Raw genomic sequence first — 54772 nt, forward strand, 5'->3', positions numbered from 1 at the left:
CACAAAGCACTACACCGTGGTGATTAAACCTAAAATGACCACCTAATTACGGGTGGCCGCTGCGCCGCAAGGTGGCCGCTGGTGACCGCACCGGTGGCCGCCGAGCGCCGCAGAATGCAATTTAAGGAGCAAACTGAGGCGGTTTGACTCTGTAATCTCAAATTACATCTGCCATTCGTGGCGCATACTCTGTATTTGATGGCAGGCATAAAAGACCCAAAATGGAGAGCATTAAGATGGATTTTACCGATATTCATGCGCATCTTTTGTCATCTATAGATGACGGCCCTAAAGATGACACGCAAATGTTTGCGTTGCTAGATGCACTTTATCATGATGGTGCGAAATGTATTTGCTGTACGCCTCATTATCATCCGGGATATTACGGGCACAATACGACTCCTTCATCAGAGAAATATCAGGCACTGAGCAAGTTTGCGAACGAGAAGTATCCCGGCTTAACGATTTTTCTCGGAAACGAACTGCATTATAGCCAGGGTTGCGTTGAATGGGTAGAGGCTGGCTTATGCCGCACACTAAACGGAACACGGTATGTTCTGGTGGACTTTGATTTTGATGAACGATACCAAGTGATTGAGTTTGCGGTATTGTCGTTTCTACGGCATGGCTATATACCGGTTTTAGCACATATTGAGCGGTACCTGTCATTGCACCGGAGGAGCAAGCTAGTCATGCGGTTGCGGGATATTGGCGCAATCATCCAAGTCAATGCATCGTCTGTTCTGCGGCCGTATCGCTATCCGCTTGTCAGAAAGATTTTACAGCAACGAATCGTGGATGTAATCGCCTCTGACGCACACAATTTGGAAGGCCGTCCCCCTACATTGTCCAAGGCATATATCGAGGTATCTCAGAGATATGGAAAAGACTATGCGGACGAGCTATTTCTATTTCATCCGAACGCTATTCTTAATGTCCAAGCTGAAAGGAGGAGATGTGCAGATGAGTGACAGTCAAAAACTTAGAACGATCACATTTAAGGACTTTTTGTCCCTGTTCCTGGGAAAGTTATGGTTGATCATCCTGATCCCCCTGTTGTGTATGGGTGGAGTGTTTCTACAGCAGCAGTTTCTCTTTACCCCGGAATATGAGTCCACAGCTACTCTGTACATCTTGAAGCAGGAGAACGAATCGACATACAACTATACTACACAGGATTTTTCTCTGGCTCTTGATGTGGTAAACGATTGCACCTATATTCTGAAAAGTCATGCGGTTCTCGATGAAGTGATGGCGTCGTTGGAGCTGGAAATGAGCTACCGGGACCTATACGAAAGCATCGAAACCAACAATCCCAGCGATACCCGCATTTTGGAAGTGACAGTTACAACAAATTCTGCATCGCTCTCCAAGGAAATTGCCGACCAAGTATGTCTTATTGGCACAGAAAAAATCGCCGACGCAATGGGGTTTGAGCAAGTTAATCTCTACGAAAATGGGTTGCTTTCTTCGGAGCCAAGTAATCAACTGACGATACTGGCATATTTGCTGATTGGTATCATAGCAGGGATCATAGCATACTCGGTTGTTGTAATCGTCTATGTTTTTGACGATACGCTGAGGACGCAGGAGGACATCGAACGCCATCTGGGATTGAGTGTCCTAGGGGATATTCCCAATGCAAATGAAAAGAAAAGCCATCGCTATGGATACTATAAGGCATATGGTGCAGGGAGCAATCAACAGCCCGCAAAAAAGCGGAGGGCGAAAGAATGAACAAAATATCAATCAAACTGCCTGGAGACAATGATTTTTTTACGCAAGAAGCTTATAAAGTTCTGCGCACGAATTTGCAATTCTGCGGGCAGGATATTCAAGTAATAGCAATCACCAGCTGTAATGAAAATGAAGGAAAAACAACAGTAGCACTCCATCTTGCCCGAAGTCTTGCAGAGTTAGGGAAAGAAGTGCTGCTCATTGATGCTGACATGCGCAAATCAGTGTTGGCCGGACGGAATTCCAACGCGAAAGACGTCGTTGGTCTGAGCGAGCTACTCACCGGGATGGTTGCATTAGGGGAAGCTCTTTATCAAACGCAGTACCCGACTTTGCGGTTGATTTTTGCAGGGAAGTATCCGCCCAATCCGGTGGAATTGCTGAACGGCAAGTATTTCTCTGCGCTGATAAAAGAAACTCGAAAAGCGTACCAGTATGTGATTATCGACACTCCTCCGCTGGGACGAGTAATAGATGCAGCTGTTGTCGCCCCAAATTGTGATGGAACGGTCCTTGTCGTAGGAAATTCGACTCGTTATCGTCAGGCGCAAGATGTTGTTGAACAGTTGAAGAAAAGCGGGAGCAAAATTCTAGGTGTTGTCAGGAACAACACAAAAAAGAAGGACAGTGCATATTACTACCATTCTAATCCTTAGTGGTGACCAACCAGCCAAATCGGAAATAATCAAGGCACACAAATAGAGAGTGTGATTTATATGAAAGAAAAAGAGAAGTCGAAGAAAAAAACTATACTCAAAATTGCAATTTCTGTAATTGTCGTTCTTTTTGCTCTCGCGCTTGTAGGCTATAGCTTTATCTTGTCAAAACTTAATATGCTTGACCGAACACCTGAAGATTCATTCGACAGCATTAACAGCAGCGAAACTGCCGAAGCTGAAATTGTACAAGAGGATGACTATGACAATCAGGAAATGCTAGATGTCACAGAGGATTTAGACGAACGGGATGCTATTTTAGCTACGGGAGAAATCTTCTCTGATTCTGATGTATTCAATATCCTTTTGATTGGAACGGATGAACGGACTGAGGAATTCAGCACCAATGCCCGGGGCGATGCCTGTATGCTACTATCAATCAATAAATCAACAGGCATTATCCATCTGATTAGCTTCGAGCGAGGCATGGGTGTTCCTATTTTAGAGGGACAATATGAAGGGCAGTACGATTGGTTAACCCATACGTTTCGGTATGGTGGTGCTGAGCTGATGATGAAGGAAATTCGCGAATGCTTCAAAGTAGATGTGACACATTATATTCGCGTAAATTTCAATACCTTTATTGAAGGTATTGATGCGATAGGCGGAGTGGATATTAGTCTGACACAAGCAGAAGTGGATTATATCTTGTATAGAGCTGAGGTTGAAGGAAACGGTATCCAGCAGGTAACGGTTGGACTAAACCATATGAATGGAGCAACTGCCCTCAGTTATGCCAGGTGCCGTAAAATTGACAGTGACTGGAACCGTATCAGCAGACAAAGAACGGTCATTCAAGCCGCAGTGGATCAAGTAAAGGATCTAAACGTCTTAGAGCTCAACAGTATGCTCGACACCGTACTTCCCCTTGTTCAGACAAACTTAACAAATGAAGAGATTCTCAGTTTGGCAATGATTGTCCCTTTATTCTGGGGAAATGATTTTGAGCAAGCAACAATTCCATTGGAAGGCACCTATGGAAGCATGAAAGGAATGGGAGGGAGAAGTCTTTTTTCTGTGGACTTTGATACTAATGCCAAGGCGCTTCAGGAGATGTTATACGGAGCTGCCGAGTAGTATTTTCTGCCTATCCCTGCGCCCAAGAGGGACGTTATTTATCATCAGAGAGAGAGGTGTGGGAAAGTGGCTGTTCTTTTGACTGGTGGAGCTGGATATATCGGTTCGCATACAGCAGTAGAGCTACTTAGTAAGGGGTATCATGTCATTATTGCCGACAATTTTTCTAACAGCAATCCGACAGTGCCACAGCGCATCCAGCAAATCACAGGACATGTGCCAAGCGTCTACAATGTAGATGTTGCAGATCCCGAACAGCTCAGACAAGTGTTTGAGCAAAATCAGATTACTTCTGTAATACATTTTGCTGGATACAAAGCGGTTGGTGAATCTGTAGCGAACCCCATAAAGTATTATCGCAACAACCTTGACGCCACCTTGTCGCTGATTGAGTGCATGGAACAATACGGAGCGAAGAGATTGGTCTTTAGCTCATCTGCTACTGTGTACGGTATTCCGTCAGAGCTTCCACTCACCGAAGAAATGCCTACCTCAGCGACCAATCCCTACGGGCAAACAAAGTTGATGATTGAGCAAATGTTGAAAGATGTTTGCCGAGCCGATCTTGATTGGTCCATTTGTCTGCTGCGATACTTCAATCCTGTTGGCGCACATGAAAGCGGGATGATCGGCGAAGAACCCAATGGAACTCCAAACAACTTGATGCCGTATGTCGCTCAAGTGGCCGCTGGTCTCCGAAAAGAACTACATATTTTTGGAAACGACTATCCTACAAAGGATGGGACGGGCGTTCGTGATTATATTCATGTCGTAGATCTGGCGAAAGGCCATATTGCAGCATTGGAATATCTTTGCGGTCGGACAGGTATATCGACGTTTAACCTGGGAACCGGAACACCACATAGTGTTCTTGAAATGGTGGCCGCATTTGAGAAAGCAAGCAATCGCGCCGTTCCATATGTGATAGATCACCGCCGCGCTGGCGATGTAGCCGAGTGCTATGCTGACGTCAGTAAGGCGCAACGGGAATTGAAGTGGAGCGCCCAGCTTACTCTAACTGAGATGTGCGAAGATGCGTGGCGTTGGCAACAATTTTGCCGTCAACCAACCAATAGTCAGTAATCTCTTTATTCTGGAACTTATCATAGCTGGTCATATCGTAGCAAGCAATGCGCCAGGATAGCCACGGCTCCCTGGCGCTGCTTGTTGAGGGATGCCCCCAAGCCCCCTTTGAACGCAGAATTTCATTCTGCGGCTGCGCGTTCTGCGAACGCTTTCGACCGTGACCCGCTCACCGCTGGTCACGGTCTTTCTCTTTTTCGGCCTCCGGTCCCGCCTCCCAATTCAGGATGCGGTCCACGTTGGCCTTAGCCGCCAAAAGTTCCCGCATTTCCTCGCGGGAACGGCGGTATTCCGCATAGGTCTTTTTCTTTTCCTCCAGAAGCCGGGCGTACTCCGCCTGTAACTCCTTCATCTTGGGCAGCTTCTTCACCCCCAGGCCGTCAAAGGCATCTTTGGCGGCCCGGTGGAGCAGAATTTCCGCCTCATGCTCTTGCCGGAATTTTCTGGAGTAACCGGCCTTCCGATAGGCAACATAGACCTCGCGGGTTTTGGCGTAGTTGACGATGTGGGTGCGCAGCACGGCGATCTCCGCCATGCGCTTCTCCGCCGCCTTGATTTTGGCGGACAGCTCGTTGTGATACGCCGTGGTCGCCGCAGCTTTTTCTGCCAGCTGGGCATACTCCAGCAGGTTGTGCTCGGTGAGAAAATTCATAGTACGGGCCATCTGCTTGAGATTGAATATCTTGGCCCACCGGGCATACCCGGCACCTTTCCCGGCCTGGAGTTTGGCCTGAATGTCCACCAGCAGATTGACCTTGGGCGGTTCGACCTGTACGGAAGGTTTCTTCCGGGGCGTATGCTCTTTCTGGCCGGAGAGGACCGCCAGCAGATCGTCCAGTGTGTAACCTGCGCCCAGACTGTCCAGCCGGGCCGCTCTGTCCCAGCCGGGCCGCTTCAGCCGGTACGATTTCCCGCGCTTTGATACTTCGCATCCGCTCTCCCGGAGCAGCTGAAACAGCGCGTCCAAACCGGCGGGTTTCTGCGCCAGCGCCCGGTCGATGGCCAGCCGCAGAAGCTCCCGGTGGGAGGGCTTGGCCTGATCTCCCAGCCACTTATCGTAGCTTTTCCCGTGGGGCTTCGGCTCCTCCACAATGGACAGCCCGGCCTCGACGCAGATGGTGTCGCTCAGGCGGCGGACGGCCCTGGTGCTGCCCCAGAAGTTGCGGAACTTCCGGTCACAGTCCACGTTGACCGCCGACCAGATGATGTGATTATGAACGTGCGATCTATCAATATGGGTGCAGACCACAAAAGCGTGTTTCCCTTTGGTAAACCGCCTGGCAAATTCAACGCCCAGCCGGTTGGCTTCCTCCGGGGTAATCTCGCCCGGAACAAAGGACTGGCGCACATGGTAGGCGATCACATCGTCCGCGCCGCGAACCCGCCCGGTGGCCGCAATGTACTGCCGCTTGGCGAACAGAAACTCAGCGTCGGCAATCGGGCTGCTGCATCCGTAGCTGGTTACGAGCCTGCCGTGGTCGGTCTTGTCCGGATTTTTTACATAGTCGATGATGTCGCGAATGGCCTTGCCCATGGTCCGGCCCTTGCCGGTGTGCAGCGGCATAATGCGTGTGGTTGCCATAACTGAACTCCCCCCTTCAAAAGAAAAGGACAGCTTTGTGAAAGCTGCCCTTAGAATTTTCTGTTATCACATAACCTGTCCGGCCGGTATATCCTGATAGAGCTCAAAACAAAACTCCATCCTGCAAAGGCCGTTAGACGAGACATCCATGTAAATATCGTCTGCCGCCAAAAATAGGTTTGAAAAAATGGCCCTGATTGTGCGTTCTCCAAATGAGGTGAGAACGAAGCACTCAGATTCCAAGGCAATCTTCCCCAGAGAATTATCTTTGGCCTCTACGGCAATATTACAGCTGAGATGCTCCGCCATCCAAAGTGCTTGCTCTGCGAGTTTTTGGAACAGCTCGATCCGCCTCCGATTGGGGACCCGCTTCCAGGTATTTGCGTATGCCTCACCTATGCGGAATATTTTCTGCAATTCCTCTTGGACTTTTCGTTTATTGGCTTCACGTTCTGCTTCCGTGCAGGTTTCTTCTTCCCGGCGCACTTCTTCCGTAATCTCATCCCACTGGGCCTTCTCAAGGTCATAATACTTTCGTTCGATCCTCACAGGCATTTCCCCCTCGCAGGCTATAAGCGGCAATCCGTTTCCGCACCTTCCTCATTAAGATTTAGGTTCCGAACGGTGCAGGCCGCCTGCTTTTTTGCATAGGCAATCGTGTTCCTGGTTCCGCCCTTGGAACCGTTGTAGACGCTGATTACCAGAGAAGAGCGGTCCACCATCCAGATATTGCGGGCCTGATACGCACCGTAAGAAGAACTCGGACAGATATAGTGGACGGCATCGGCAGATTGGATGATGTTCAGAAACCGGCTCCGCCATTCCCGCCCCCATCGCTGGCCGAAGCCTTGATAAGGAACCGCACAAATCAGTTGAATCTGCGGGTTGGTCTCCCGATAACGCAGCACCAGTTCAGCCGCCCAGATGTCCACGCCCTTCGTCATCCCACTGATAAAGATTCTGTAACCGCTGCGGATTGCGTCCTGAATCGCGGCATCCAGCTTCTCAATTACCATTTCTTCCGGGACCTGGAGCTTTTCAGGGCGATGGCCGGTAAAGCAACAGGTACACGTTCGATTCTCGGTGTCTCTCATAGCGTTGTCTCTCACAGATGACACTCCCTCGTAAAAAGCTGTAAAAGCTGTCCGGGACGGATACGGCAAGCAGAATCCGGGGACAGCATTTTTTGAACATAGTTCTATTATAAGATATTGTGGATATATCCACAATACTGATTTTACGTCCGCCACCCTATAATTTACATAGTACAGTTTGTAAGAGGGTGGTGTCCTAATTGATTGATTTCAGCCCGCTTTGGGAAACAATGAGGGAGCGGAATGTCACACAGTATTATCTTCTGCAAAACGGGATCGACAATAAGACGCTCGACTCGCTCAAGAAAAACAAGAATATTACATTGCTCACACTGGAGAAGCTGTGCGACATCATCGGCTGTACGCCGAACGATATTGTCTGCTTCAAAAAATAGGCTGTCGGGGAAACTGAGGTCCTCGACAGCCGTTGTGTTTCACGGTGAGTTCTTATATAATAATGTAGGAAAAAAGCGGTATGTGCTGTAAATAAGGACAAAACAGGAGGAGGCTCAGAACCATGATGCAGCCCATCTCGATTGAAGAATATGCCGGTATGGTCCTGGAGAACAACAAAGGCTACCGGAAAGAGGACTTGGTGCAGGCGCTTCAACAGACGCTGGAGGCCAAGAAAAACGGCGCAAGGTGTACGATTTGCGGCGCGCCGATCTGGGCGGCCGGGAGCGCCATTACCGGCACGAATCTCTGCTTCACCTGCGCCACTGGCGAGGCAGACGACAGTGAGGACTATGAGATCGAGTAATCAATCAGCAAGGGTGCCGTGTTTTCGCGGCACCCTTGCTGATTTTATCCGTATACCGCATCCTGGATGGCATATTTCAGATCCTGCACCTTGCCCAGCAGCCAGAGCGCCGCTTTTGGCAGGCCGAAGGGGCTGATGAGGAACGACAGCACCAATAGGATGATCCCGTTTTGGGGCGAGTAAGTAATCAGCACCGCCACTCCCAGCAGGGCAACCACCGTGCTGATCACCCCCAGCACCAGACCGGAGATGTACACCAGCCAAACGCACAGCCAGATACATACCGTCAGCACCAGAATGACCGGGGCCACCGCAATTTTCAACAGCAGCTTCAAAAGGAACCACAACGCTCGCATCTTTCGTCCTCCTTCAGAATCTCTCCGCATCCTCGAACCGCTTCTTATGCCTTTATTATCCATCAATCTGAAGCAGAGGGCAAGGATACGGACAAAAAGAAAAAGCGGAGGGAGGAGCGGCGACAAGAACGCCGTTCCTCCCTCCGCAGATGGGGCATAGACCCCTGTTACGAGAGCTTTGCCAGCTGGGTCAATACCTCCCTTACCCCCGCCCAGATCTGATCCTGACGCTGGGTTATATCCTCCAGGTCAGCATCGTAAATGCGCCCGGTCTCATGCACCCGGCGGGTCAGCTGGTTTAAGTTGTTGCTGGAATAGCGCATCAGGGAGACCAGCTCCTTCAGCTCCGGCAGTTCCAGGCGTACCACATACCCGTCCAAAGCCATCTTGCGCAGATAGGCTTCCCGGTTGGATGTGCCCAGCTGGGCCATTTTCTGCTCGATCAACTCCAGCTCCTGGGGCGACACCCGGAAATTCACCTGCACCTCCCGCCTGCGGTTGGGGGCGCTCATCGCTCCGGCTCCTTCTTTTTACGGGTGGACGGTTTCTTTTCCGTGGAACGCGGCTCCTGCTTCAGCTGGCGGCGGACCGAGGAGCGGCGCTGGCGCAGTTCCTTACTGCGGTCTTCGTCCTTGGAAATCAGGACAAAATGCCCCTTGCGGTCATTCAGACCGGAGAAGGTCACGGAGCGAAACGGCAGCATCGCCATGACTTGATCCATATCCTTGGAGTTGGCCCGCCGCATAAAATCCTCGGAGAACTGCGCCATGTAATGGGTGCCGTGGGGACTGTTGGGCGTATCCGGGGCACGCAGCTTCTGCAAGAGCCGGGCGGACTCGGCCTGGATTTCCTCCGGCGTCAGCGGCTGGGTCAGCAGGTATTCCTGCTTTGCCAGGGTCAAAAACAAGTCGGTCAAGCCGGGGTGACTGTCCACCACAAACTCCCAGTTCCGCTCCCCGCCAAAGCCGTCCGGGTTGGGCGGGATGTCCACCGTCTTGGCCCATGCCTTGTTTACCCGGCTGAAGCGTCCATCCCATTCCTTTTGCTGGACCGTGTTGGCCAGCACATAGAACATCCGGTCATAGCCGAACTGCTCCGCCACCTGCCCGACGGCAGCTTTGCCCAGCCGGTTGTCCCGGTAGTGTTCGGAGATTGCCGCCTCGATGGCATCCTTGCAGGCAATGTTGGCCCGCTGGGAGGTCCGGTATTGGTCCAGCTCCCCGTGCTCGTGGGCATAGGCGGCGGGGTGCCGGTAGACCGGAAGCTCCCGCTGGGCGGACAGAGCGGCTCCGGCGCGGGTCTCAATGCTGTCCCGGACTACATCCATATACCCGGTATCGCGCTTTTCAAATTCCCGGTAGGCATCGGCCACCGGGGACGGCGACGCCAGCAGCGCAGCGGCCTGGGCGTCCGGCAGTTCCAGGTATTCCATCACTGTCAGAATATCCTCCCGGACGGCGTACTCATAGGCATGGTGTAAGATTTCCTCCGGGGGCTGGCTTTTCAGCCAGTCCCGGTATTTGTCCTGCTCGGCGGCCATCTTCTCATAAAGGGCCGTATTCATATCTTTGTTCATATTATCGCGCCTCCTGTTCGTGGTGTTTGGTTTTCTTATCCAGGTTTCGCGGCGGCACCGGGCGGCGCAGCCCATCCAGCACCGAGGGACGTGTGCTTTTGGCAAGCGCCGCTTCCGGAGCGGGGCGGCCCCGGCCATCCATGTTTAGCAATACATCCAACTCAGCCAGCCGGGCACTCTTGTCCCGCAGCTCCTGCTCCTGGGGGAAGGGTTTGCCAACCTCCGCTTTGGCGGCGGCCTGCTGCTGGTAGAGGTTGTCCAGCTGGTTCTGCACACTTTGCAGCCGCTGGGACATCTGCGCCAGGACGTTGTCGATGCGGGTCAGGTTGCCGCGCGGGTCGGTGCCCAGCGTTACCCGGTGGGTCATCTGCCCTTTCAGCAGGAGCGTATACTCCTTTGAAAAAGCATCAAATGTCACCGACATGGCAAAGCCACGGTAACTGCCGATTGCCACCGGCTCGGAGTTTATGACCTCCTTGCAGGCGTCCAGCAGTGCGGCACCGGCATTCTCCCTGTCGGCGAGGGTATCTCCCTGAATCTCCATGCCCGCGAAGCCATCCTCCGGGTGAGGATGGACGGTCAGGGTTTCCAGGTCCGCCTCAAATCCCTGGATAAACCCTTTATTGGCCTCAATCTCCCGTGGAAAGTATTGGAGCAGCTGGTCCTCCAGACGGTACTGCTTGCTCTGATGGTCGGCCTTCATCAGCTTCAGCCGGGAGACCTCCACATCCAGGTCCATGCGCTCTTTGATGCGCGGGTCCCCGGCGCACAACGCTTTGATCTCGGCAAAGGAGAGCGCCATTTCGTCCACATCATCGCAGGAACGCACCGGGCTTTTGGAAGTCATAATTTGGCTGATGAATTTCTGCTTGTTCTCCACCGTCTGCCAGAGATAGGCGTCGAAGGTTCCCTCGGTGACATAGCGGTACACATGGACCAGTGGATTCTGGTTGCCCTGGCGCTCGATACGACCTTTCCGCTGAGCCAGGTCGCCGGGCCGCCAGGGGCAGTCCAGGTCGTGGAGAGCCACAAGACGGTCCTGCACGTTGGCGCCAGCCCCCATTTTGGCGGTGCTGCCCAGCAGCACCCGCACTTGGCCGGTACGGACTCTGGAAAACAGCTCCTTCTTCTGCACTTCCGTCTTGGCGTCATGGATGAAGGCGATCTGTTCAGCGGGCATCCCCTGGGCAATGAGCTTTCGTCGGATGTCCTCATACACCGTAAAGGCCGGTTCCGGCTCCGGCAGGGGTACGGATTCCTCCAATGCATGGAGTGTGGGGTTGTCCACCGCTTTGGCCGCCTTTCTCGCGGGCCGGGCTTGGGGCGTGGAGATGTCGCAGAATACCAGCTGGGTCAGCCGGTCAGCATCCCCAACTCGCCAGATCTGCATGATGTTGGCCACACACTGGTTGACCTTGGTGCCGGGTTCATCCGGCAGCAGTGGGCTGATGAGCCGCTGGTCCAGGCCCAGCTTGCGGCCATCGCTGGTGATCTTCAGCATGTTATCTTTGGACGGGTCTACCACGCCGCGGTGGACCTCGGACGCCCGCGCTGACAGGGCTTTTACCATCTCCTTCTGGTGTTCGGTGGGCTGCGCCACGACGTTGTGGTATGCCACCTCCGGCGTGGGCAAATGGAGCTGGTCGGCGGTTTTAATATCCGCGATCTCCCTGAACAGGTTCATCAGCTCAGGCAGATTGAAAAATTTCGAGAACCGGGTCCGCGCCCCGTAGCCGGTCCCTTCTGGGGCAAGCTCCAACGCCGTCACGGTCTCCCCAAAGCGGGACGCCCAGCAATCGAAGTGCGCCATGCCCAGTTCTTGCAGCCGGTCATATTGGAGATACCGCTGCATACACAGTCCCGCAGCTCCACCAATCCCCTGACGCGGGCCTCGGCGGTGGCGTTCAGGTCAGGGCGCACCATACGGCTGTTTTCCCGGTAGTATACCGCACCGTCCACCACCGTGAAGGAGTAGTTTTTCACGGTGGGATCTGCCGGGATAGAGCTGTCGATGTCCTCACCCTCTCCCAGCTCCGGCAGTTCGGCCTCCTGGTAGGTCCCCCGGATGTACTTGACGGCATCATGGAGCTGGTCAGCCAGTTCCAGGCCCTCGATGGGGGCCACCGTGTAGTCCTGTCTCCCGTACTGGGTACTTTCAGCGGTGGGCCGCCCCAGCACCATCTCCGGGTGATCCAGAAAATATTGGTTGACCGTGAATCCGTCCTCGGTCTGCCCGGTCTGGGTCCAGTCCGGCGCGATGTCGATGGGGCGATCCCGCTTTTGCAGGAACAGGATGTCAGAGACCACTTCGGTCCCGGCGTTGGCCTTGAAGGCGTTGTTGGGCAGCCGGATGGCCCCCAGCAGCTCCGCCCGCTGGGCCAGATACCGGCGTACAGTGGGGTCCCTGGCGTCCATTGTGTAGCGGCTGGTGACGAAAGCCACCACGCCGCCGGGGCGCACCTGGTCCAGCGCCTTGGCAAAGAAATAGTTGTGGATGTTGAAGCCCAGCTTATTGTAAGCACGGTCATTTACCTGGTACTGTCCGAAGGGGACGTTGCCCACAGCCAGATCGTAGAAGTCCCGCTGGTCGGTGGTCTCAAAGCCCGCCACCGTGATGTCAGCTTTGGGGTAAAGCTGTCGGGCGATGCGACCAGAAATGCTGTCCAGTTCCACTCCATACAGCCTGCTTTCTGCCATGCTCTCCGGGAGCATCCCGAAGAAGTTGCCCACACCGCAGGAAGGCTCCAAAATGTTGCCGCCCTGGAAGCCCATGCGTTCTACGGCCTCGTAAATGGCGCGGATGACAGTGGGGCTGGTGTAGTGAGCGTTCAGGGTGGAGGCCCTGGCCGTACGGTCCATCTTTTCCACCACCGTAATGGGCGGCATCCTGTGTTCTTGCAGCCATCGGTTCATGGTTTCCAGAAAGCGGTAGGTATGTGGATGCTCCGCGCCGGTATCGGCAAATGTAATCAGGTCAACGGGAATCTCGTGCTGATGAAGCCCAACCAAAAGGGCGGCACTGTTCGTGCCGCCCCCAAAGGATACAATATTCAGTTTTATACCTCCGAAAAAAATCACCAGTTCATCAGGCCATAGCCCTTGATGCACTCGTAGGTCAGGGAATAACTCTTGATCTTGCAGGCGTCGCCGGAATTACCTTCCACCGTGTAGACCCGGCTGCCGTCAGTGCCCACCACGATGCCCACATGGTCGGCGGACCCGTCCAGATCCCAATCAAAGAAGATGGCGTCGCCGGGAGCGATGTTTTCATATCCCCGCGCGCCCCACTGACCGTGGGACTGGAACCAGGGGATGCCCTGGGACTGGCAGGCGGCGAAGCGCGGCTCGGACAGCCCCATCTGGCCGTAGCACCAGGACACGAAGCAGGCGCACCATTCCACGCGGGACGTGAATCCATACCAGCTCCAGTAGGGCGGGCCGCCCACATTGCCCACCTGGCTTTTGGCGATGTCCACCACCGCCTGATTGCCGGGCCGTGTTCCGTTCACAAACTCCACACCGGACAAGCTCTCGGAATCGCCGGTGTCAGCGGAACCGCCGCCGAAGATCAGCGGTTTGTTGCCCAACGTCTGCCGGTACACCTGGTACATCTCCAGCTGCTCTGGCGTCAGCAGGTCTGCCGCTACCTCTGAGATCGGCTTGCTGGTGAGCGTTACATTTAGAATGTAATACTCATACGGCACCTGTTCCGTGGTGGTCTCGCCGGTCTCCGGGTCGGTGGAGGTTTCGGTGCGGTATCGTACCTCCACTTCCTCGGTGAGCGTCAGCTGATACTGAGTGGAGAACACGCGGTCCAGCTCAGCCTGGGCGCTCGCCTGGGTGTAGCCCTGCAAAACAGCGGACAGATAGGCCGCCAGCTCATGGGGGTCGTGGCCAATCATGTCCAAGTCGTAGCGGTACTCGTCATAGCCGGGGTGGCTGCTCTCCACGTTGTCGATCTCGGCTTGCAGCGCCGCCTCCTTGGCAGCGTAGTCGGCCTCCACCGCCACCAGCTCGGAATCGTCGGAGGGATAGGTGGTGCCGGATACCGCAGAGCCGATGCTCTGGGCCATCATGGAGCAGGAGGACATGGTGTTGAGCAGCAGACAGACAATCAGGAAAAGAGCCAGGGCAATGCCAAAGCCCTTTTTATGCTGCATGACATAAGTACCGGCCTGCTGGGCCTTCTCCCGGACGCTCTTGGCCGCCCTGGTTGCCGTCTGGGCCGCACCGGCGGCGGTCCCGCCGGACTGGGCGGCCCGTTTGGCGGCGGCGTACTGTTTCTTGATGGCCCGCTTTTGCTGCCAGCGGGAGAATGGATTGCTGGCAATCTGGGGATTTTCCCGCAAAGACTTCTGATACAGGGCGTTGATGTTGACCTTTTCCAGCTGCCGCTCTGCCTGGGCGGCTTTGCGGTAGGGTTTCAGCTTGTGGCTGCGGTAGCCCTCCCGCGCCAGATGTACGCCGGTTTCCAGAGCGTCTTCGGACTTGTGGGCACTCTCCACCCCCACGTTATCGTCCTCGGCTTCCCGTATCTCCTGATGGATTTTGCCCGCCACTGCATTACCCGGCGCGTCCCGCACCGCATGGGACAACTTGGAAGGCGGCTTTTTCTTATCCTCCAGCACCAGCTTTGTCGTGACCTTGCCGGTCTTGGGGTCCACCTGGGCCCGTTTGACCTGCTTTTTCGGGATTTTTGCCTGCGCCTTGTCCGCTTTGGCGGCGGCCTTTTCCGCCTTGCGGACGGGCTTTCCCAATGCCGGGTCCGCCCGTTCTTCCTCCGTAAAGCGCAGGCGTGGTTCCTTAATCAAACCATTCTCCCAGCATGAGGGAGGCCATCATGCCGGAAAGCTCCGCATAGGCCGCCAGCCCCATCGGCCCCACGAAGCGGCACTCGGTCAGGCAGGCGTAAAGCTGGGCCAGCGCATCCGCCAGAATCTGGACTTCTGTGCCTTCCAGCACGGCCCCGCCGGTCTTGCCCCTCTGGACCTTGGCGGCGCACAGAATCTCCACCAGCCGCAGCAGGCCGATCTCGCCGGTCTCGGTCAACTCCGCCGCCTGGTCTGCCGCCGTGCGGCACTCGGCAACGGCATCCGCCAGCGCCGTCAGCAGCTGGCGGCGCTGGGCCTCCATCGCCCGGTCAAAAAACATCGTGTGGTCGTTGTGCAAAAGTTTGCGTTTCATAGTCATTCGCCCTCCTTTTGTGTGTCGATAGTGGTGTGTCCCTCGCGCCATGCAGCGAGGCGCTGCTGTGCAATCTGCCAGTAAGCGGGGGAAATCTCCGCGCCCAGGAAGCTGCGGCCGGTCTCCAGAGCCGCCAGCGCAGTGCTGCCGGTCCCCATGAAGCCATCAAAAACCAGAGCGTCCGGGTCGCTGGAGATCTGGATCAGCCAGGCCAGGCACTCCACATTTTTAATGGTGGGGTGGAAAATCCCGTGCTGCTTTTGCCACGTGGAGTTGTAGGTGGCCTTGGGGTACTCCGGCCCAAACCAGCAGGCGGGAAAGCGGCTCTTATATCGGGCGCTGAGGGTTTTCCCCCTGTGATAATGCTTCCCTTCCTCTTTGCGGTTGCGCAGTAGGGTCGTGTGGTTGAACGTCCGGCGGCCCTTCTGGCAGAAGATCACCCAATCACTGTTGTTGGCGAAGCTCCCACGCAGGTCCCCGATGCCGCCCAGGGTGCCTTTCTCAATGACGAGGCAGTTTTTGATGGAGAATCCGGCGGCTTTCAGGCACTGGTAGTGATACGGGTAGCAGTCAAAGCGGGTGAAAAAGTAGGCGTGGCTGTTGGGTTTCAGGATGCGGTAGCTCTCTCTGGCAAACTGTTCGTAGTCAATGCCCGTATCGCCCTCCAGCATGGGGTGAGGTGTGACCGCGAATTGATTCTGATACCGGATGCCATAGGGCGGGTCGGTCAAAATCAGGGAGACGGCCCCATCCAGGAGTTCCCCCATCAGGTGCAGGCAGTCGCCTTGAAAAATCTGATCGATGTAGTCCTGGGGAAAGGTGCGGCCCATACCGCTGCCCCCATTCCTTTTGGCGTGGTTATCCCTCCTTCGATTCCTGCGCCAAGTCCTGGGGCTTGGTGGTCATAATGCGGTAGAGTTCCGTATTCTTCGGGAAGTGGTCCACAAAGGGAAGGATGGTGGAGCCGTAGAACAGCAGCCCCTCGCCCTCGCCGGAGTGGGTCACATAGCTGAGCTGATGGGGAGAGATGCCAAGCTGTTTGGCAAGGATCTGCCGGTCTCCGCCCGCCTGGTTGAGCATATACACGAAGTCGGAGTTCTCAAAGATGTTCTCCACCTCGCGGCTGCTCAAAAGGTCTTTGACATTCTGCGTGATGCCGGTGGGAATGCCACCCCACTTGCGGAAACGCTTCCAAATCTCGACGGTATAAGCGGCGGTCTGCTCCTCTTTCAGCAGCAGGTGCATCTCGTCGATGTAGTAGCGGGTGGACTTGTGGGCGGCACGATTGATGGTGACGCGGTTCCACACTTGGTCCTGGACCACCAGCATACCGATCTTTTTCAGCTGCTTGCCCAGCTCCTTGATGTCGTAGCAGACAATGCGGTTGTTGATGTCCACATTGCTCTGGTGGTTGAACACATTGAGGGAGCCGGTCACATAGATTTCCAGCGCCGTGGCGATGTACTGTGCCTCTTTTTCCTCCTGCGCCCGCAGCAGATTGTAAAGGTCCTCCAAAATGGGCATATTCTCCGGGCGGGGGTCATTGAGATAGGTCTGATAGACCAGCCGCACACAACGGTCAATGATGGTTTTCTGCACCGGCTGCAAGCCCTCTTTGCCGCCCACGATCAGTTCACACAGGGACAAGATGAAGTCGGACTTGAGAGACAGCGGACTTTCATCGTCCGAGTAGTCCAGATTCAAGTCCATTGGGTTGATGTAGTTGGTGGAGGTAGGCGAAATCTTGATGACCTGCCCATGCAGGCGCTCCACCAGGGGCGCATACTCGGCCTCCGGGTCACAGATGATGATGTCATCATTGGTGAGCAGGAAACAGTTGGCGATCTCGCGCTTGGCGCTGAAGGACTTGCCGGAACCCGGCGTACCGAGAATCAGGCCGTTGGGGTTTTTCAGCAGCTTGCGGTCCACCATGATGAGGTTGTTGGACAGGGCGTTGATCCCGTAGTACAGCGCCTCTTTGCCGTTCTGAAAAAGCTCCTGGGTGGTGAACGGAACAAAGATGGCCGTGGAGCTGGTGGTCAGTCCCCGCTGAATCTCGATCTGATTAAGGCCCAGGGGCAGCGCAGACATCAACCCTTCTTCCTGCTGGAAGTCCAGTCGGATCAGCTGGCAGTTGTACTTCTGTGCGATGGAGCTGGCCTGGAACACATTGTTGCCCAGCTGCCGGGGATTGTCTGCCGTGTTCAGCACCAGGAAGGTCACAAGGAACATTCGCTCGTTCCGGCTCTGCAAATCCTGCAAGAGCTTCTTGGCCTCGGCACCGTAGGTGGCAAGGTCGGAGGGAATGATGTCCATGTCATATCCGGCGCGGACGGCCTTTTTCTGTTCCTCGATTTTGGATTTATCCAGGTCGGTGATCTTGCGCTTGACCGTCTTGATGGCTTTGATCTGGTCTACGGACTGGATGTGCAGGCTGACGATCAGCGAGCTTTCCATATCCAGAAAATCCGCCAGCATCCGGTCATTCAGCTCCGGCGCGAGAATCTGCAAAAAAGAAACAGCCCCGTACTTTTTACCCATACGGAACTGTTTGCCGGTGCGAAACTCAAAAGAGCTGGGTGCGATAAAGTCCTTGGTGGACAGCCCGGACGGAGCCAGCCACTCCCATTCAAAGCGGAACGGCAGCTGTTCATCCATGTGGAAAATACCGTGAAGCTGTGCCAGCCGCGCCTTGCCGTCCAGGGTCTCGGCGGCCACACCCAGGCGCTTGAAGTTGTTCAGGATGTCGGTCTCAATGCGCTCCAGACGAGGCTTGGCGGCCTTGAGGCTGTCGGCGTCGATGCCGAAAGTAAGGTACTTGGTCTTGATAAGACCGTTGTTGCCTCTTGCCAGCTGGTTTTGCAGCATGGTGGTGTACTCCACCCGGATGCTGTCAAAATCATCCCCCTGGAGAGGAATGTTGATGGCGTGGGCAAAGGTCTCCTCAGAGGCCGCGAGGTTCAAAAAGGACAGCTGAAACTGAATGGAACTGTCGAAGTAGTTGAGGAAATCGCACCAGCCCTCAAAGATCGCCGTCTTGTCCTCGTTCTGCGAGAGCTGATAGTTGATGTCCTGGAATTGGATGGCCTTTGTGTAGTGGCTGCCTGCCACACGGCAGATACCATCCGGCCACATCCGTTCATAGGGGATGCTGTCCTGAGCCGATTTTTCCTTTTTGTCTGTGCGATTGGCACGGGCAATGGCAGCCTCGATCTGCTTTCTGTCGGCGCGGGACAGCTTTTTCATCTTTTTCTGATTAACCGGCTGCGCGGTCTTTTCGTCTTTTCCGAACAGCCGGTGCAGCCAGCTTTTGATTGCCGTGAACAATGTCATACACCTCCTTGTCGAGTTTTTCCTGCCGCTCCAGAGCGGCATAAAAATTGTTGGTCTTATACGGGCGCTCCTTGGGTCGGATGACGGCCACCTTGATGATGTTGCCCACGATCTTTTCCAGGGGCTGACCGTGTTTTTCATACATCGCCAGCATGAAGAAGGGCAGCATGACCAACATCATACACATGGCAGCCACGCTGTTTCCCACAGGCCCCCGGAGCAGGAAGAAAAGCGGTACGCCGATCAGCGCACCGCCGCCGAAGCAGACAAGCTGCCTCTTGGTTAAGTTGAACGCGACCTTGGTTTTGACTTTCGTAAGATCCTTGGGTACGGGTACATAAGCCAAAGGGATTACCTCCTTCCTGGTTAATGTGCATTGAAAACGGATTTTGCGAGGCTGCCGGTCTTAAAGAGCGTAAAGCACAACAGGACCGTATAGCCCACGCAGCTCCAGATGGCCATAATGATGTCGGATTCGGTGGCAATACTCTGCACCAGCACGGCGTAGATCGCCACGCAGACGATGATGAGAAATGCCTGGAACCCCAGGGCAAACAGGGAGCGCAGGTAGTTTTGGCCCATACCGCCGCCCAGCTCCTTTCCCATCATGGTTGCCATCGGGATGGGGGCCACCGACGCGATCAAATAAATCTCAATCATCCTGCCGTAGATCACGATAAAAATGCAGATGTACAGCGCCCACATGGTGACGCCGATGAACATACTCTGGAACCACAGGCCGAACAGCGGCCCCAGTTCCATGTCCGTCAGCCGGGTCTCCATGTCCGCCATCACGGTGGAGATGTCGATGGAGGCGTCCGTGCCGATGATGCCGGACGCCTGGGCCACTACGCTTTGGGCCATGTCGAACACACCCATGACGATGTTCCAGGTGTTGGTGACCAGCAGGATCGCGGCGGCGGATTTGAACATCCATTTGAAGATCATCCAGGTGTCCACATCATGCAGGTTATTGCGGTCGGTTATCATCTGAATCAGCTCCACCGTCATCACGATGGCCAGGATAACGCCCGCAATCGGCACCATGATGGAGTTGGAGAGGTTCTGGATCATACTGAAGATGCTGCCGTTCCAGCCCTGGGGCGTCTGGCCCACTTGGGTAGCAATGTCCGCCACCTGCTGGTTGACAGAATCGAACATCCCGGAAAGGTTGCTCATAATGCCGCCCACCAGCATTTCCTTCAGCCAGGTGGTGATGGCATCCAATAAGAAATCCATACGGTCTTGACCTCCTTTCGGCCCCTCCCGCCGTTATGCGGGAGGGGCGAGGATTTCTGGCGGGAGTGGATCAGACCGTAAACAGGCTGGAGAGCAGGGGGACGAGGACCATGCCGACCACGGCCACGCCCGCGCCGGCCATGAGCTGTTTTATCCCTAATTAGGAGTAAAACCTTGCTCGATGGCGGGCGGCGGCGTGTCAAAAAATATATGGAATTGTTTTAGAACCGCCCCAGCGTAGACAGGTCAGCCCTTGACCTGTTCCACCTCCGGGATGGGTTTGAGATTGAAGTGAATTTCGATAGAAATGTGTCGTGTCTTATCGCTGTCGATGTGTTCATGGACAACGATTTCTTTAATCAGGCGGTTTAGGGTGGCTGCGTCCAGCTCCGTGATGTCGGCATATTCCTGAATGGCGTCCACCCATTGTTTGGCGTCCATCGCCAGCCGCATTTCATCAGCCAGCTTCTTGCGCCCCTGTGCAACCCGTTCTTTCAGTTCAGCCTGTTCCTTCTGCGTCTTGTCCAGCATGAGATTGAAGTTGGCTTCGCTGATCCGCCCGGCAACCATGTCCTCATAGAGCCGCAGCACCATCTTTTCCAGAACCTCAATCCGTTCCTCGTCTTTTGTCAGGGAACGCTCCAACGCTTCCCGCTGGCCTTTCTGTTCGGCTTCGCAGGTGTTGGTCAGCTTCCCGGCAATGGCTTCCCCATCGGTCAGGGCAGCCTTGGCGCACTCCCGGATTTTGTTCAGGACAAGGTGGTAAAGGGTGTCGTACTCTACCCGGTGCTGGGAACAGTGGTTCTTGCCGAACGCCCCATAGGTCTTACAGGCATAAATCTGCTGCGGGTGCTTGGCGTGGGTGGTGCGGATGGTCAGCGACTTGCCGCACTCGCCGCACTTGATAAGCCCGGCAAACAGGCTGGTTTCCCCGTCCTGCCGGGGGCGCTGGCGGGATTTCAGCTTGTCCTGCACGATGGCAAAACTTTTGCTGTCAATCAACGGTTCGTGCCGTTCCTCCACCACGATCCAGTCCTGCGGCTTCTTCTCGCCAATGGTGCCGATTTTGAAGCGGTAGTCCTTCTTTTGGGAAGCTATCGCCCCGGTATAAACGGGATTCATCAAGATGTCTTTTATCACGGAGAAGTCCCACATATACCGCCCGTTTTCCGGGTCTTTCTTTTCCCATTTGGTGCGGACATTGCGGAAGCCCCGTTCCCGGTTCCACCATGTAGGGCAAGGCACCTTCTGTTCTTCCAGCCTGCGCCGGATAAAGTTGGGGCCGTGTCCTTCCAGCGCCCAAAGGAAGATTTGCCGGACAATGGGGGCGGTTTCCTCGTCCACCAGCAGGTGGTTTTTGTCCTCCGGGTCTTTCCGATACCCAAAGGGAGCCACACAGCCGGTAAACTGGCCTTGCTGGGCTTTCAGAAGATACGAGGAATGTACCTTCTTGGAAATATCCTTGCTGTACATCTCGTTCAGGATGTTCTTAAACGGCGCAATGTCGTTGTTGTCCCGCATGGTGTCGATACCGTCATTCATGGCGATATAGCGGACGCCGTGACGGGGGAAGAAGTCCTCGATCAGTGTGCCGGTCTGCAAGTAGTTTCGGCCCAATCTCGATAAATCTTTCGTTATCACAAGATTTATTTGCCTTCGCTCGATGGCCTTTAACATCCGTTTCAGGTCGGGGCGCTCCATGTTCAGCCCCGTGTAGCCATCGTCCTGATAGACTGCCACAACCTCCCATCCCTGCTTTTCGCAGTAGCTTTCCAGCATATCCCGCTGGTTGGCAATACTGGCGCTCTCCCCGTCAAGGTCATCGTCTTTGGAAAGCCTGCAATAGATGGCCGCCCGGAAGCTGCCCGCCAGAATTGCGTCCATGCCTGTGTATTCATATCCGTTCATCATAACCGTTTACCCGCACAATCCAGACGGAACACGGTTCTTCTGAACCTCGTCTTTATTATATCCTAAATCTTGTGTTTTCGCAAGATTATCCTTGCCGGTATTCTGCCCATATTTTTGGGCAATCAGGCTCACAAAGACATCCGCTGCGTCCAGCTCGCCGTCAAAAACTGTGGTAACATGAATCTCTGTTTTCGTTTTTGCCATAGGCAGTTATCCTCCATAATAGAATAGCCAGACAAGGAGAAGGTCGGCAACGAAGTCCGGCAACGGGCTTCAAAAAACCTCAAAACCATCTCTGTCTGGCGGTTTGGTTACAATTTATATTTTCTTTTATTTTTCTGTTGCTTTGGTTGCTGATAGGGGAAAAAGCCCGCAGTTACGGGGCTTTCCCCGGCAACCAGCCTGGCAACGGGAGTGCAACAAAGTCGGCAACGGGGTGGGATTTTCAGAAAGGAAGCTCCATCTGCTCTGTGACCTCCACAAATCCCTCCGGGATTTTTTCGGCTCCGTTGCTGGTATCCGTTGCCGGGGCTTCACGCTCCCAGCCCTTCTGCCTGCCGTATTCCGGGAACATCCGGGGATTGGAAAAGTAGTGCCAGCCTGTGACACAATGGTTCATAATATCGTTGACCTCCCGGATTTCCCATTGTTTCGGCTCGTCAAAGGGGTGGTTCAGGGCTTCCCGGAAAAGCTGCTTGGAACACACCATGCTGCCGGTGTAGCGGTCAAGGTAGGCTTGGATCATCCCGGCCTTGGTGTCCTCCGGCATGAAATCCCGCTGGTGTTCTTTGAGATAGCACACCATTTCGGGGCTGAAAGACAGCTTAAAATCCCCGCTGCGGTAAATGGTCATGGCTTCCGCCCATAGCTGCTCCATGTAGGCTCTGGAAGCGGCTTCATCGTCCAAAATATGAACTTCCGCCTGTTCCGGGTACACCATGACCGGCAGAAAGCGCCGGTTGCCGGAACGGTCAAGGGGCAGGAAGTCCAGGGCGTTGGAAGTTCCTCCGAACACGCATTGCCGCAGCCTGTCCTCCGGGTGGGTTTCGTATGGGATTTTATAGACCTCCTTCTGTCGGCTCAAAAAAGACTTGATTTCCTCAATGCTCTTGGCATTTGCGGTGGCAATCATCTCCGACATCTCGATAATCCAGTGGCCTTGCAGCTTGCGGTACACATTGTCATCGTCCAGCTTGCGAAGGTCATCGGAAAACCACTCGTCTTTCACGGCCAGCAGCCGGAAAAAGGTGGATTTTCCGGCTCCCTGACCGCCCACCAGACAGAGCATGACCTCAAACTTGCAGCCGGGATGAAACGCCCGGTGGATGGCTCCCAGCAGAAACAGCCGCAGGGCTTCATAGGTGTACTGGTCGCTGTCGGCTCCTAAAAAGTGGTGCAGGCAGGTACGGATACGCTCGGTTCCATCCCAGGTCAGGCCGTTCAGGTAGTCCCGGATGGGGTGATAGCCATTTTCATTGGCAACGATCCCGATGGCGGCGGCAATCTTCTTTTCGCTGGTCAACCCGTATGTTTCTTCCAGATACAGGAGCAGATAGTTCATATCCGTGTCTGTGATGGCGGTGCCGGTACGGTGGTAGCCGATGGGCTTGATGATGTCGGTTCGCTCGGTCAGCAGATTTTTTGCGATTGCCCCGGAAAGCAGCGGGTCATTCTGAAAGACGGTCAGGCAGTTGCGGATACTGTTGCGGACGCCGCCTTTCTCGGTGCTTTCCAGCATGGCTTTGACTTCCTCAACGCTCCGGAACGGCGGTGCTTCTTGCATGGTCTGTTCTGCGGCTTGCCGTATCTCCGGCGGTAAGCTCTGCCATTCGTCTTTCAAGATTGCTCACTTCCTTTCCACAGTCGATGATAAAGGCTGCCCGTTCCTCCATATCCGGGGAGAGCAGCACATCCAGCAGATAGTCCACATAGTCCTGCTTTTGCAGGGATTCCACAAACAAAGGGTGGAAATCCTCGTCTGGTGTGTTGGGGGCATAGTCCCGTTTCCAGCGGCGCAGCAGGTTTCGGTAATCACACAGCACCCGGAAGCAGTAACGCTCCATGCGGCGAAACCGCTGTTCCGGGGTTTCCTGCGGTGGTTTCCTGTGGCTGGGCGGCTCCTTGTCCTCATAGGGGATGGAAAACTCCTGTGCCAGCATAAGGGCGGCTTCCTTGGGGCTGACAGCTTCCAGACGGGAAACAAAGTCGATCACATCCCCGTCTGCCTGACAGCCGAAACAGTGAAAGCGCCGGTCAACCTTCATGCTTGGGTTTTTGTCGGCATGGAAGGGACAGACGCACATCCCGTTTCGTCCCACCCGGATTCCGAAATGCTCGGCAGCCTGCCGGGTGGTAACAGACTGCTTGACAGCTTCAAATACATTCAACTAAATCCTCCTGAAAATAAGAAAAGCGCCTGTCATTCTCGAAAAGAAAATGGTAAGCGCCTGTTAAAGTTCCATATCCTGTTTTTTCTCTGTGCGGGGCTGCTGGCGTTTCTCGGCCTGTTCCTCCTGGATACGCTGTGCCCGGCCTTTGACTGCCTGCTGGATGGACGGTTTCTTGCCCGGCTCGGCAGTCTGGCGGTACTGCTCGGACGGAAGCACCTGATTGAGCCAGTGGCGTACATCCCGGAGAATCTTCACATCCTCCTGCACCGCTGATAGGCGCTCCTTATACTCGGCCACTTCTCCGGCAAGCTGCGTTCGTTCCTCATTCAGCTTTTTGGTGCTGTACTTGGTTCCCTCCAAATGCACCTTGAAATAGCGGACAGCGGCATTGTAGGCGTCCAGTTCGTCCCGATGGGCGGCGGCAAACTGTTCCTTTGGTTTCTTAAACCGGATGGCGGCATATTCCGCATGAACCGGCTTGTGGGCTTCAAAGTTGGCGATATGGGAAAGCAGGGTGTCGATCTCCTTCATGCGTTTTTCCTTCGGCTTCATCTCTGCCCGGATGGAAACGACCTGCCCGCTGACGGTATCCAGATAGGCGTCCAAACTCTCCACGGTGGACAGTTCCTTGTCCCGCAGATAGCGGATGGCGTCCATAACCTTGTTGAAGTCATTTACAGTGCCTTTGAGCTGGCCTTTGCTCGTCCAGCCGGTGCGCTCCTCCCGGCGCAAATCCAGATATTTGCCCAGCAGCTCCGGCAGGGTGGGTTCCTTCGCTTCCTGCAAGGCTTCCAGCAGGGCGGCCTTTTTCTCCTTCAGGTCTGCAATCCAGCCTTTCAGGTGGCGCACCATCTGACGGATGGACTGCATGAGCCGGTTGGCGGCGGTAATGTCCCGGTTCAGATTGCCAATGTTGGTCTGTATCCCTCGTTTCTCCATCTGGCTGACCGCTGGCCCCATGTGGACAGTGGGGATTTTATCAAGCCCCTGCCGCTCATAGGAACGAAGGTCAAGGCGCTCCGGGCGATCATTGGCTTCCAGATAGCGGTTAGCGACAGCCGCCCAGCCCTGCCGCCAGATCTCGCCGTACTTCTGGTCGTTCCAGTCCACGGTGTCCTCCTTATGGCTTTTCCAGTTGCCGGACGGGAGCCGGATACGCTCGCCGTTCTCGTCAAGGTCATACACTTTCCGGCTCTTGGGAAGCCATTTCCCGTTTTCGTCCATTGCCCGCATGGTCAGCAGGATGTGAGCGTGGGGATTCCCGTCCCCCTTGTCGTGAATGGCAAAATCGGCAATCATGCCTTTGGAAACGAAAAACTCCCGGCAATAGTCCCGGATCAGGTCGGCGTGCTGCTCCGGGGGGATTTCCCTCGGTATGGCAAGCACGATTCTCCGGGCAAGCTGGGAGTTCCATTGTTTTTCTACGGCTTCGGCAGCGTTCCACAAGGTGTTGCGGTCTGCGTACTCCGGCGGGGCGTGGGGCGGCAGCATGATTTCTGTGTGGACGATCCCTCGTTTCTCGGCATAGTATTTCTGCTTCTGGTCGTACTCGGAAAACAGCCGTTCGCCGCTCTGGTAAGCTGCGGCGGCTACGGCTGACTGGCGGTTGCTGCGCTGAACGATTTTTATATCATGGTGGGGACAGGGCATAACGGTTTCCTCCTTCCTGTGGTTGATTGGATGGGGTGGTGGTTTGCCACCTCATTTTGGGCAAAAGAAAAGCAGGAAACCGTTTCGGATTTCCTGCTTGGTGGGGCCACCGGTGGGCGGCTACTATTTAGTTACATTTCTTTATCAAACTTGAAGCGATAGTAGAGAGCAAAGCCATGAACGAGAAGATATGCAAAAACAAGCAGAAGTACAGCAACCATATCTATCCCCATAAGGGCAAATGATAACATTAAAGCCCCAAAAACAAAGGTCATCATATCAAACGCTTTTCCCTTAGCCCGGTTTGCAATCGCCACATTACGCTCGTCATTTTTTTCAATATCCAGTTGCCTTTTTAATTCGGGGTAACTATTAATGGCCCGTTCAGAAATCACATTTCCCATACCATGTCCAAACAAGCCACACCCAATGCCAATACAGACATAGGGTAATGTTCTCATTATTCCCTGCGGATCATTGCTTGTTTTAATTAGGTACAAGCTCACTGCCAGCAGAAGCAATCCTATAATGATAGTTGCATGATTTGTAATTTTAGATTTCATTGTCCATCCTCCTCATAAATAAAAATTTCCTCAATCGTCATATGAAAGTATCGGGCAATTTTGAACGCCAACTGAATAGACGGATTGTAGCGCCCGTTTTCTAAAGAGCCGATTGTTTGGCGTGATACTTCCAAGGCGCTTGCCAATTCTTCTTGCTTGATTCCTCGCTGTTTGCGGAGTTCTTCCAGTCGATTTTTCATGCGAACCTCCTTTCTAATGGAAAGTTTGCTTTCCGTGTTTTTAGTATATCACATCCATCCGAAATGTCAAGCAAACTTTCCATCTTGCTCGTCATAAAATTATAGAACTTGCTGGACGGGAACAGCTTGCAGCGCAAGGTGTTTCCGGGCGGCAAGTCCACAAAGGGGTAGCTGGCGCAGCCAGCGCAGGGGAAGCGCAGCGTCCCCTGTGATGATTGGAAGCAGTCGCAAGTGTGCTGGAAATCATCCGCTTTCCGCAGGAAGCCCCCGGCAGGGCGCAACGCACCGGCTCGACCGGTGTATAGTTGCGCCCTTACTCCGTAAGGGGTTCCCCGGTTACCCGACATTTCACGCTTTCCGCAACAACTTCCTTCATGCCAGTTTGGGAAAATGCCTGTTTGAGAATGTCCATCACATCATCGTCCGTCAGCACTTCCGGCCTTATCAGGAAACTTTCCAGCATAGCCCCTCTGGTGCAGAGCCGGTGCGTCCGTTCCTTCCGGGTAAGCTGTTTTATCTGATGTGCCAGTATCTTTTCTTCGTGCTGCGCCCGCCGCAGTTTGGCTTCGCCTTGGGCAATTTGCTGATTGAGTTTTTCCAGCTTTTCATTCATCACGGCAGCCCTCCTTCTTGGGGAGCAGCGTGTAAATGCGGTTCGGTTCTCCCACGCCCCGGCGCACCCGAAGGATCAGTCCGGCGTCCTCCAATTCTTTCAAGGAACGCTTGACGGTCACGGAGCTGCGGGACAAGGCCGCTGCCAGCTCCACAATGGGGAAACGGACAAACAGTATCCCGTTGGTATCCTCCGCACCTCCCGTAAGGGTAGCGTCCAGCAGGCGGGCATACATGACTTTTGCGGTGCTGCTGACCGGCAGCCGTAGCATGGCGGTAGGAAGTGGCATACAGGGCGGCAGAACGGTGTCTGCGGTCATAAATTCAAATTCCATTTAGTCGGTTTTCTCCTTTCGCTTGGCTCGTTTGGACAGGTAATGGGGGCAGTCGATCACGACAGCCCGGAAGCTCTGTTTGCACTCATGCTGACACTTCCGGCACAGGTCGTTGTAGGCCACACGCCCCCGGTCATTGAGGAAGAAGGACAGCTCCAACTTCCGTTTCTTGCTCATTCTCGGCATGGTGCCTCCTATCATAGAAAATCCGTCCATTTCAGCCGTAACGGTAGAGATGGGCGGATAGCGGTTTTTGGTGTCATGTTTCGGGGCGATTTTCAAGGAAAATACGGCCATAGAGCCGCTTGGAAAAGCCCCATAGTATCACGGACAGGGCAGACTACGCCCCGCCGATTTGTCATGTTTGGGTAGCGTTTTGGTGTCAGTTCTGCCGGGTTTCCCTGATGTCGTTCCTGCCCCTGAATCTCACAGCAGCGTTTCGTTCCCGTTGGTACGCTCGCTGCGGTCAAGGTTCCTCCAACTCCTTGCCGCAGGTCGTTGCGCTACATCGCCGGGGAGCATATCCCATCAGGCCGGTCATTCGATTGGAATAATCCATCGATGAACTGACTTAATCATAGCTCATTTTTGAACCCTTTCCCGTATGTCCAGAAAGTAGGAATACCGCCCTAAAATCGAAAATTTCCACGATTTCGGAACGGTATGGTATAATGGTTATATATGCTCGAAAACCACATGGGAAGGGAGTGGCAAACCAATGAAAGACCATGTTTCCTTGCAGGAACGCTTGAAAGATTTACGGGTGGAAAAGGGCTTGAAGCTGGAAGAACTGGCGGAAAAGACCGGCATTTCAAAATCTGCTTTAGCCAGCTATGAAAATGAAGAAAACCGAAATAAGGAAATCAATCACGGCAACCTTATCGCATTGGCAGACTTTTATGAGGTGTCCATTGACTATCTGTTCTGCCGGACAGAAAACCGGGAGCAGATCAACACCCCGCTGTCTGAACTGCACTTGACCGATGAAGCCGTGGCGCTTCTGAAAAGTGGACGGATCAATACCCGGCTGCTGTGCGAGATGATGTCCCACGAAAAATTTGCGGAGCTGATGGCTGACGCAGAAATCTATGTGGATGGAATGGCTACCATGCGGTTCCATGACATCAACAGTGCGCTGGCCGCTGTCCGGGCAATGATACTGGAAGAGCATCCCGAAGCTGCCGCAGACCGTTCCCTGAAAATTCTGGAAGCCGGTCAGATAGAGGAAGAAGATTTTTTCTGTCATGTGACACACAAAACATGGGACGCTATCCTTCACGATATACGCAAAGTCCATGAGAACGACATGGAGAGTGCGCCGGATACCACGCCCGCCGATGAACTGATAAAGGAAGTCCGAAAGGCCATGCAATCCACCGGCGACAGGGTGCAGGAATTTCTGGAAATCTTCTGCAAGGCGTTCCAGCTAAAATACAAGCGGCTCACAGACGAGGAAAGAACAACCCTGAAAAGGCTGTTCAAAAGATCGCCGCTGATTAAAAATTCCGGGATCAACTTCCGGCGCAGGCCGTGGAAATAAAAACAGCCGTTGTGGGATTGGCTCCTACAACGGCTATTTTTTGTTAAAGATAAAACCAGAAACACTTAAAGCTGCTATAACAGACGAAACACCCGGAACAGGAATCACTTCAATTGAATTTTTTAGTGCTTCACTAATTAAAATACTTCCCGGATCAGATATACATGGAGTTCCAGCATCAGATACCAACGCTATACTAATATCTTTTTGCAAAATTAATTCAATCAATTTAGTTGCTTGTTCTTTTTCATTAAATTTATGATATGCAACCAATTTAGTGCTAATATTGTATTTATTCAACAAAATTAATGTTCTTCTTGTATCTTCTGATGCTATGATGTCTACTGCCTTAAGTGTTTCAATAGCTCGTAAAGTAATATCACTCAAATTTCCTATCGGTGTTGCCACTACATATATTTTTCCCATTATAATCTCCACAATTATTTTTTTATAACAAACATAATTTCATTAAAATATGCCTTTCTAAATATAATCTCCATCTGACTATTTTCAATATATTTTGTCATCATGTTTTCATAATAGTCCTTCATTCCAACATTCTTTCCGGATATCGATTTTGTAGGAAATGTAATAATAAAAAATTTAGAATTTATTTGTTCTATTATAGAACGGAAATATCCTTTTTTTTGTTGCTCTAATAATGGAACGATTTTAAATAAAAAAACAACATCCCATTCTCCATTGGGAATATCACATAAAATATCGCCTCCATAGATTTTGGCTTGCAAATCATACAACGATAATATTTTATTCACCAATTCAATATTATCTAAATTTATATCTGTCGCTTCATATCTTACTCTGCTATCAAAGTTGTCGGACAGAACATACGCTACTGGATTTAGCCCACAAGCTATATCCAATATAGAATTAACATTTCCCACCACTCGGAAAATATCATTATAGAATTCTTTATAAAAACTACTCCTTTCTTTTGTAGATATATGTAATAATAACAACTGCTCTATCATTTCTGTTGAAATATGTCCATCATTATCAATGCATTTTTTAATACTGGCAATTTTATTTGCATTAGCTATCGATAAAAATGATTCAGAAATGATATGCAATCTTTTTTTTGACGACCTTAATATATCTTTGTCTTTTTTGTACTTTATACTTTCTTCATTACAAATTCTATTGATCGTTTCAGGGATTATATTTGAATATTTTTTTGATGTCATCACTGTTTGTACAATATTTTCTATAGACATAGGCGTTCCTTCTTTCACGATTTTCTTAATTTCTCCATTAAGTTTGTATAAAATCTCAAATTATGTATTGTTGCTAACCTATAAGCTAATGGATCATTGATTTTGAAAAGATGCCTCAAATAAGCTCTTGAATAATTCGTTGACATATTCAAATTTTATCTCATACTTGCCATACCACATGGGATGAACAGAAAGAATAACTCGTAATTTATGACTTCGTTTTAATCTCCGATAAACGGAAATTTATTAAAGAGGATTGTTCCAGTATTCCACAGTATTTCCGTTCACATCATAAAAAGTAATGGTACCAGCATTTATAGGCAAGACAATCGCAAAAGGTTTATTGCTATCAATAGAAATCCCCTGAATGGAGTTGCCATCATCTATTTGTAGTTGTGTTACCTGCTGTTGATTCATAGAAATAAATGCTCGTTCTTTATATTCCTCTACTGTGAACTCTACAATTCCCCTTTCAACTCCTGAAAGGCTCCCGCCACCACGAAAGAAATATCCAAAGGAGAGCCCTGGACGATTAACATAGACGGAAAAAGTGTGGTCACTCATATCCTGGGGATAAGAAATATATGCAGCCATCGTGTCGGAAACACTTCCATCAACTGTCCAATCATCCTTAATCTTTTGCGACGAGCGAATATCCGCTTCTAAATTGGTTGAAGTCACACCAATATCATTGTTGGCATAAAGAAATCCAACAAACAAAGCGCAAACGAGAACAACCCCAAGCATTATTTTCAGAAAAATCTTTTTCATGTAATCACACGCTCCTTCAACTTTGTATTTGTCACCCTTTTTCAGCGGTACTTTCATCCTGCTCCAATTCAATCACATCTGAAATATCACAATTCAGAGCATTACAAATTCTCAGTAGGGTTTCCATGCTGATGTGTTTTCCCTTGCCCATGTTGGCAATCATGTTGGTTGTCAGACCGGCGGCAAGCCGCAAGTCCTCTTTTCTCATGCCACGCTCTTTCAAAGTGTTCCATAATGGCTGATAGCTGATGTTCATAGGCTTCCCGTCCCTCTTTCCATCGTTAAGTGTTCTGCACCCATTATAGCAGAAATCTTGCGTTTCCACAATATTTCTTGACCACACCGCCGGTTCCGTCTGGATTGTGCTTTTCCTTTCTTAGCTTTTGTTACATCTAATTAGCCATAAGCTGCTTCATACCCTGGCTTTTTGCTGATGTGCGATAAAGAAGTAATAGAAGTGTAAAAAATTTTGCCGTTCCTATCCGGCACTTGGCCATTGTGTCGGATAGGTCGGGCGTTAGGCTTCGGGCAAGTCAATTTTGCCGACAAAGCTGTAATAAATCTCAATGTCCTGCCTGCGGGTGCCGTTCTCGTCATAGCTGCACTCATGCACGACGATTTTCTCAATCATTTCCCGCAAGAGGGTGGGTGTCAATTCCTCAAAGGCAAGGTGCTTGCGGACAATCCCCATGAATTTCTCGGCGTTAACGGTGGCCGCCTGCGACTTGTCCAGTTCCGCCTGCAATGCGGCGGTGCGGTCTTTCAGTTCCCGCTGCTCCTGCTCATAGTCTGCCGACAGTTCCATGAAACGCTCGTCGCTGATTTTGCCGTTCACATTGTCCTCATACAGCCGCTTGATAATGCGGCTCACTTCGGCAATCCGCTCCTGCGCCTGTTCAAGCTGCTTGGTGGCTGCGGCGGTCTTTCTCTTGCCGCCGATTTCGTTCTGCTGGATCAGCAGCTTTACAAAACGGCTCTCGTGCCTGGCAGCATACTCCGTCACTTGCCGGAGATTGGAGAGGACACCGGCGGTCAGCAGGTCGGTGCGGATAAAGTGCGCCGTACAGTCGCGGGTGCGCTTCTTGTAGCTGCCGCAGATGTAACAGTCCTGCTTGCGGTTCTTGTTCTGATACCGCTGCTGGTACATCACATGGCCGCAGTCGGCGCAGAACAGCATACCAGAGAACAGCCCCACTTCGTCATAGCGGTTCGGGCGTTTGCGCTGCTTGCGTAACTCCTGCACACGCTCCCATGTTTCCGTGTCAATAATCGGCTCATGGTGGTTCTCAAAAATGGCCTGCTTCTCAATGGGATTTTCTACGCTGTGCTTGGTCTTGTAAGAGGGCTTTTCCGTCTTGAAGTTTACCAGACAGCCGGTGTACTCCCGGTTTTCGAGGATATGAACGACGGTGTTCGTCGCCCATTTACACTCATAGCCGGGGTGGTAGCGGCGTGTGCTGCCTGTCCTGCGGTATTCCAGCGTCCCCGGCGTGGGGATTTGCTGTTCCGTCAGCATACGGGCAATCTTGGTCGGGCCGTTCCCCGCAAGGCAAAGCTGGTAAATCTGCTGGACAACCGGCGCGGTTTCCTCGTCAACGATATAGTTCTCGTCCTCGTCCATGAGGTAGCCATACACCGGCTTGCTGGTAACGGGCTTGCCGCTCATGCCTTTTGCTCTTTTAACTGCCTTGATTTTCTTGCTCGTATCTCTCACCAGCCATTCGTTGAACAGATTTCGCAGAGGGGTAAAATCATTGTCCATGCCGCCGTTTGCGCTGTCCACATTGTCGTTGACAGCGATAAAACGCACGCCCTTTTGAGGGAACAGCATTTCCGTGTAAAACCCTACCTGCAAGTAGTTTCGCCCTAACCGGCTCATGTCCTTGACAATGACCGTACCAACTTTCCCGGCTTCAATGTCCGCAAGCATGGCTTGAAATCCGGGCCGCTGGAAGTTCGCGCCGGAATAACCGTCGTCGGTGTACCAGCGCAGATTGGTAAAGCCGTTCTGTTTTGCGTAGGTTTCGAGTATCCTTTTTTGGTTCGATATGGAATTACTCTCGCCTTGCAGCTCGTCCTCATGGGACAATCTCGGATAAAGGGCGGTAATGAGGTTTTGGGTGGCTTGTCTTAACATAAAATCCTCCGTTTCCGACAGCCAGCCCCACTATTCCGTGGTTTCATTGTACCACGGAACAGCGGGGGCTGTACAGCGGCAAAAGCGTTAAATTTGCTTCTTTACAGTCGGTCAAATTGCCGGTTTTTGCGTAGCAGCGGCTTCCGCTTCCAGTACCCGCGCCATTTTGTCGGCGGCGGTGGTCGTGGTATCTTTCTTGAAATAGCCGGACACGACAAGGACGGAATTGCCCATGCGGATTTCCGTCACGCAGTCGGGGCGGCGGGCGGTGCGGGTGTCGTGCTGCTTGTTATCTGCCATAGGCAATACTCCTTTCAGTCGGTAATCAGTTTCTTCATGCTCTCCATTTTCCGCTTGGCGGTTTCCTGCCGGAAGTTGTCGCCGGTAAAGCGTACCGGGACGCACATGGAAAGCAGCCGGTCATAAATCCGGGAATGGGCGGTGTCCTCCGGGTTTCGCAGGTCGTCCAGCGTGAGGTTGGTCGTGACGATCAGCGGCTTGCCGCTGCGGTAACGGCTGTCAATCACATTGAAAACCTGTTCCAGCCCGTAGTCGGTGCCGCGTTCCATGCCAAAGTCGTCAAGGATCAGCAGCGGATAGCGGCAAAGGCGGGAAATGTACTCGTTGCGCCCCTCAAAGCTGGCGGCAAGGTCATTGAGGATCAGGGCAAAGTTCGTCATGTGGACGGGGATTTCTTTCTCCATGAGGGCGTTTGCGATACAGCCCGCAAGGTAGCTTTTCCCGGTTCCTACGCCGCCCCAGAACAGGCAGCCGATATTGTCTGTCCGCATATCCTCCCAATGCTCCACATACCGGCGGGCAAGCCCGGCCTGCGGGTTCCTGCCGTTGTCATTCTCGAAAGTCCAGTCCCGCATGGCGGGGTCGGTAAAGCCCCGGCGTTTCAGTTCTTCCACGGTGTCAAGGTGCCTGCGCCGCTTTTCGGCGGCTTCCCGTTCCTCGCGGGCGGTTTTCTGGCAGTCGCACTCTGCCGGGTGGCGGTCGCGCCCGAAGATAGCGGCCTTATCCGGCGCAAAATAGGCTTCTTTCGGCTTGCGGCACTTGCCGCAGTACAGCAAACCGTCCTCGCCGGTGTAGTCCTCCGGCTCCGGGGTGGTGGCCGTCATATTCTCCAAAACAGCGTTGATTTCGTTCTTCATAAACTCTCGCCCTCCTTGCATGAGTAGTCTGGTATGCCCTTTTTCGGGGCTTTCTTAGTTGCCTCCTCCTGCGCCCATTTGTAGATGGTGGCGGCATGGCTCTTGTATCGCTTGCCGCTGGACGCGATATGGCAGGATAGCCGGTCAATGTAATAGTCCCATTTGCCGGGCAGGTCTGCTTTCAGCCCGTCCAGTTCCGATTGCGAAAGAAAAACATTTTCATACCGGCCATAGGCGGCGCGGGCGGGTTGTCCCGTATCTAACTCTCGCTCTCTCTCTTTTTCTATCTCTTTCTCTATCTCTATCTCTGGTGGACAAATGTCCGCTTGATATGGTGGACATTTGTCCGCCCCGGCCTTTGGCAAGGCTTTCTGCTCCTGCAAAGCCAGCCTTGCCCGCCGTTTTCGCTCCCCCTCGGTAGAGGATTGGCCGATCAGTAGTTCAATGTTGCTCATATACAGTGCGCCGTTCTGTAACGGCTCCACAAGCCCCAGCTTCATAAAAATCTGCAAGGCCCGTTCTACGGTGCCGACTTGCTGACGGGTAATGGTGGCAATCATCTGCGCGGTGTAGGGGATATTTTCATCAAGCTGCAACTTCCCGCCGTTTTTCAGCGATTTCAGGTACAGTTTCAAGAGGATGTTGGAATAGAGGATACCGTCCTGCATACTTTCCAGCAGCACAATGGCGTCCTCGTCAAAGTAATTCTCTTTCAGCTTGAGGTAGTAGTATTTTCGGTTGTCTGACATGGTTCCTCCTTTGGGTGGATTTGGGGTGTTTGTACGCATTTAGAACGCCGTTTCCGGGGGAAAAGGATAAATGTATCGCGTACCCTTTGACACCCACGAAAAAAGCCTTGATTTATGCGGGTTTGAAAGGCTCTAAAGCGTGACATCTCTGCCTTTGTTTCCGCTTTCTCTCGGCGGCGCGGATTTTCTTCATGCGCCCGGCGCAGTCGGGGCAGTATTTCCCCCGGTTGGATTTGGGGACAAAGGCCGCTCCGCAGACGGCACACCGTTTCCGGCTCCCCCGGTATAAGAGGGCTGCGGACAGCTCCCCGTCAAGGGGCAGGACAGCCACACGGAACCAGCGGCACATGAGGGAAAGGGAAATGCTCTGGACGCACACGCAAGGCTCCCCGTCGTCTAACAGCAGGCAGTTCCCCTCGTCGTAGTTACAGCACTCATGTACCAGCCGCCGCGCCCGCCGGTGCTGGCGGTAGTCCATGCGGGGCAGGTTATCGCTCATGGCTCTGCTCCTTTCTGCGGTGCGGCTCGTCCCGGCGCAAAATCTGGTTGATATTCCGCTTGACGGTCTGCAACTCCTTGAACCGCTGCTTCTGTTCGTGATAGGTGTTATACAGGCCGTCTTTCTCGGAGATAAGCTGCTCGATCTCGGCCTGCAACGCTTTCCGGGCGGGCAGCTTGGTAATGCCATGCGCCTTGAAATACCGGGGGGCTGCGTCGGCTATGATAAAATCGCTCTCATGGGCCTGCCGGTATGCGGCGCGGGCTTTCTCGGATTTCTGCGCTTTCAACCCGTCGCGGGCGGGCTTGGTCTGGGCGTAGGCCAACACCTGCCGCTGCAACTCCTTTTTCCCTTGCAGCTTGGTTTCCAGTGCTTTCAGTTCGCCGCTGGTCTGGCGCATTTCCGCATAGGCGGTATCAACGGCGGCTTCTAACTGCTCCGGGGAAGTAAAGCCGTACTGCTGGTAGACGGACAGCGTTTTGGCGGCCTGCTTCAGATTGTGTATCTTCGCCCAGCGTTCATAGCCCCGGCCTTTGCCCTCGGCCATTTTCTGCTCAATGTCCACAAGCCGCTGCACTCCGTCCTGTTTGGGGGCGGTTTGAGGGGCTTTTGCGGGCTGTATGCCGCGTTTCTCCTGCCAGGGGTATTCAGGTATGGCTGCGGCCTTTTCTATGGCTCTGGCGGCATTCTGCTCCAAAACGGCAAGGACGGCGGTGCGGTCAAAATCGTCGCCCAGCTTCCGGGCGGTGATGGGCTTTGTCCTGTCCGGCGTGAGATAGGACAGCCGCCCCCGGCTCTCCTTGACGGTCACACCCTCCCGCAGCAGCAGAGAGGAAAACTCGTCAAAGCTGGCGGCGGTGGCAAGGGCTTTCCGTATGGTCTGCCGCAGCTTTTCCTTGTTCGTTTCAAACTTGGTCTGCCGGGGCGTGATACCATCGGCAATCATGGGGGCGTTCTGCTTGTCCAGCGCGGCTTGTCCCTTTTTCTGCGCCCAATACTCCCGGTCGGTGATGCGGTTCTTGCTGCCGTTCAAGAGGTCGATTTGGTAAAGCCCCTCCCGGTGGCACATCTCCATGACTTCGGATTTGAAGTAGCGCAGGGCAGCGTCGGTACATCGGTGCTTGCAGCCGGCTTTCGTGTCGGCTGGCCTGTCCATGTAGGGCAGGAACGGCACTTCCTCAATCCGCAGGCTGTTTATGACGATATGCACATGAATGTTGCCGCTGTGGTTATGCCCGTCCGGGTGGGTGCAGACAAGGGCTTGGTGGCCGGGGAAATGTTCTTTACAGAATTGCTCCCCCAACGCCTGCGCCCGGTCTACGGTCAGGCCGTTGTCCGGCCCGTCCCGCGGGTCAAAGCTGATGATGTAGTGGTGGCTTTTCACATCTTCCCGCCGCTGGTTTTTCTCATAGCGGAGATTGGCCCGCATACACGCAACGGCAAAATCCTCCCCGCCGCAGTTCAGCGTAGACAGCCGGTAGTCCTCGCGGGGGATAAGCCTGCCGGTTTCATCAAGGACGGGCTTCATGGTAAATTCGTCATGCTCAAAGAGCAGGTATTGTTCGGCGGCTCCGTAGTCGGCGTTTTTAGAGTTGATATGTTTGAGTGTTGCCAACCGCGTCACCTACTTTCTTTAAGACTTCATACTTGAGGGCGGCAAGGTCGGCTATGGCGGCGCGTACCTCGCCGGACAACGCATGATAGGGCGCGCCGTACTCGTTCAGATACCGGGCAATCTGGTTGAGGTTGCCGCCGATCCTGCCGTACTCGGCTGCGAGCTTCCCGACAGCGGAGAGCAGTTCGTCATTGACCGACGACACATGGAGTACGGGGCGTATGGTGGTACGCCGGATCGCCTGCCGGAGAAATTCCGACTGGCTGATACCATAGGGCGCAAGCCGCGCTGTGAAGTCGGCGTATTCATCTTCGGTCAGCCGGGTTTTCACAACGCGGCTGCGGTGGGGTGTGTTGTATTTTTTTCGCATGGTCGTGACCTCCTTTCTTGCCGCATGAGCGCGGCGGGGATAAGCGGCGCAAGCCGCATAGCAGGGTTTGGGGAAGGCACTCCCCAACAAGTTTCCCGCGAGGGGCAAAACCGCAGAATTGCGGATTTTGGCACCGTGGTAGAAACTTGCTCTAAGTAAGCCGCAGACTGGCCCTGTCCGGGCTTTTCCGTACATAGAGCGAACAGGGCGGGGCTTTCAGCCCGCTGTTCGCTGCCTTTTTTCTTTCGCCAATATTACTCCGCAGAGGGGCTTTGCTACCCGCTGGCTGCGCTATTTTTCTTTTCCGCTAAAGATACATTTGAAAAGCCGTCAGCTACCCGCTGGACAGAGATTTTTCAAAATTTCTTTTGCCTTAGTAATCCGGGAACGGGGATTTTGGCAACCGGCGGGACAGAAAAATTTTGCTTTCACTTCCTACAACGGAGAGATTTTGAAAATGCCAAATATCCGGGCGGGAAAATTTCTCCCCTCATTTACTACTACAACCGGCAGGGGGCAAAATGGCCGGGAGCCAGAACGGGCAACAAAAAAAGCAGCAAATCTTTTTCAGACTTACTGCTTTCGCTGGTCGCCGGTGGCGGCTGGTATTCAGTTTTGAAAGTTTAGGGCTGGCTGGTATGACGATAACGCGTTTAGCAAATAAAAACTTCTCATCTCAAATCAAAAAGAATACTTTCATAGTCCTTTACAAAATACTTTATATTTGTGCGTCCTTTCTGAATAATTGTGTGGCCTTCCGCTTCCAACTTTTCCTTTTGTGCCTCTACACCGCCGGGATATTTTGCGTTCAATTCCCCGTTTGCCTTTAAGGTTCGCCAATACGGGGTTTCATCTTCAGAACGCTGGTAACTCGCCCATGCTGCAATAGATACAAAAATCCCGGCTGTAATAGGCTCTGTGAAATCCGCTCCATTCAGTTTAGCAAAATATTCACGGATTTTTCCGACAGTGATTACTTTGCCATAAGGAATTAGTTTCATCACTTTATCATATTCGATTGGTGGGGCAAAATACATTCTGCTTCCGCCATATTTCTCAATGCTTTTCTGGTCGGTAATAATCTGAAATTTAGGCATATCCTTGCTATCATGTAGCATGGCATTAAAATCTTTTTTATCTTCATTCGCCATCTCTCAACACCTCCTGCCTTAATTATAGTGGAGCAGATTATTCCATGCAATGAGACGGTTTGAAAATCAGCTTGATTTTTTTCTTGTCTGACATTGGATATAACTCAACGGTCAAAGCGAAATTTGAACAGCGCGGCAATGAGCCGCTGCTTCACATAGTCCTCCACCTCGGAGTTGACCTGTCCGTTTATTTTGGAGAAGTAGCGGATATATCCGGCGTAGTGGGAAAGAACCGTGTCGATTGCGTCCGGGTCGCCCTCATGGGCTTTAACGATTGTTTCATAGGGGAGAAGTTTACTCATGGTCGTTTCCCTCCATGAGCTGGCTGGAGAGGACAGAATGAATGTCATTTGAGTACGTCCGTTCTCGGAAACATATCCACTTCGCTTTTGGCACTATCGGTATACGGGAACATATCCAATCTCTCTCTGGAATGTATACCATACTTTTAAAAGGCAGAATAGCATTTTAACTTATGCTACCCTACCTATAACTAAACATTTACAGTTGCATGTGGCCTATTGTTTTTAGCCGTTAAATATTTTATAACTATTAAATAGCGATACAAATTGTTCGAAACTAATATTGTTTATATCATATATTCTCGCATGTTTTAAAGCTTTATTAAATTGATTTTTTGTAAACAGTTTTTCATACTCTTTGTTAACCCATTTCATTACAAAAGTTTCATATTTTTTTCTCTCTTTAAATGCCATTTTTGCTGGCTTTCTTTTTAATACAATTAATGCGCTATCCACTTTAGGTTTTGGATGGAAATAATACCTAGGAATTTTTGCTAATATAGAAATATCTACCTCTGCCATTAACAGCAATGCTAGTGATCTGTTTGTATCTAATAACCTTTTAGCAAAACCATATTCCACTATTAAATAACTTATTGTGGCTGAACTTTCAAAAACAATTTTTCGAATTATATTTGTGCTTATGTTGTAAGGTATGCTGCCAAATATTTTATATGGATTGTGGCTAGGAAATGTAAATTTCAGTATATCATCATTTACTATTTGATAGTTAGGATAATTTAAGAGCTTATTACGAGTTACCTCACATAATTTAGAATCAATTTCTATCGCCGTAACAAAATTACATCTCTTTACCAATTCAGCAGTAAAATGACCTTTCCCTGCACCTATTTCAAAGATGTTATCTTTTTCATCTAAACTTATGCAATTCATTATTTTTTCTATGTGATATTTTGAAGTAATAAAATTTTGACTATCTTTTATATTTACTTTGTTCATTATAACCTCTCCTTAAAGGTAAGCGCCTAATATAAGGGTATCTGTTCGCTTGGTCATATATTTGCCATAATAGTAGTAATCACATATGCCAGCATTTTACTCTATGATCCGGCGCTAGGATCTAGCAGTAAGCAAGCATTTTACTACAATTATGGAGGTTACATTTATGCAGACAGAAAGACGAACTGCCGATGAGCAATACCGGCTCATCATGGAATGTCGCAGCAGCGGACTAAGCGATTTTCAGTGGTGCAACGAGCACGGGATCAAACCCGGTACATTCTACAACTGGGTCAAGCGGCTTCGCAAAAAATCCTGCTATGATATTCCGCCGGCAACAGGCCGGGGAGGCTATAAGCCTTCGGAACAACAGGATGTTGTCAAACTTGAAATCGTTGACCAGCCTGTTCTGCACGAAGAGACACCACAGCTTTTAAGCGTGCTTCCGGATCATACGGATACAAACTGTATGGAAGCAACTGCTGAGATCAAACTCGGCTCCGCCCTGATCAGGATTTCAAATGATATAGATCCGGCACTTTTAGCACAGATCATCCGGTCTGTGGGAGGTGCATCATGCTAGGCGACATTACAGCTGCAACAGATATTTATATCATTTGTGGCTACACCGATATGAGAAAATCAATCGATGGTCTGTGCGCCATCATCAGAGACCAGCTTCACTTTGAACCGGAGCATACCACCGCGCTCTACCTTTTCTGCGGCAGACGCAATGACAGGATAAAGGCACTCCTTCATGAGAATGACGGTTTTGTGCTTTTATATAAACGCCTCGATCATAACACCGGAAAATACCGGTGGCCACGTAACCGTGACGAGGTGAAAACCATTACATGGAGGCAGTTTGACTGGCTCATGTCCGGTCTTGAGATCGAGCAGCCAAAGGCAATAAAAAGTGCCTGAAACGCTTGATTTTTCTAGGCTTTTGCACCTGTTTATGGTACAATAGAAGTATCAAAAAACGGAGCAGAAGACCATGCCTTCAGGAGTAAAAGATATCCAGCTCTTAGAGCTTAAGGATACAATCTCACAACTGAATAAAACAATCAGCACTCAGAACGAACTCATAAGTTCATTGCAGAAGATGCTGGAAGAACGCAATGCGAAGGACAGTGAAAAAGACCTTCTGATCGCGAATCTCCAGTCTCAGCTTGCGTATCTTAAGAACAAGGTCTTTGGCTCAACCAGTGAAATACGCCATGACCAGCTGGACGGACAGCTGAATCTGTTCGGTACACCCGTCGGTGATGAAAAGCCTGCGGAAGTGATCGAACCGGAAGTGATCAGCGTCAAGGGGTATACCAAAGAGCGGAAACCCAAGGCAACCTATGATGACAAGTATAACTCTGTGCGCTCCATTTGTAAACATTTTTTTACGGATATAGTAGGACTGTCTATCAAATTTTTCTGTGTTTCTTTACGACACATGAGCATTCGCGCCGGGGTTGTCATTGCCGTAGCCCTCGAGTAAGTTAATTACACCCCAGATGCCAAGGCCAGCGCCCAGCGCGATGACGAGGGTCTGCAAAACGGTGATCGCCTGAGTAAAAAAAGCCATAAATAAAATTTAGCCGGAATCGTGTTTGGTTTGGTTAGTCATGTGTCATAGGCATACAAAAGCCGGACAATCTGCCCCGGTGTCCGGGGCCTGATTCCGGCTGTCCTCCTTTTTTCATTATTTTGTGTGACCGTCCGCTTTGTACGCCAATGGCCCCAGTGGGGCAGTTGCGGCGAATAGATAAGATCCCTCCCTTCTAAAGCGGAACATCAATCGTCGGCTGCGGCGTCGATCTCATACACGTCGCAGACCTGGTTGGGTTTGAGCTTCAGCCGGGCCCTGAGAAAGCCTTCAATGTCAAAGGCGTTCTTCGGGTCCGCATCGGCTGTGTATTTGTAATTGGGGTGCTGGGTGATGTCGTACTTGTCCGAGAGGAAAGGCCGCACCCCGCGCAGCTGGAGGATGCACTTGCCGCCGTCCATGACAGCCAGCTCATCCTGGCTCATCAGCGCCTTGCCCAGTTTTTGATAGTTGAGCGAGTGGGAAGTCTCCCGCCCCCGGCTCTCGCCAGTGTTGAACGTATCGATGGTCTCTTTTCCCAGCACGGCCTCCAGCTCCTTCAACGTGGTCGGTTCCTTGCCGCCCAGGAAGATGGAGCTGTCCATATTGCCGATGATGGTATCGGCGTTGTCCTTGTAGATGGCCTTGAGCTGAGACTGGGCTTGCAGCACCAGGCAGGCGGAGATTTCGCGGCTGCGGATGGTGGCCACCAGCTTTTCCAGTTTGGGGATCTGGCCGATGTTGGCGCACTCATCGATGAGGCACCGCACATGGACCGGCAGCCGCCCGCCGTACACATCGTCGGCCTTTTCGCAGAGCAAGTTAAATAACTGCGTGTAACACATGGAGATCAGGAAGTTAAAGGTATCGTCCGTGTCGCTCATAATGAGGAACAGCGCCGTCTTGCGGTCGCCCAGGGTGTCCAGCTCCAGCTCGTCGTAGGACGTGACCTCCCGCAGCTCGGCAATGTCAAAGGGGGCCAGCCGGGCCCCGCAGCTCACCAATATGCTCTTAGCGGTTTTGCCCGCGGCTAATTTATATTTGGCATATTGCCGCACCGCAAAGTGGTTGGGGTCCCGTTCCTTCAGCTCGTCGAACATCAAATCCACCGGATTCTTAAATTCCTCATCGTCCTCCCGGACCTCCATCGCGTTGATGAACTCGATGAGGGTGGAGAAGTTTTGCTCTTCCACCGGCGCTTCGTAGTGGATGTAGCCAATGAGCGCGCAATACAGCAGAGTCTCCGCTTTGGTCCAAAACTCGTCCCCGGCTTTGCCTTCGCCCTTCGTATTCGCAACTAAGGTCGTGACCAGCTTCAAAATATCCTTTTCGCTATGGATGTACGCGAAAGGATTGTAGTGCATACTTTTGGCAAAGTTGATGGTGTTCAGCACCCTGATTTGATACGGCTCATACACGATTTTGCCGTTTTTGTCCTTCACCGGCTTGCCGTCCTTACCCAGCTTGGGCGCGCCCCGCTGAAGCATTTTGCCGCACTCCACCAAAATGGTGCCCTTGGGGTCTGTGACCACATAGGACGAGTGCATCTGCATCAGGTTCGGCTTGAGCCAGAACCGGGTCTTACCGGAGCCGGAGCCGCCGATTACCAGAACATTTTTGTTTCTGGCGGTCTTGGGGTCCTTGGGGCGGCTGTTCATGGTCAGGCTCTCGGTTTTGGTCAGAATCACATTGTTCTGAAACACCGGGTCTATGTAGGGAGCGATGTCCTCATGGGTCCCCCATGAAGCGTTTTGTCAAGTGCTTTTTTGAGTTATTGACGCAAATTATCGTGAAAGTGCGAAAGTGCAAAGTGCAAAGGGTCTGCGTTTTGCACTTTCAGATTGCGGGTTCGGGTGGCTGCTTCTTCTTGATGAAGTTATACCATTGACCGCCGACACGCCTTGCTCCTAAAATGCCGCCCATGTTGCGCTTGGCGTTCTGTACCGTCCTCTCGGATATTCCGGCTTCGGCTGCGGCTTTTACAATGTCCTCACTGGCAAGCTCTTTCCCGTCTGCAAGCAGGTCAAGTATCAGCCGTTCCGCCTGTTCGGTCTTGGTGGCGGTGTTTCCGCCCGCGCCGGACAGCAGCTCGTCGGCGGTGATGTCATATTCGCCTATCCATGAAAAGCCCGTTTCCGGGTCAAGGCAAAAGGCAACGGGCTTGCCCTCCGGCGCAAGGGAAGATTTGTCATGGACGATAACGCGCACATTCGGTTCTCGCTTCACGCGCCCGATAAGAAGCACGCTCCTTGCTGCGGCGCGGAAGTCGATAGAACCTAAGCCCCGGTATGCGCTCTGCCCTCCGGCAGCTTTGTTGAGATGTCCGATAAGGATAACGGCGCACCCGGTACGCTCGGCAACATCGGCAAGGCGGCGGAACATGGGGCGCACTTCGTTTGCCCGGTTCATGTCGGTTTTTTCGCCCATGTACGCCTGTATGGGGTCAAGGATAATCAGCCGCGCCCCGTTCTGCGTGATTGCCTTTTCTATGCGCTCATCGGACAGGGTAAGCTCCCGCTTGGCTTCATCAATCACAAGCACCCGGTCAAGGTCTGCGGCGGCTTCTATCAAGCGGGGCTTGACGGTATCGCCCAGCCCGTCCTCGGCGGTCTGGTAAATTACTTGGAATGGCGGCAAGGGCTTCATTCCCGGCAGCGTTCCCCCGGTGGTGCAGGCGGCGGCAAGGCGTAGGGCAAAAGTGGTCTTGCCCTCGCCGGGATTGCCCTGCACAATGGTTACTTTCCCAAAGGGAATATACGGCTCCCATAGCCATTCAACGGTCTGTGTGTCAACCTCGCTCATGCGGATAATCTCAACGGTTTCTTCCTGCGGCGGCTCTTTCAAGCCGTAAATCGCTTCCCGGATATACTTCCCGTCTGTGATTTCTGCCCGGTGCTGCAATACCTCGTTCCAGTCCTTGTAAAGCGGCACAAGGCGGTGGACGGTCAAGCCCTCCGGCACAAGCTCCGCGAGGCGGCTGCAAGCATCGTTTCCGGCGTTGTCGTTGTCAAGGCAGAGGTAAACAGTCTTGATGTTCGGACGGCCAGAGAGGAAACACAGCAGGGCTTTTTCTCCCACGCCGCCCAATGACAGGTAGCTTTGCTTCTGCCATTCCTTTTTGAACAGGCAGAGGAAAGATAACAGGTCAATGGGGGCTTCAAAAACAAACAATCTTTCGCCCTCGCCCCGGTAGCAGAAGTTAAAGGCTTTGTCGCTGCCTTTCACATCAAGCCGGAAGCTCCCGGCTGTGCCGCGCTGGTGGGCGTAGCGTGGTACTCCGTCCTCGTCCCGCCCTACGAATACGGCGTTGTGGTGGGCGGCTTCCTCGTAAATATCCCCGGTGGCAAAGAAAAAGCCCGTCACATCTTCATCAATGCGGCGGGCGGCTGTGAGGTAGTTCCTCGCTGTGCTGTTGTCGGGGCTGCGGGGTGGCAGTCGGAAGTCAGAGAGGGGCGCGGGGCTTGGTCTGTCCAGCGGCGGGGCGGCTCCTTTTTCTCCTGTCAGCATTTCAACGGCTTCGGTAAAGCTCTTGCCGAAAAACTCCATGACAAAATCAATGGGTGCGCCGCCCTTGCTCTGGCTGTGCCTGTACCATTTGTTTCCCCGGACGGTCAGGCTGTCGTGCCGCTTCCAGCGGTATTCATTCCCGGCGCGGGTAAGCTGCTCGCCCTGTGATTGCAGGAAAGAAACAAGGTCGGCTTGGTTGGCGCGGTCTATCTGTTCTTGGGTGTAATACATGGCTGATACCTCTCTTTCTGTGGTTGAATTGTTCATAGGTTTTGAGTATAATGAAATCGACAAATCGGGATTTTTGGAGGTAGATGGAAATGAATAAGGAACAGCTATACGCAGCACAAACAGCAATGATTGAGTGGTTATCTGACCCTCATGAATTAGGAAAAAAGCCTTTCAAAATTGAATGTGCAGGTGAATTTGATTTTAATGAAATGCATTATTACATTTTCAAATTCAAAGCGTCGTTGCTTGGTAAATGGCTTGTTGGTGTCTGTGGTGGTTTTGAAGATGATGATTTAGAACTATGCGGACATATTTTCAGCAATATGCAAGAATATAATGAAACTACTGCTAAAAATGAATGTATTACAATGGTTGAAAATATTATGGCATACTGGAAAGAACAAGCCGCCAAATATAATAACCAATAATACAAAGTCCAGTTTATCAGAAAGCATTTAGGGCGGACAAGCAAAATGGCTTGCCCGTCCTTTTCTTTATCGCTCCTGTTCGTGCCGCTTGGTGCGGCTCTGCGTCTGCTCCGGCTGGTCGGCGCGGAGTGCAATATCCACGCATTTGCGGATTTTTTGAAGCTCGGCAACCTCGGCGCGGGTATCTTTCAGTTTGGTATAATCGCTGTCCCTCTGCGTTTTGAGGTCAGCATATTCCTGTTCCCATTCCGCAATAGGCAAGGTCTTTGTTCCTTTCGGCAGATTTGCATGGAGATAGCGGTTTGCCGCGTCCCATAGGGTAAGCTCGGCGCGGCGGGCTTCCGCAAACTTCTCCTGTTTTCCTTTCCAGCGGATTTGCCGATACTCGTCCTGTATGGGCTTGTAGGTTTGATAATTTCTGCCGTACTCCATGAGCTTTTGCAGTTCTTTCATGCGCTGCTCGGCGGTTTTCATTCCCTCCCGGATTGAATAGGCTCTATCACTGACAGAGGAAAGAGAAGCGTCCAGCTCGTCAAGATTAGAGATACCATGCTCGGAAAGATAGTTGACCGCTGCCGCTATGGTTTTCAGTTCATCGGCTGTGTGCTGTTGTTGCCAACTCTGCGAATACTTCCGGCTCTTTTCTCTCTGAATGCTCAAATACTTCATCAACAGATTTGCAAGGTTGGGAGATTGCGGCGGCTGTTCCGGGGCGGTTTCCCACGCTTTGAACAGGTCGGCAATCCATTCCTTGAGCTTCCCAATCTGCGCCCGGATTTCCCGGATAAGGCGGTTTGTCTTTTGAATACTGCGGTTCAGTTCGCCTTTCTCGGTGGCGATACCTTTCTTCTCCATCTGGCAAGCCGCCACGCCCATGTGGACGGTGGGTATCTCGTCAATGCCGCGCTCGGCGTTGCTGCGGTGGTCGATACGCTCCGGGCTTCCGTTCCTCTCCAAAAAGTCGTTGGTAAAGTCAGCCCATGCCTTGCGCCACAAGAGGGTGTTGTCTTTGTCGTTCCAGCCTGTGAGGTCAACCTTGTGGGTCTTGTATCTGCCGCTTGGCAAGTGGATACGCTCGCCGTTTTCGTCAAGGTCATATTCCTTTTTGGATTTCGCCGCCCATGCTCCGCGCTCGTCAAGGGGGCGCATAGTCAGCATGATATGACAATGGGGATTGCCGCTGTCGGTGTCGTGAATGGCGTAATCGACGCACATTCCTCTGGAAACAAATTGAGAGGAACAGTATTCCCGGACAAGCCGGATCTGTTCCTCTCTGGATAATTCTGTGGGGAGCGCCGCGTCAATCTCTCTGGCAAGCTGGGCGTTCCCGGCTTTCTCGTAAAGCTCCACGCTGTTCCACAAGGTTGAACGGTCAGCGAACGAGGGCGGTGCGTGGGGCGGCAACATGATTTCTGTATGGACAACGCCGCCTTTGCGAGTGTAGTCATGGGTCATTCCGTCCCATTCGTTTGTCAGCTTTTCGCCGCTTCGGTAGGCGGCTGCGGCAACGGCTGATTTGCCTTTTCCTCGGCTCACAATGCCGATGTTCCAATGGTAAATGGCTATGGGTATCACCTCCCGGATAGGATAATAAAACCCGCAAAAATGGTACAGACGCCAACGGCGGGTGTACTGTTTTTGTGGGTGTGCAGGGATAGCCGCGAAGCGGCGCAAGGGGTGCAGCCCCTTGTTGCGGCAAAGCCGCCATATCGGAGCGCGGGGAAAGTTCCCTGTGCGGAGATAAGCCCTCGGCAGAGCGCACACGCCCGTAAGGGTGTATAAGTGCGCCCTTTGTTCCAAAGGGATTATTCGCTTTTCCTGCTTTCGGCTCGTTTTTTCAGATATTCCCGTACCGGCTCACTCGTCAAGGCAAGCCGGAGAAGTGCTGTGGCTTCCTCGTCGGTCATGTTCTTTGCTTCCGGCACAATGCTTTCAAAGACCGCGCCCCGGACGATAAGGCGGTGGCTGCGTGTTCTGCGTTCCTCTTTGGATAGCTTTTGACGCAACATCTTTTCCCGGTTCTCAAACTGCCGGATTTTCTTCTTTCCGTCCTCAATCTCGGCTTGCAGTTCTTCACGGGTTTTCTCTCTCGGTTTTGTCATGGCTGGTCACTCCTTTCTGCCCGTCGGCATAGAAAAAGGACAGCCGATTTCTCGACTGTCCCTCTGTAATATTTTTTGTGCTTACTTCAATAATTTAATATCTACAAGTTGCTCTGCCCATATCGTTAAAATGGTTGCTGGCTCTCCCGTATACATTACCTCTACACGGTCGCCAAGCGAATAATCCCCGGCAGATTGTCCGTCTGGCAGGTCAATTCCATATACGCTGCTATATTCCGGGGCCTGTTCCTTATCCAAACGAACTCCTATGTGATTTGCGTATGGGTCGATTACAACAATTTCACCTGTGATGGTGTTGACAGAGCCGCTGTTTTGCTGTGCTTTTTCAACTAAGACTTGCAGGCATTTCGCATAATCCTCCATTGAAATATTTTCCGAACTGACCACGAAGGCAACGTCATTTTGCAGAAATTCAGCATAATAGCAATCTGTTCCATTTTCATTTGTGTAGTGGAAAACTGCAAGCTCCCTGCCATTGATTTCTGTAAATTGTAACTCGTCCGCACTTAAATCGAAAACATCTGAAGTGTGCTTAAACACTTTAGAAAGGACGATGTTTATGTCCTGCGTTCCACCAGAATTTCGGAACTCAATAAAATTCCCATCATAATAAATTCCACGATTATCTGTTTGGTAAATACCAAAATCATTGCTCTGGAGTGTAAGGTAGGGAAGCGTTTCTGTAATTGGGAGTGATACATCAAAATATCTGAGCAGTTCTTCATAAGACATTGCGGTATAATCATCTGCCATAAGAGCGATACTTCCACTCGTGGCATTGAGTTCCTTAATTTCATTGAGGTTAAGACTAATACCTTGCTCAGGATTGTCCGACTGATTATCCGGGTTTGTAATGATTGGCGGTTCATATTCTGGCTGCGGCGTAGTTTGACTTGGAAGTTTCCACAAAGTCGCAAATGATACTGCTAACACAATAGCGGCACAAGCTGCTAAAGATGTAAACTTTACCCACCCATGCTTTTTACAATGGTAGTTTGCGGCTTCCTCATAATACTTGTCGTTGACTTCGCTCATGGCTTCGGAAAACAATTTTGTGTTCATACTAATACCTCTCTTTCAATCAAATATTGCTTCATCTTCTGGCGGATTAGAGCAAGCCGGACGGATACATTTTTTTCAGAGATACCTACGCGCTTTGCTATATCCGCGTAGGTATCTGCATACGCATAGCGGCGCATGAAGATAACGCGCTCTTTTACGGTCAGCGTATCCAAAAATGCTTCGATGATACGGGCTAACTCTCTGGCTTCAATTTCATCTTCCACGGTTTTTTGGTCTGCGATACAGCCCTCGATTTCCTCTAAGGCAATCGTATAGTGTCCGCTTCGTTTGGCTGCTTCCTTTCTCCAATAGATTTTGAGGGAAATGTTTCGCACTATTTTCACAATGTAACTAAGCAACGGGTTCGGGCGTACCGGGGGAATGGCGTTCCATGCGCCTAAGTAAGCGTCATTGACGCATTCCTCTGCGTCCTGTCGGCTGTTCACGATGTTATACGAGAGGTTGTGGCAGATTTTTCCGTATTTAATGTCCAGCTCCCGTATGGCTTGCTCGGAACGCTCAAAAAATAACTCAATAATTTTTTCATCATCAATCATTGCGCCACCTCCTTTCCGGCTTCACCTATATACTACGGTTTTCGCGGCAAATACTAAATGAAAGAGAAAAGTTTTTCAAAAAAATTATATCATACTTCGCGTGAGATTGCTCGCGGCAGCTTTCGCCGCTTCACTGGCGGCTCTCCGGCGTTCCTCTCTGTATGGGGCGGTCAGACGGAAAGAGAAACGCCCCTTGCGGATTTCAAACTCCATGCAGCCCGTGTCCGGGTCTGTGTCGGTCTGGCGGCACTGGTCGGGGTGCTGTCCGGCGTAGGCGGCAAGCCGCTTCTTTAAGTCGGTGTTGTGGGTGCGGATATGGATAAGGGGGTCTTTCTCGTCAAACCAAATATCGGTGGTCTTTTCCCGCTTCGTAAGCCCTGTTCTCATAAACTCTCCTTTCTGCGCCCCTGTTACGCAATAGGGACATTTTTCGGGTGTTTTTCCCGGCTCTTGACTTGGGGAAAATGAGGATTTTCAAATAGAAACCGCTCAGACAGGGAATGGTTCGTCGGGGCGGCTGTTATCGCAAGATTTCTGTTTTTTCCGGCTCTTGACCGTCAGACGCGGATAAACGCGAGCTGTCGGCAAGCACCAGTTTGAGCAGCTTGTCGCGGAATGTTTCTGTGCTGCTGTGATTGAAAAATAACTCCGCAACAATGGTCTGCCCGTTCCTCTGGGTCGTGATGATACTGTCGGGGGTCTGTTCTGCCATAGGCGGCTCCTTTCTTTGGGCGCAAAAGAGGGATTTCCCGTAGTTCGGAAAATCCCTCTTGGTTGACGGTTATTCTGTTTTACTGTGTGGGCTGTGCGGCGGCTGCCTGCGCCTTTCTCCTTGCCCGGTATTCCCGCGCTTTCATGCGGTCATACTCCCGCTGCCTTTCAAGGTTTCGCGCCCGGTACTCCCTTGAATAGTTGCGGTGGTAGGCGCGGCTCTTTTCCTTTTTGGCTTCTTCGATTTCCTCCCGCATTTGCCGGATTCCCTGCTCGGTCGGCTCTGCAAGCTGTGTCACTTCGTTCTCAAACTTGCCAATATAATTGAAATATATGCTGATGTGCTGGATTGCGTATCTCGCCCTTTTCTGGTCGCGCTCATGCACTTCAATCCGGCTGATAAACTCGTTGAGAATGGCGGGGGTTAGGTCGGTAAAGGCGGCATGGCGTTCCGTCAGCTTCAAAAACTTCTGCGCCCGTCCTCCCGCGTTCTCATAAGCGGATAGCTGCTCTTGGAGCGTGGCAAGCTCCGCTTTCAGCGCATAGTATTCTTCCGAATACTTCTGCGACATCTGCTCATAGCGGTCTTGCGGGATCGTGCCGAGGGCGTTGTCCTCATAGAGCTTATTCAGCACCTTGTCAATCTGTTCAAGGCGCGTCGTGATTTGCGGGATACGCTTCTGCTGCTTCTTGGTCTGGTCGGTCTGCTGCATGGCAAGGTTCTTTTTCACTAAGGCTTCAAACTCCGCCCGGTTGCTGATAGAATAGTCCTCGATTTTCTTCAGCACTTCCGCGATGGTCTGCATGAGCAAATCCGCGTCCATGATGTGCGGGGAATTGCATTTGGGGTTTTTGGCTTTTCCCTTGTGGTACTCGCTGCAAAAAGCAACGTGCCGCTTGCCGCCGTTCCGGTAATCTATACGAATGTGCATTTTTGCGCCGCAGTCCTTACAGAAAAGTAAGCCGGACAGAGGGTGGATTTCCCCGTCCCCGTTGGGGCGTCTGACGGGCGCGTTTTCCAAAATCCGCTGTACGGTTTCAAAATCGCTGCGGCTGATAATCGGCTCATGCACATTTTCTGTGATGTGCCACTGGCTCCGGTCTACATAGTGGTTATGCTTATCCCGGAAATGCTTTGTAGTCTTGAAGTTGACTACATCTCCGCAATACTCCTGCCGTGTGAGGATATTGGTCAAGGTGGCTTTGTTCCACTTGCAGCGGTTATCCTCGTTGAGCGTCTTATTTTTACAGGTTCCCCGCCCTCGGTCTTTCATGTAGAAAGTGGGGGTTGGGATTTGCTCCTGTGTCAGATATACGGCGATTTGGTTTCGGTTCTTCCCGCCGATAAACAGACGGAAAATCAAACGGACAACCTCGGCGGCTTCCTCGTCGATTATCCAAAAATCCTTGTTGTCCGGGTCTTTGACATAGCCGTAAGGGGCTTCGGTGACAATCGGCTTTCCACTCATGCCTTTGGTCTTAATGCCCGTTTTCACTTTCTTGCTGATGTCCTTTGCGTACCACTCCGACATGATATTGATAAAGGGCGCAAACTCCAATGTGTCGGGCTTCTCACTGTCTATCCCGTTGTTGACCGCGATAAAACGCACATTGTTCCGTCTGAATATCTCCATCGCGTTGCCGACTTGGAGATAGTCGCGCCCCCAGCGGGTGAGGTCTTTCATAATGCAGACACCGATTTTCCCGTTTTCCACATCGTCCATCATGCGGGAGTAGGCGGAACGGTCAAAAAATCTGCCGCTTTCGTCATCGTCGATGTAGTGCCGGATATTGGTTAGGTGCTGCCCTCTGGCATAGTTCTCCAAAAATATTTTTTGGTTCTGTATGCTGTTGCTCTCGCCGCCGTCCCTGTCCTCGTCGCCCACGGAAAGGCGGGAGTAAAGGGCTGTAATTTTGCTATAATCAGTCATGTGCATAACCTCCTGTGCGTCCATGTATGTGTCATTTACACTTAAAATTATGCACTCCATCGTGCGGACCCGTACTCCATGCCGTGTCGGTACTTCTTGGCGTTCTTGCTCTTGAGATAGACTGCAAGCCGCAGGCCAGTGCCGCAGCACAGCCCCACCAGCAGGTCCAGAGGGTGTAGGCTGGGCCACCAGCTGGCCAGCGCCACCGGCAATGTGGAGAAAAACGAGAGCATCTTGGCCGAAGCGTCCGCGCCCTGGGCCATCCGCCAGGCTTCCCCCAGGTTGGTGGCAAACAGGCCCAGCAGAAAATAGGGCAGGTTCAGCAGAACCAGCTTTTTCACATTCAGCTGCTTCATCGTTCCAGCTCCTTCCGGCGGGTGCGCTCCGTCACGGCGTTTTTCACCAGGTCTTTGAACTGGGCGAGCCGCTCCAGCACCGATGGGCGCTCTGCCTTCTCGGCCTTCTCGGCCTTTTTGACCTTCTTCTGGGTGTACTCCGAAAATGCTGCCGTCAGAGCGTCGGCGTCGCGGGCCTTGAAGAAGATCAGGTACTTGGGCGGGTCGGAGCTGCGGTCCTTCTTTACCGCATAGTCCACGCCGTATTTCCGGGCGATGCGCTCAAAGTCCTTGATGGACGGGTCGGTGATCTCGATGTTGGAGACGCCCTGGTTCTGCCCGATGAGCTGCTTCACCGTCTGCTTACCCTTTGGGGTGACGGGGGCATCCCGGCTGCGCTGCTTCTCCAGCTTTTTCTCCCTGCGGTGGGCCATGTACTTGGATATGGCGGCTTTGAACAGCCTGCCGGTGAACTTGGTTCCGCTGACGATCAGCGTCAAAGTCCTGTTTTCCACTTCCTCCTGCATTTTTCTCGCCTCCTTTCGCGGTCATGCAGTGGGTGGTCTGGATGCTAGGGCGGGACCACCAGCCACCGCAGCAGATACCGGCCCGTCATACCGTCACCAGGATCAGGTCCCGCAGACCGGCGAAGTAGAGCTTGCCTTTGGGCGTCACCAGCGTGTAGGACCCGGTGTGGCCGTTGCGGTAGAAGTCTTTTACGCAGAAGAGGCCCTCGTTGCTGCTTTTGGCGTAGGGCAGCACGCAGCCGGAGGGGGTGCGGTAGACAAACCGCCGCTCCAGCAGGAAGCGGACAAACCGGCGTTCCGGCACAACCAGCTCCTTGGCGGTGGTGCGCAGGTTGGTGCTGTGGTGCAGGTCGATGAACAGGTCGTAGTAGACGGCCTTGCCTTGCAGCCGGGCATTGTCCTCCCGCAGGGCCGCATTCTTCTCGCGCTCAGCCATCAGGTCGGTGCAGAGCTTCAGCAGCGCCTCCGGCGAAGTGGCGACCTCCCACAGCTTCTCCTGGGTCACATAGGCCCCATGCTTGCGGATGCTGGGCAGCACCTCGTCGAACACCCAGCGTTCAAACCGCTCCGCCGAGGGCAGCTTGCTATGGACGATGAGGCGGTACACGTCGCCCTCCGGGAGAAAGAGCATCTCCACCATCTGCACAGCGGGCGTTCCGTCCGCCTTTTTGCCGGTCTGGACCCCTATGGAACGCTTCGTTCCATAGCGGGTATGGTCGCGGACAGCCTTGCGGGGATTGGTATATCCCAACGCAGTTGCCACATCCGTTCCGCAGAACAGGTATTTGCCGTTCTCCTCAATGACGCGGATGCTGCCAAACTCCGGGTTTCTGAAAATTTCCATCTGGTTCATGTCGTTCCTCCTTCGGCAAAATACAAAAGCGGCCGTCACCAGCCGCCTGCGTTCATATCGTGATTCACTTGTGCGGTGTAGCTGTTGCTCATGGTGGTGGGCGCGTTGAACAGCACGGTCAGCAAATATTGCTTGATGTTGCGCACCTGGGTGGTGTTCTTGTGCATACAGTCCATGACAAATTCGATATGGGAACTGTCCAGCTTCAAAAAACGGGAACGCACAACCTCATGGGTGAAGTCCGCCCCAGCGATGCGGGTGGTCTTGCGTCTGGCGCAGACCGTCTCCACGATCAGCTCCACGATCTCGTCCAGGTCCTCCCGGTAGGTGTCAAACTCCCGGCACAGGTGGCCGTACTCGATGTTCTCCAGAATCAATTCCCGATAACTCTGCATTTCCTCCGCCGACATCGCATCCCTTCCTTTCCGTTCCGGCGGTTTGGCCGCCGCAGTTCCCCGGAAGGGAATGGAATGGGTACTAGGTACATCCGTTGTTTGTTTTTGGGTCTTAGATTTCTCTATATTTAATTCCGCGGGCTTTTCCGTATCCGGTTTATCCAGATCCGGGTTTCCCGTATCTGGTGAAGCCGTATCCGGCTGGGACGTATCCGGTTCCCTGGGCTGGGGCTGCTCGTAGATGACATACTCGGTGTCGCTGATGCGGCCCTGCCGGTCCCGCAGCTGGTGACGGACGATATAACCGGCGGCCTCCAGCTCCCGCAGCGCCCCGCCGATGGCGTCTACACCCTCCTTGCAGATCTTTGCCAGGCCACGGGTGGTGTAGTTCCAGTCCTCCGGCAGGGACAGCATCATGGAAAGCAGCCCTTTGGCTTTCAGGGAGAGCGTTTTGCTGCGCAGGTGGTAATTGCTCATTACGGTATAATTTTGATCCGCTCGATACGAAAAACGGCCATAGACCTCACTCCTATCTAAATTTCTCAGGGCACGAAAAAAGCCGCAATCCTGAAAAAGAATTGCGGCTGTCAGCGGTGATTCAGTTTGCTCCTGCGCCGGTAGGGGCGCTTCGGCTTCGGCGGCCGGTCAA

Annotated in this window: 61 protein-coding genes and 6 pseudogenes (1 of these 67 cut by a window edge); 13 read left to right on the forward strand and 54 right to left on the reverse strand. The window is 52.5% G+C overall.

Annotated elements, in window-relative coordinates; all coding sequences use genetic code 11:
* The first annotated feature begins 236 nt into the window (after nt 1-236).
* The 5 genes from ACEVJL_RS12360 (at nt 237) to galE (ending at nt 4613) form a co-directional block, all read left to right on the forward strand.
* Nucleotides 237-971, forward strand: coding sequence for a CpsB/CapC family capsule biosynthesis tyrosine phosphatase (locus ACEVJL_RS12360; protein ID WP_374738044.1), 735 nt, complete (start codon nt 237-239; stop codon nt 969-971).
* Entirely contained in the window at nt 964-1737 is a 774-nt protein-coding gene (locus ACEVJL_RS12365; RefSeq protein WP_374738045.1) for a YveK family protein, read from the forward strand. The genes ACEVJL_RS12360 and ACEVJL_RS12365 overlap by 8 nt, the downstream gene beginning before the upstream one ends.
* Nucleotides 1734-2393, forward strand: coding sequence for a CpsD/CapB family tyrosine-protein kinase (locus ACEVJL_RS12370; RefSeq protein WP_374738046.1), 660 nt, complete (start codon nt 1734-1736; stop codon nt 2391-2393). Before ACEVJL_RS12365 ends, ACEVJL_RS12370 begins: the two co-directional genes overlap by 4 nt.
* A gap of 60 nt (nt 2394-2453) precedes the next feature.
* Nucleotides 2454-3530 (forward strand): LCP family protein, encoded by a 1077-nt coding sequence (locus ACEVJL_RS12375; protein WP_374738047.1) that lies wholly within the window; start codon nt 2454-2456, stop codon nt 3528-3530.
* 66 nt (nt 3531-3596) lie between these two features.
* Nucleotides 3597-4613, forward strand: coding sequence for a UDP-glucose 4-epimerase GalE (gene galE, locus ACEVJL_RS12380; RefSeq protein WP_374738048.1), 1017 nt, complete (start codon nt 3597-3599; stop codon nt 4611-4613).
* 169 nt (nt 4614-4782) lie between these two features.
* Here galE and ACEVJL_RS12385 read toward each other — a convergent pair whose 3' ends face one another.
* The 3 genes from ACEVJL_RS12385 to ACEVJL_RS12395 all read right to left on the reverse strand — a co-directional run bounded on the left by ACEVJL_RS12385 (nt 4783) and on the right by ACEVJL_RS12395 (nt 7289).
* Nucleotides 4783-6195 carry a relaxase/mobilization nuclease domain-containing protein gene (locus ACEVJL_RS12385; RefSeq protein ID WP_374738049.1) on the reverse strand — a complete coding sequence of 471 codons (1413 nt, stop codon included), beginning with the start codon at nt 6193-6195 and terminating at the stop codon, nt 4783-4785.
* A 66-nt stretch (nt 6196-6261) separates the two neighbouring features.
* Nucleotides 6262-6744, reverse strand: coding sequence for a hypothetical protein (locus ACEVJL_RS12390; RefSeq protein WP_374738050.1), 483 nt, complete (start codon nt 6742-6744; stop codon nt 6262-6264).
* A 20-nt stretch (nt 6745-6764) separates the two neighbouring features.
* Nucleotides 6765-7289, reverse strand: a complete 525-nt coding sequence (locus ACEVJL_RS12395; RefSeq protein WP_374738051.1) for an SLOG family protein — start codon at nt 7287-7289, stop codon at nt 6765-6767.
* Nucleotides 7290-7489: 200 nt separating this feature from the next.
* Between ACEVJL_RS12395 and ACEVJL_RS12400 the strand changes: the two genes are divergently transcribed.
* Together ACEVJL_RS12400 and ACEVJL_RS12405 are read left to right on the forward strand one after the other, a co-directional pair.
* Complete coding sequence (locus ACEVJL_RS12400) at nt 7490-7684, forward strand: helix-turn-helix domain-containing protein (protein WP_374738052.1); 195 nt, start codon at nt 7490-7492, stop codon at nt 7682-7684.
* 122 nt (nt 7685-7806) lie between these two features.
* A complete protein-coding gene (locus ACEVJL_RS12405; protein ID WP_374738053.1) occupies nt 7807-8049 on the forward strand; it encodes a hypothetical protein in 243 nt (80 codons plus the stop codon).
* A 44-nt stretch (nt 8050-8093) separates the two neighbouring features.
* On the opposite strand, the gene ACEVJL_RS12410 is transcribed toward ACEVJL_RS12405, so the two are convergent.
* The 21 genes and pseudogenes from ACEVJL_RS12410 to ACEVJL_RS12510 all read right to left on the reverse strand — a co-directional run bounded on the left by ACEVJL_RS12410 (nt 8094) and on the right by ACEVJL_RS12510 (nt 27584).
* Nucleotides 8094-8405 carry a CD1845 family protein gene (locus ACEVJL_RS12410; protein ID WP_374738054.1) on the reverse strand — a complete coding sequence of 104 codons (312 nt, stop codon included), beginning with the start codon at nt 8403-8405 and terminating at the stop codon, nt 8094-8096.
* A gap of 167 nt (nt 8406-8572) precedes the next feature.
* Nucleotides 8573-8917 (reverse strand): plasmid mobilization protein, encoded by a 345-nt coding sequence (locus ACEVJL_RS12415; RefSeq protein WP_374738055.1) that lies wholly within the window; start codon nt 8915-8917, stop codon nt 8573-8575.
* A complete protein-coding gene (locus ACEVJL_RS12420; protein WP_425475195.1) occupies nt 8914-9981 on the reverse strand; it encodes a DUF3849 domain-containing protein in 1068 nt (355 codons plus the stop codon). Before ACEVJL_RS12420 ends, ACEVJL_RS12415 begins: the two co-directional genes overlap by 4 nt.
* Before the next feature lies 1 nt (nt 9982).
* Nucleotides 9983-12828 (reverse strand): annotated as a pseudogene (locus ACEVJL_RS12425) (helicase-related protein); the annotation flags it as partial.
* Nucleotides 12829-13055: 227 nt separating this feature from the next.
* On the reverse strand, nt 13056-14792 hold the full coding sequence (locus ACEVJL_RS12430; protein ID WP_374738056.1) for a C40 family peptidase: 1737 nt from the start codon (nt 14790-14792) through the stop codon (nt 13056-13058).
* Entirely contained in the window at nt 14785-15171 is a 387-nt protein-coding gene (locus ACEVJL_RS12435; protein ID WP_425475196.1) for a DUF3851 family protein, read from the reverse strand. Before ACEVJL_RS12435 ends, ACEVJL_RS12430 begins: the two co-directional genes overlap by 8 nt.
* The gene (locus ACEVJL_RS12440; protein WP_374738058.1) at nt 15168-15995 is read right to left on the reverse strand and encodes a DNA-methyltransferase; all 828 of its coding nucleotides are present in this window, start codon (nt 15993-15995) and stop codon (nt 15168-15170) included. The genes ACEVJL_RS12435 and ACEVJL_RS12440 overlap by 4 nt, the downstream gene beginning before the upstream one ends.
* A gap of 28 nt (nt 15996-16023) precedes the next feature.
* A complete protein-coding gene (locus tag ACEVJL_RS12445) occupies nt 16024-18411 on the reverse strand; it encodes a VirB4-like conjugal transfer ATPase, CD1110 family (protein ID WP_374738079.1) in 2388 nt (795 codons plus the stop codon).
* 10 nt (nt 18412-18421) lie between these two features.
* Nucleotides 18422-18844, reverse strand: a complete 423-nt coding sequence (locus tag ACEVJL_RS12450; protein ID WP_096920754.1) for a PrgI family protein — start codon at nt 18842-18844, stop codon at nt 18422-18424.
* 20 nt (nt 18845-18864) lie between these two features.
* Nucleotides 18865-19737, reverse strand: a complete 873-nt coding sequence (locus ACEVJL_RS12455) for a VirB6/TrbL-like conjugal transfer protein, CD1112 family (RefSeq protein ID WP_374738059.1) — start codon at nt 19735-19737, stop codon at nt 18865-18867.
* Between the two features lie 70 nt (nt 19738-19807).
* Nucleotides 19808-19879 (reverse strand): hypothetical protein, encoded by a 72-nt coding sequence (locus ACEVJL_RS12460; RefSeq protein WP_081958056.1) that lies wholly within the window; start codon nt 19877-19879, stop codon nt 19808-19810.
* A gap of 104 nt (nt 19880-19983) precedes the next feature.
* Complete coding sequence (locus ACEVJL_RS12465; RefSeq protein WP_108817230.1) at nt 19984-21648, reverse strand: recombinase family protein; 1665 nt, start codon at nt 21646-21648, stop codon at nt 19984-19986.
* Between the two features lie 6 nt (nt 21649-21654).
* Complete coding sequence (locus ACEVJL_RS12470; RefSeq protein WP_015544974.1) at nt 21655-21852, reverse strand: hypothetical protein; 198 nt, start codon at nt 21850-21852, stop codon at nt 21655-21657.
* Between the two features lie 241 nt (nt 21853-22093).
* The gene (locus ACEVJL_RS12475) at nt 22094-23386 is read right to left on the reverse strand and encodes a virulence-associated E family protein (RefSeq protein WP_103900340.1); all 1293 of its coding nucleotides are present in this window, start codon (nt 23384-23386) and stop codon (nt 22094-22096) included.
* Between the two features lie 13 nt (nt 23387-23399).
* Nucleotides 23400-24035: a CHC2 zinc finger domain-containing protein gene (locus ACEVJL_RS12480; protein ID WP_103900339.1), complete on the reverse strand. Its 636-nt coding sequence runs from the start codon at nt 24033-24035 to the stop codon at nt 23400-23402.
* Nucleotides 24036-24098: 63 nt separating this feature from the next.
* Nucleotides 24099-25688, reverse strand: a complete 1590-nt coding sequence (mobQ, locus tag ACEVJL_RS12485) for a MobQ family relaxase (RefSeq protein ID WP_108817229.1) — start codon at nt 25686-25688, stop codon at nt 24099-24101.
* Between the two features lie 131 nt (nt 25689-25819).
* Nucleotides 25820-26251: a DUF6442 family protein gene (locus tag ACEVJL_RS12490; RefSeq protein ID WP_103900358.1), complete on the reverse strand. Its 432-nt coding sequence runs from the start codon at nt 26249-26251 to the stop codon at nt 25820-25822.
* Nucleotides 26248-26451: a helix-turn-helix transcriptional regulator gene (locus ACEVJL_RS12495; RefSeq protein ID WP_103900359.1), complete on the reverse strand. Its 204-nt coding sequence runs from the start codon at nt 26449-26451 to the stop codon at nt 26248-26250. The genes ACEVJL_RS12490 and ACEVJL_RS12495 overlap by 4 nt, the downstream gene beginning before the upstream one ends.
* A 313-nt stretch (nt 26452-26764) precedes the next feature.
* Nucleotides 26765-27064, reverse strand: coding sequence for a DUF3847 domain-containing protein (locus tag ACEVJL_RS12500; RefSeq protein WP_180334952.1), 300 nt, complete (start codon nt 27062-27064; stop codon nt 26765-26767).
* Nucleotides 27057-27398: a DeoR family transcriptional regulator gene (locus ACEVJL_RS12505; protein ID WP_108817227.1), complete on the reverse strand. Its 342-nt coding sequence runs from the start codon at nt 27396-27398 to the stop codon at nt 27057-27059. Before ACEVJL_RS12505 ends, ACEVJL_RS12500 begins: the two co-directional genes overlap by 8 nt.
* Nucleotides 27399-27584 (reverse strand): hypothetical protein, encoded by a 186-nt coding sequence (locus ACEVJL_RS12510; RefSeq protein WP_044930770.1) that lies wholly within the window; start codon nt 27582-27584, stop codon nt 27399-27401.
* 532 nt (nt 27585-28116) lie between these two features.
* Here ACEVJL_RS12510 and ACEVJL_RS12515 point away from each other — a divergent pair.
* Nucleotides 28117-28938 (forward strand): helix-turn-helix domain-containing protein, encoded by an 822-nt coding sequence (locus tag ACEVJL_RS12515; RefSeq protein WP_108817225.1) that lies wholly within the window; start codon nt 28117-28119, stop codon nt 28936-28938.
* A gap of 33 nt (nt 28939-28971) precedes the next feature.
* On the opposite strand, the gene rsmI is transcribed toward ACEVJL_RS12515, so the two are convergent.
* From rsmI to ACEVJL_RS12575, 12 genes and pseudogenes are all read right to left on the reverse strand, one after another.
* Nucleotides 28972-29364 (reverse strand): 16S rRNA (cytidine(1402)-2'-O)-methyltransferase, encoded by a 393-nt coding sequence (gene rsmI, locus ACEVJL_RS12520; RefSeq protein WP_103900326.1) that lies wholly within the window; start codon nt 29362-29364, stop codon nt 28972-28974.
* A 14-nt stretch (nt 29365-29378) separates the two neighbouring features.
* Nucleotides 29379-30173, reverse strand: a complete 795-nt coding sequence (locus ACEVJL_RS12525; protein ID WP_103900327.1) for a class I SAM-dependent methyltransferase — start codon at nt 30171-30173, stop codon at nt 29379-29381.
* A gap of 17 nt (nt 30174-30190) precedes the next feature.
* Nucleotides 30191-30310 (reverse strand): annotated as a pseudogene (locus ACEVJL_RS12530) (tRNA guanosine(34) transglycosylase Tgt); the annotation flags it as partial.
* 109 nt (nt 30311-30419) lie between these two features.
* Entirely contained in the window at nt 30420-30944 is a 525-nt protein-coding gene (locus ACEVJL_RS12535) for a hypothetical protein (protein WP_108817224.1), read from the reverse strand.
* A 31-nt stretch (nt 30945-30975) separates the two neighbouring features.
* The gene (locus ACEVJL_RS12540) at nt 30976-31269 is read right to left on the reverse strand and encodes a helix-turn-helix domain-containing protein (protein ID WP_425461123.1); all 294 of its coding nucleotides are present in this window, start codon (nt 31267-31269) and stop codon (nt 30976-30978) included.
* Nucleotides 31270-31461: 192 nt separating this feature from the next.
* Nucleotides 31462-33081, reverse strand: a complete 1620-nt coding sequence (locus tag ACEVJL_RS12545; RefSeq protein WP_074754402.1) for a recombinase family protein — start codon at nt 33079-33081, stop codon at nt 31462-31464.
* A gap of 111 nt (nt 33082-33192) precedes the next feature.
* The gene (locus ACEVJL_RS12550) at nt 33193-33381 is read right to left on the reverse strand and encodes a transposon-encoded TnpW family protein (protein ID WP_020995296.1); all 189 of its coding nucleotides are present in this window, start codon (nt 33379-33381) and stop codon (nt 33193-33195) included.
* 14 nt (nt 33382-33395) lie between these two features.
* Nucleotides 33396-34238 (reverse strand): ATP-binding protein, encoded by an 843-nt coding sequence (locus ACEVJL_RS12555; RefSeq protein WP_074754404.1) that lies wholly within the window; start codon nt 34236-34238, stop codon nt 33396-33398.
* Nucleotides 34235-34987, reverse strand: a complete 753-nt coding sequence (locus ACEVJL_RS12560) for a phage replisome organizer N-terminal domain-containing protein (protein ID WP_374738060.1) — start codon at nt 34985-34987, stop codon at nt 34235-34237. Before ACEVJL_RS12560 ends, ACEVJL_RS12555 begins: the two co-directional genes overlap by 4 nt.
* A 112-nt stretch (nt 34988-35099) precedes the next feature.
* Entirely contained in the window at nt 35100-35486 is a 387-nt protein-coding gene (locus tag ACEVJL_RS12565) for a cysteine-rich VLP domain-containing protein (RefSeq protein ID WP_004452819.1), read from the reverse strand.
* Nucleotides 35476-37101 (reverse strand): relaxase/mobilization nuclease domain-containing protein, encoded by a 1626-nt coding sequence (locus ACEVJL_RS12570; RefSeq protein ID WP_075704893.1) that lies wholly within the window; start codon nt 37099-37101, stop codon nt 35476-35478. The genes ACEVJL_RS12565 and ACEVJL_RS12570 overlap by 11 nt, the downstream gene beginning before the upstream one ends.
* Entirely contained in the window at nt 37073-37471 is a 399-nt protein-coding gene (locus ACEVJL_RS12575) for a plasmid mobilization protein (protein ID WP_002584975.1), read from the reverse strand. The genes ACEVJL_RS12570 and ACEVJL_RS12575 overlap by 29 nt, the downstream gene beginning before the upstream one ends.
* A 396-nt stretch (nt 37472-37867) precedes the next feature.
* On the opposite strand from ACEVJL_RS12575, the gene ACEVJL_RS12580 reads away from it, so the two are divergent.
* On the forward strand, nt 37868-38098 hold the full coding sequence (locus tag ACEVJL_RS12580; protein ID WP_158024444.1) for a hypothetical protein: 231 nt from the start codon (nt 37868-37870) through the stop codon (nt 38096-38098).
* Between the two features lie 44 nt (nt 38099-38142).
* Here the strand turns inward: ACEVJL_RS12580 and ACEVJL_RS12585 are convergent, their stop codons facing one another.
* From ACEVJL_RS12585 to erm(G), 3 genes are all read right to left on the reverse strand, one after another.
* Nucleotides 38143-38622, reverse strand: coding sequence for an MGMT family protein (locus ACEVJL_RS12585; RefSeq protein WP_075704894.1), 480 nt, complete (start codon nt 38620-38622; stop codon nt 38143-38145).
* Between the two features lie 104 nt (nt 38623-38726).
* Nucleotides 38727-38924 carry a helix-turn-helix domain-containing protein gene (locus ACEVJL_RS12590; RefSeq protein WP_075704895.1) on the reverse strand — a complete coding sequence of 66 codons (198 nt, stop codon included), beginning with the start codon at nt 38922-38924 and terminating at the stop codon, nt 38727-38729.
* 225 nt (nt 38925-39149) lie between these two features.
* Nucleotides 39150-39884: a 23S rRNA (adenine(2058)-N(6))-methyltransferase Erm(G) gene (erm(G), locus tag ACEVJL_RS12595; protein WP_014387027.1), complete on the reverse strand. Its 735-nt coding sequence runs from the start codon at nt 39882-39884 to the stop codon at nt 39150-39152.
* 166 nt (nt 39885-40050) lie between these two features.
* Here erm(G) and tnpA point away from each other — a divergent pair, with 166 nt between their 5' ends.
* The 3 genes from tnpA (at nt 40051) to ACEVJL_RS12610 (ending at nt 41376) form a co-directional block, all read left to right on the forward strand.
* A complete protein-coding gene (gene tnpA / locus ACEVJL_RS12600; RefSeq protein WP_075704896.1) occupies nt 40051-40467 on the forward strand; it encodes an IS66 family insertion sequence element accessory protein TnpA in 417 nt (138 codons plus the stop codon).
* Nucleotides 40461-40808: an IS66 family insertion sequence element accessory protein TnpB gene (gene tnpB / locus ACEVJL_RS12605; RefSeq protein ID WP_075704897.1), complete on the forward strand. Its 348-nt coding sequence runs from the start codon at nt 40461-40463 to the stop codon at nt 40806-40808. Before tnpA ends, tnpB begins: the two co-directional genes overlap by 7 nt.
* Nucleotides 40809-40989: 181 nt before the next feature.
* Nucleotides 40990-41376, forward strand: a complete 387-nt coding sequence (locus ACEVJL_RS12610; RefSeq protein WP_374738080.1) for an IS66 family transposase — start codon at nt 40990-40992, stop codon at nt 41374-41376.
* On the opposite strand, the pseudogene ACEVJL_RS12615 reads toward ACEVJL_RS12610, so the two are convergent.
* The 3 genes and pseudogenes from ACEVJL_RS12615 to ACEVJL_RS12625 form a co-directional block, all read right to left on the reverse strand.
* Nucleotides 41335-41463 (reverse strand): annotated as a pseudogene (locus ACEVJL_RS12615) (Maff2 family mobile element protein); the annotation flags it as partial. The gene ACEVJL_RS12610 and the pseudogene ACEVJL_RS12615 sit on opposite strands and share 42 nt — an antisense overlap.
* A gap of 209 nt (nt 41464-41672) precedes the next feature.
* Nucleotides 41673-43214: pseudogene (locus tag ACEVJL_RS12620) on the reverse strand (VirD4-like conjugal transfer protein, CD1115 family); the annotation flags it as partial.
* Between the two features lie 85 nt (nt 43215-43299).
* Entirely contained in the window at nt 43300-45201 is a 1902-nt protein-coding gene (locus ACEVJL_RS12625; RefSeq protein WP_374738061.1) for an AAA family ATPase, read from the reverse strand.
* 89 nt (nt 45202-45290) lie between these two features.
* Here ACEVJL_RS12625 and ACEVJL_RS12630 point away from each other — a divergent pair, with 89 nt between their 5' ends.
* Nucleotides 45291-45629, forward strand: a complete 339-nt coding sequence (locus ACEVJL_RS12630; protein ID WP_117492758.1) for a hypothetical protein — start codon at nt 45291-45293, stop codon at nt 45627-45629.
* Nucleotides 45630-45695: 66 nt separating this feature from the next.
* On the opposite strand, the gene mobQ (ACEVJL_RS12635) is transcribed toward ACEVJL_RS12630, so the two are convergent.
* The 12 genes and pseudogenes from mobQ (ACEVJL_RS12635) to ACEVJL_RS12690 form a co-directional block, all read right to left on the reverse strand.
* A complete protein-coding gene (gene mobQ / locus ACEVJL_RS12635) occupies nt 45696-47303 on the reverse strand; it encodes a MobQ family relaxase (protein WP_374738062.1) in 1608 nt (535 codons plus the stop codon).
* 131 nt (nt 47304-47434) lie between these two features.
* Entirely contained in the window at nt 47435-47731 is a 297-nt protein-coding gene (locus ACEVJL_RS12640; protein WP_173795276.1) for a DUF3847 domain-containing protein, read from the reverse strand.
* Nucleotides 47732-47812: 81 nt separating this feature from the next.
* Nucleotides 47813-48814: a hypothetical protein gene (locus ACEVJL_RS12645; RefSeq protein WP_118227472.1), complete on the reverse strand. Its 1002-nt coding sequence runs from the start codon at nt 48812-48814 to the stop codon at nt 47813-47815.
* Nucleotides 48811-49371, reverse strand: coding sequence for an RNA polymerase sigma factor (locus ACEVJL_RS12650; RefSeq protein ID WP_112146635.1), 561 nt, complete (start codon nt 49369-49371; stop codon nt 48811-48813). The genes ACEVJL_RS12645 and ACEVJL_RS12650 overlap by 4 nt, the downstream gene beginning before the upstream one ends.
* A gap of 84 nt (nt 49372-49455) precedes the next feature.
* On the reverse strand, nt 49456-49758 hold the full coding sequence (locus tag ACEVJL_RS12655) for a hypothetical protein (protein ID WP_374738063.1): 303 nt from the start codon (nt 49756-49758) through the stop codon (nt 49456-49458).
* Between the two features lie 133 nt (nt 49759-49891).
* A complete protein-coding gene (locus tag ACEVJL_RS12660; protein ID WP_006060444.1) occupies nt 49892-50083 on the reverse strand; it encodes a transposon-encoded TnpW family protein in 192 nt (63 codons plus the stop codon).
* 79 nt (nt 50084-50162) lie between these two features.
* On the reverse strand, nt 50163-52037 hold the full coding sequence (locus ACEVJL_RS12665) for a recombinase family protein (protein WP_374738064.1): 1875 nt from the start codon (nt 52035-52037) through the stop codon (nt 50163-50165).
* Between the two features lie 32 nt (nt 52038-52069).
* Nucleotides 52070-52369, reverse strand: a pseudogene (locus ACEVJL_RS12670) (VirD4-like conjugal transfer protein, CD1115 family); the annotation flags it as partial.
* Nucleotides 52366-52875, reverse strand: coding sequence for a PcfB family protein (locus tag ACEVJL_RS12675; RefSeq protein WP_374738065.1), 510 nt, complete (start codon nt 52873-52875; stop codon nt 52366-52368). The pseudogene ACEVJL_RS12670 and the gene ACEVJL_RS12675, both read right to left, overlap by 4 nt.
* Nucleotides 52876-52960: 85 nt before the next feature.
* Nucleotides 52961-53728 (reverse strand): BRO family protein, encoded by a 768-nt coding sequence (locus ACEVJL_RS12680; protein WP_374738066.1) that lies wholly within the window; start codon nt 53726-53728, stop codon nt 52961-52963.
* Between the two features lie 35 nt (nt 53729-53763).
* Nucleotides 53764-54641, reverse strand: a pseudogene (locus tag ACEVJL_RS12685) (DUF6017 domain-containing protein).
* A 69-nt stretch (nt 54642-54710) separates the two neighbouring features.
* On the reverse strand, nt 54711-54772 hold the 3' portion of the coding sequence (locus tag ACEVJL_RS12690) for a hypothetical protein (RefSeq protein ID WP_374738067.1). 124 nt of this gene lie beyond the right edge of the window; 62 of the gene's 186 nt are visible here — the last part of the coding sequence; its start codon lies beyond the right edge, outside the window — the gene reads right to left on this strand; its stop codon occupies nt 54711-54713.

The sequence above is a fragment of the Flintibacter porci genome, assembly GCF_041925195.1.
Lineage (GTDB): Bacteria > Bacillota > Clostridia > Oscillospirales > Oscillospiraceae > Lawsonibacter > Lawsonibacter porci.

What these genes read in the sequence shown, in the direction of transcription:
- ACEVJL_RS12660 (WP_006060444.1), bottom strand. Translation starts at nt 50,083, where the DNA reads ATGGCAGAACAGACCCCCGACAGTATCATCACGACCCAGAGGAACGGG.
- ACEVJL_RS12445 (WP_374738079.1), bottom strand. Translation starts at nt 18,411, where the DNA reads ATGAAAAAGCTGTCCCGCGCCGACAGAAAGCAGATCGAGGCTGCCATT.
- ACEVJL_RS12585 (WP_075704894.1), bottom strand. Translation starts at nt 38,622, where the DNA reads ATGGCGAATGAAGATAAAAAAGATTTTAATGCCATGCTACATGATAGC.
- ACEVJL_RS12575 (WP_002584975.1), bottom strand. Translation starts at nt 37,471, where the DNA reads ATGCGAAAAAAATACAACACACCCCACCGCAGCCGCGTTGTGAAAACC.
- ACEVJL_RS12505 (WP_108817227.1), bottom strand. Translation starts at nt 27,398, where the DNA reads ATGGAATTTGAATTTATGACCGCAGACACCGTTCTGCCGCCCTGTATG.
- ACEVJL_RS12465 (WP_108817230.1), bottom strand. Translation starts at nt 21,648, where the DNA reads ATGATGAACGGATATGAATACACAGGCATGGACGCAATTCTGGCGGGC.
- ACEVJL_RS12475 (WP_103900340.1), bottom strand. Translation starts at nt 23,386, where the DNA reads ATGCTGGAAAGCACCGAGAAAGGCGGCGTCCGCAACAGTATCCGCAAC.
- ACEVJL_RS12440 (WP_374738058.1), bottom strand. Translation starts at nt 15,995, where the DNA reads ATGGGCCGCACCTTTCCCCAGGACTACATCGATCAGATTTTTCAAGGC.
- ACEVJL_RS12545 (WP_074754402.1), bottom strand. Translation starts at nt 33,081, where the DNA reads ATGTTAAGACAAGCCACCCAAAACCTCATTACCGCCCTTTATCCGAGA.
- ACEVJL_RS12630 (WP_117492758.1), top strand. Translation starts at nt 45,291, where the DNA reads ATGAATAAGGAACAGCTATACGCAGCACAAACAGCAATGATTGAGTGG.
- ACEVJL_RS12510 (WP_044930770.1), bottom strand. Translation starts at nt 27,584, where the DNA reads ATGCCGAGAATGAGCAAGAAACGGAAGTTGGAGCTGTCCTTCTTCCTC.
- ACEVJL_RS12560 (WP_374738060.1), bottom strand. Translation starts at nt 34,987, where the DNA reads ATGTCAGACAACCGAAAATACTACTACCTCAAGCTGAAAGAGAATTAC.
- ACEVJL_RS12375 (WP_374738047.1), top strand. Translation starts at nt 2,454, where the DNA reads ATGAAAGAAAAAGAGAAGTCGAAGAAAAAAACTATACTCAAAATTGCA.
- ACEVJL_RS12500 (WP_180334952.1), bottom strand. Translation starts at nt 27,064, where the DNA reads ATGAATGAAAAGCTGGAAAAACTCAATCAGCAAATTGCCCAAGGCGAA.
- ACEVJL_RS12640 (WP_173795276.1), bottom strand. Translation starts at nt 47,731, where the DNA reads ATGACAAAACCGAGAGAGAAAACCCGTGAAGAACTGCAAGCCGAGATT.
- ACEVJL_RS12455 (WP_374738059.1), bottom strand. Translation starts at nt 19,737, where the DNA reads ATGGATTTCTTATTGGATGCCATCACCACCTGGCTGAAGGAAATGCTG.
- ACEVJL_RS12410 (WP_374738054.1), bottom strand. Translation starts at nt 8,405, where the DNA reads ATGCGAGCGTTGTGGTTCCTTTTGAAGCTGCTGTTGAAAATTGCGGTG.
- ACEVJL_RS12655 (WP_374738063.1), bottom strand. Translation starts at nt 49,758, where the DNA reads ATGAGAACAGGGCTTACGAAGCGGGAAAAGACCACCGATATTTGGTTT.
- ACEVJL_RS12435 (WP_425475196.1), bottom strand. Translation starts at nt 15,171, where the DNA reads ATGACTATGAAACGCAAACTTTTGCACAACGACCACACGATGTTTTTT.
- ACEVJL_RS12405 (WP_374738053.1), top strand. Translation starts at nt 7,807, where the DNA reads ATGATGCAGCCCATCTCGATTGAAGAATATGCCGGTATGGTCCTGGAG.
- ACEVJL_RS12590 (WP_075704895.1), bottom strand. Translation starts at nt 38,924, where the DNA reads ATGAGTAAACTTCTCCCCTATGAAACAATCGTTAAAGCCCATGAGGGC.
- ACEVJL_RS12385 (WP_374738049.1), bottom strand. Translation starts at nt 6,195, where the DNA reads ATGGCAACCACACGCATTATGCCGCTGCACACCGGCAAGGGCCGGACC.
- ACEVJL_RS12550 (WP_020995296.1), bottom strand. Translation starts at nt 33,381, where the DNA reads ATGGCAGATAACAAGCAGCACGACACCCGCACCGCCCGCCGCCCCGAC.
- ACEVJL_RS12415 (WP_374738055.1), bottom strand. Translation starts at nt 8,917, where the DNA reads ATGAGCGCCCCCAACCGCAGGCGGGAGGTGCAGGTGAATTTCCGGGTG.
- ACEVJL_RS12370 (WP_374738046.1), top strand. Translation starts at nt 1,734, where the DNA reads ATGAACAAAATATCAATCAAACTGCCTGGAGACAATGATTTTTTTACG.
- ACEVJL_RS12675 (WP_374738065.1), bottom strand. Translation starts at nt 52,875, where the DNA reads ATGCAGGAGGAAGTGGAAAACAGGACTTTGACGCTGATCGTCAGCGGA.
- ACEVJL_RS12535 (WP_108817224.1), bottom strand. Translation starts at nt 30,944, where the DNA reads ATGAAAAAGATTTTTCTGAAAATAATGCTTGGGGTTGTTCTCGTTTGC.
- ACEVJL_RS12360 (WP_374738044.1), top strand. Translation starts at nt 237, where the DNA reads ATGGATTTTACCGATATTCATGCGCATCTTTTGTCATCTATAGATGAC.
- ACEVJL_RS12490 (WP_103900358.1), bottom strand. Translation starts at nt 26,251, where the DNA reads ATGAAATCTAAAATTACAAATCATGCAACTATCATTATAGGATTGCTT.
- ACEVJL_RS12525 (WP_103900327.1), bottom strand. Translation starts at nt 30,173, where the DNA reads ATGTCTATAGAAAATATTGTACAAACAGTGATGACATCAAAAAAATAT.
- ACEVJL_RS12365 (WP_374738045.1), top strand. Translation starts at nt 964, where the DNA reads ATGAGTGACAGTCAAAAACTTAGAACGATCACATTTAAGGACTTTTTG.
- tnpA (WP_075704896.1), top strand. Translation starts at nt 40,051, where the DNA reads ATGCAGACAGAAAGACGAACTGCCGATGAGCAATACCGGCTCATCATG.
- ACEVJL_RS12555 (WP_074754404.1), bottom strand. Translation starts at nt 34,238, where the DNA reads ATGAAGAACGAAATCAACGCTGTTTTGGAGAATATGACGGCCACCACC.
- ACEVJL_RS12495 (WP_103900359.1), bottom strand. Translation starts at nt 26,451, where the DNA reads ATGAAAAATCGACTGGAAGAACTCCGCAAACAGCGAGGAATCAAGCAA.
- ACEVJL_RS12680 (WP_374738066.1), bottom strand. Translation starts at nt 53,728, where the DNA reads ATGAACCAGATGGAAATTTTCAGAAACCCGGAGTTTGGCAGCATCCGC.
- ACEVJL_RS12665 (WP_374738064.1), bottom strand. Translation starts at nt 52,037, where the DNA reads ATGGACGCACAGGAGGTTATGCACATGACTGATTATAGCAAAATTACA.
- rsmI (WP_103900326.1), bottom strand. Translation starts at nt 29,364, where the DNA reads ATGGGAAAAATATATGTAGTGGCAACACCGATAGGAAATTTGAGTGAT.
- tnpB (WP_075704897.1), top strand. Translation starts at nt 40,461, where the DNA reads ATGCTAGGCGACATTACAGCTGCAACAGATATTTATATCATTTGTGGC.
- ACEVJL_RS12625 (WP_374738061.1), bottom strand. Translation starts at nt 45,201, where the DNA reads ATGTATTACACCCAAGAACAGATAGACCGCGCCAACCAAGCCGACCTT.
- ACEVJL_RS12650 (WP_112146635.1), bottom strand. Translation starts at nt 49,371, where the DNA reads ATGATTGATGATGAAAAAATTATTGAGTTATTTTTTGAGCGTTCCGAG.
- ACEVJL_RS12515 (WP_108817225.1), top strand. Translation starts at nt 28,117, where the DNA reads ATGAAAGACCATGTTTCCTTGCAGGAACGCTTGAAAGATTTACGGGTG.
- ACEVJL_RS12610 (WP_374738080.1), top strand. Translation starts at nt 40,990, where the DNA reads ATGCTGGAAGAACGCAATGCGAAGGACAGTGAAAAAGACCTTCTGATC.
- ACEVJL_RS12565 (WP_004452819.1), bottom strand. Translation starts at nt 35,486, where the DNA reads ATGAGCGATAACCTGCCCCGCATGGACTACCGCCAGCACCGGCGGGCG.
- ACEVJL_RS12420 (WP_425475195.1), bottom strand. Translation starts at nt 9,981, where the DNA reads ATGAACAAAGATATGAATACGGCCCTTTATGAGAAGATGGCCGCCGAG.
- mobQ (WP_108817229.1), bottom strand. Translation starts at nt 25,688, where the DNA reads ATGCCCTGTCCCCACCATGATATAAAAATCGTTCAGCGCAGCAACCGC.
- ACEVJL_RS12470 (WP_015544974.1), bottom strand. Translation starts at nt 21,852, where the DNA reads ATGGCAAAAACGAAAACAGAGATTCATGTTACCACAGTTTTTGACGGC.
- ACEVJL_RS12395 (WP_374738051.1), bottom strand. Translation starts at nt 7,289, where the DNA reads ATGAGAGACACCGAGAATCGAACGTGTACCTGTTGCTTTACCGGCCAT.
- ACEVJL_RS12645 (WP_118227472.1), bottom strand. Translation starts at nt 48,814, where the DNA reads ATGAACACAAAATTGTTTTCCGAAGCCATGAGCGAAGTCAACGACAAG.